Source organism: Haloterrigena sp. H1, from assembly GCF_005938085.1.
Taxonomy (GTDB): Archaea; Halobacteriota; Halobacteria; order Halobacteriales; family Natrialbaceae; genus Natrinema.
Genome location: NZ_SMZK01000001.1, coordinates 2,807,460 through 2,861,757, shown reverse-complemented (window position 1 = coordinate 2,861,757; position 54,298 = coordinate 2,807,460). Strand labels below are relative to the sequence as shown.

Genomic DNA, 54,298 nt, shown 5'->3' with positions numbered 1-54,298 from the left:
AACGCACCCGTGAAGGCGTCGCCGGTGCCGATCGGATCGACGGTGTCGGTCTCGTAGGCCGCGTGGTCGTGGACGACGCTGTCGTGCCAGCCGACCGCACCTTCCTCGCCGCGGGTGACGACGACGGTCGTGAAGTCGTACTGGGAGCCGAGTTTGTGGGCGAGCTGGCGCGGGTCGCCCTCGAAGTCGAGGACGGTCCGGGCGTCACGAGCGGCGATCACGAGGATGTCGATGCCCGGAAACAGCTTAGTGAGCGTTTCTTTGGCCTCGTCGGGTGACCAGAGCTTGTTCCGGTAGTTGAAATCGAAGGCGGTCGAGGTGCCGCCCTTGCGGGCTGCCTTGAGCAGGTTTAGCGTCGTGTCCCGAAGCGTCGTCGAGAGCGCGGGGGTGATCCCGGTGGTAAAGAACACCTGCGCGTTCTGAATCAGGTCGATGTCGAACTCGCGGGCCTCCGCGGTCGAGATGGCGGTGTTCTCCCGGTCGTAGATTACGTTCGTGCCGCGGGGCTCACCCGCGTGCTCGAGATAGTACGTCCCCTGCCGACCGCGGTGGCTCCAGACGACGTCCGTCTCGATGCCGTGGCTCTGGAGTTCGCCGACGACGCGGCGGCCAAGCGGCGTCTCGGGGACCTTCGACAGCCAGGTCGCCGACGCGCCCAGTCGACTCGCCGCGATGGCCATGTTGCTCTCTGCACCGCCGGCACGGACTTCGAGTTCGTCGGTGTTCTCGAGCCGCTCGGAACCCGGCGGTGACAGCCGGAGCATCGTCTCGCCGAAGGTGACGATGTCGCTCACGAATCGACCACTCGGCTCGCGCGGCCGCAAACGACGGTGTGTCCGCCGGTCATAGTTCTGTCAACGGACGGCACCGATATAAGTTATGGCGGTCAGCCGACGAACGAACCACCGGATCGACCGCTTGCGACCGGCTGTGGACTGCGAGTGCAGAGCCAAAGGCGGCTGCAGTGGCCGAGCTACCGTGTCTCGGGCAGCGGCGAGGGAACCGACACGACCGTCGCCTCGCCGTCGCGCTTGCGGTCGACGTCGATCCCGAAATCTTCGAGCAACGCACAGCCGGTCTCGACGTGGTCGGTCACGGTCGGGATGCGAACGCGCCCACCGGCGACCGCGAGGACGATCAACAACTGGTCGGCCATGTGGCGGTCGACAGGAGCGTTGCCCTCGAGAAATCTGATCGCGGCGTCGGCGGCGTCCTCGCCGACGCGTTCGGCCGGCGTACCGCGCTCGCCGAGGGCCGAAACGCCAGCGACGCCGGTCCCGTGATCGAGTCGTAGCACCAGCGCAGAGCCCGGACAGGCGCTGTCCGCGGTCGTCTCACAGCGCTCTTCGAGATCGGGTGTGGCGTCGCGACCAAGCCGCTCGAGTGCGCCGTCGGCTTGTCGGTGAGCCACGTCGCGGTCGGCCAGCGACGCCGATTCGGTCGAATAGACCCGAAGCCCCTCGATCGGGCCGCGGTCGACGAGATCGACCCACTCGAGGGTCGAGGGGGCGACCTGCAGCGTCGCCCGGCCGCCGCCGGCGGGGTAGAACCCCCGGCGGTCGACCTCGCAGGCAGCCGCGAGGCCCAGCCGCCGGAGCAAGGGCAGTTTTACGTATCGAAAGTAATCCAGCGGCGGCGACCACGCCACGTCCGTCCCGCCGGTGACCGTCACCGACAGCGGCGACTCGAGGACCGTCGCCAGCGGCAGGAGTGCCTCGAACAGCAGCGTCACGCTGCCCGCGGTCCCGATGTCGATGTCGTACTCGCCGCCCGCGAGTTGCCCGCGGCCTGTCCGCTTACCGTCCGTCTCGAGTCCCGGCTCGAACGCGATCGTCTTCGCACCGAGTTCGGCACCCGACACGTCGGCGTCGCACACGTGGGCGATCGTCTCGAGGACCGCCAGGTGCTGGTGTGCCAGGCCCGGGTCCGGCCGGTCACCGCGGACGTTCTCGAGGCGAATCGGTTCGTTCGCGAGGACCGACAGCGCGAGCGCGGTCCGGAGGAACTGGCCGCCGGCGCTCGAGCCATCGAGGACGCGAGGGGACGTCATAGGCGGTGCTATGGGCTCGAGAATCCTATACTGTTGGACACCGACCGTGCTTATCGGGTGTCCGGCCGGTGTGTCGACAGTGGAGAGAAACCGTCACCAGCGCGTCGGTCTCACGGTGGAGGGCGCGCTGGCTGCGACGGTCGGCTATCTGTGGGTGTCGATCAGTCGTCGGCGACGTTCATCGAGTCGCGAGTGGACGGTTTCGACTTGAGCGGCTGGCCGCCCAGCGGGAGGACTTCGGCGTCGAAACTCCAGTTGGTCACTTCCGCGATGCTAATGTAGAGGGCACCCGCGCCGGTGACGAGACCGAGGTAGCCACCGAGCGTGACCAGCGACGCGATCCCGAGGATGTCGCCGAAGGCGAGCAGGAAGAACGTGATCGAGAGCATGAGGAAGACGCTCCAGAGCGCCCAGTTGAGCTTGAACGTGCTGATCCACATGCCAACGGTGAACAGCCCCCAGACGAGGAGGACGACCCCGATCGCCTGTGCGCCGACCGACGGGAGGAGCCCGTTGTGGGTCATCGTGATGAGGAGGCCAAACCAGATCCAGAACGCGCCGTAGCTGGTAAACGCGGTCAGTCCGAAGGTGTTGCCTTCGTTGTATTCCAGCATGCCGACGAGCAGTTGGACGAAGCCGCCGAAACCGAGTGCCATCGGAATCAGCGCCATTTCGAGTTCGAGACCGAAGAGTCCGGAGTTGACGAGGCTCAGCAAGATAGTCGTGAGGCTGAACGCTGCCAGGCCAAGGGGACCCGGGTTTCCGGTAGTAGTATTTGCAGGCATCAGCACACCGTAGCGAGTCGCGGGTTATAAAGCATGATGTTTGGACAAAAATGGTGACAGACTACAGTGGTATCTATCACGATTTATCAATTCATACCACTCAATAATACGTCGGAACATAGCATATACCACAGTCATCTCCTGTCGTGCTAGTTCCTCTCACGTTCAAAATTCGCATGAAGTCGATACGATAGCTGCTTCGACCGGTAGCGTGGATTCTAATGAACGCTAGCCGATGATTTAACCGATCTCTCTTTTTCTGACGGTGCAGCCAAAATCATAAGGGATAATATACATATTATCAAAACTAGCTGATAATATCTGCTCCTCGGAAGATCGTGTCGGGCTATCGATCGGCCGTTACCCGTCGTCGAAGACCGTCACTTTCCCACTGCGAGCGGTACCTCGACCGGGCGGGCACCCCTCGTCGGTCGCACCTGTGGCTCCGCCAGCTTCTCCCTTCGAACGCACTCGCTCTCACCGCCGCTATCGAGCGCTCGTCGGTGGCTGTGGAGCTGTCAGCAAGAACGGACGACTCGTTCGTGGGTCTCGAGTTCCTACCCGCCGTGACCGGGATAGTCCCGCTCGAACCGCGCTTCGAGCTCGGCTTCGTCGAACTGGACGATCACCGGCCGCCCGTGCGGGCAGGAATAGGGGTTCTCGCAGTCGTCTAACGCCTCGAGCAGATCGACCACCGACCCCTCGGTCAACGACGTGTTCCCCGTGATCGAGGGATAACAGGCCAGATCGCCGAGGAACTGATCGGCCAGCGCATCGACCGTCTCGGCTCCCGCCGCGTGATCGCCGTCGACAAAGGAGGTGAGCACGTCCCGCAGTCGGTCCGGCTCGAGCGTCTCCTCGAGCACTGCAGGGACGGTCGTCACGGCGACCGTCCGGTCGTCGACCCGATCGGCGTAGAACCCAAGCCGCGAGAGCGCCTCGCGGTAGTGGGTGAAGGCTTCGGCCTCCGCAGCGGTCAACTCGAGTTCGACAGGCTCAGCGAGCGCCTGCGCGGTCGGATCGTCGGCGAACGCCTCTTGCAGGCGTTCGTAGTTGACTCGCTCGTCGGCGGCGTGCTGGTCGATCAAGACGAGTCCATCGGGCGCCTCACAGACCAGATAGGTGTCGTGGAGTTGGCCGAGCACGCGCAGCGACGGCAGGGAGTCGAACTCGGTTTCCTCGCCCGTCGCGGCCTCGCCGGTCAGCGTCCGCTGTTCGGTGGCGGCTCTGAACGCACGCTCTGTGGGGGATGGCGTGTCGCGATCGCCCTTCGAGTCGGTTGCCATCGCACCGGCCGCGGTCTCGCCGTCCGTTCTGCGATCCGGATCGGCGCTTGTCTCCGCCGTGGTCGTCGACGTCCCGTCCGGTTCACTCACGTCCGCCTTCGAACGCGACGCGCGCTCGGTGTCGGCGGTGTCGGCCCCGCTCGAGTCGGCCGCCCCACCGACGCTCGCGTTTGCGGGATCGGTAGTCGATGGCGCGTCGTCCGCCGCCGAGTCTGCCGGGTCGCTCTCGTCGGCGTCCGCTCCGTCGGACGGCGTGGCCGCATCGGTACTCTCCTCGAGCGTCGTCGGCTCGTGCTCGGGCGTCTCGGTCCCGGCGCTGCGATCACGACCCGGTTCGATTCGCGCCTCGCCCGGTGCCGACCGGCCCCGTGGCGCTCGCGAGCGCAGCAGGCCGGCCTCGAGCAGCGCCGACTCGACGGCTGAATCGACTTGCCGGCGGACTGCGTCGTCGTCGTCGAATCTGACCTCGCGCTTTCGCGGATGGACGTTCACGTCGACCGCGTCGCCGGGGGCCTCGAGAAAGAGCGTGACGAAGGGGTAGCGGCCGCCACCCAGTTGCGTGCCGTACGCGCCCATGATTCCCTCGCGGACGGCGTCGGCAGTTACGGCTCGGCCGTTGACGTACGTCGCGAGGTAGTCCCGACTCGAGCGATTCGTTTCGGGATGGGAGACGAGCCCGGAGACGGACTCGAGCGGCCCCGGTGGGAGGGCGTCGCTGTCGGCCTCGACGGGAATCATCGACGAGGCAACCTCGCGACCGTAGACCGACAGCACGGCAGCCTGCAGATCGCCCTGGCCGGTCGTCGCGAACACCTCGCGGCCGTCGTGGGTCAACGAGACGGCCACGTCGGGGTTCGCGAGCGCATAGCGCGTGACGACGCGGTTGACGTGGGCGAACTCCGTCGCCGTCGTCTTCAGGAATTTCCGCCGGGCGGGCGTGTTATAAAAGAGGTCGTCGACCTCGACGATCGCCCCCGCGGGACAGCCCGTCGGCTCGACGCTCGTCACGTCGCCGCCCTCGTAGACGAGTTCCGTCCCTGCACCCTCGGAATCGCGGGGCCGCGAGCGGATCGTCAACCGCGACACCGAGCCGATCGTGTGCAGGGCCTCGCCGCGGAAGCCGAGGGTGGCGACGCCCGATTCGAGGTCTTCGAGCCCGTCGATCTTGCTCGTCGTGTGCTCGCGGACGGCCGCCCGGAGATCCGCCTCGCTCATCCCGTGGCCGTCGTCGGCGACACGGATCAACTCGGTGCCGCCGTCCTCGACGGTGACGTCGACGCTCGAGGCGTCGGCGTCCAAGCTGTTCTCGACCAGTTCCTTGACGGCGCTGGCAGGTCGTTCGACGACTTCGCCGGCGGCGATCCGGGCGACGGTGTCCTCGTCTAGCTGGTGAATGTCGGTGTTTCCTGTCATCGTGGTCGATCTCGTATCGCGGGTCCGCTCTCAGTTGCTCGTCGCGTACGGTCCGTCGTCGTATCAGTCTGTCCACTTCTGCGGTCGAATTCGCAGCGTCGCACGTTCACTACGTTACTAGCGTCCGCGGCGGACGTCTATCCGGCGCTCGTCTGTCCCCACGTCGAAACGGTTGCCGCTCGACTGTCGGGTCAGGCAACCGGTCGTGAGGGAGCGCTCTTGACACTCCGGTCGCTGGCCGAGTCGATGCCCGACGTGACGACGCCACACGTTTCGGCCGCCGTCGACGCGCTCGCGGACCGGGAATTGCGGATCGCAGCGCTTCGATTCCTCGAGTCTCTTGCACGGGTCCGTCCGGCAGCGGTCGCGACGCACGCCGACTCGCTGGAGTCGCTGGTCGCGGCCCTCGCCGGCCCCTCGGCGATCGACGACCGAGCGCGGGTCGATCGGACGGGACACGCCGAGCTCGAGGACGACGACAGCGCTCTCGAGGTAGCGTTCCGCGTCTGTCTGCAGCTTGCGAGGGACCGTCCGGACGCAGTGGCGGCGATTCGACCCCACGCGAAACGCGTGGTCGACGGTCGATACTACGGCGAGCGCCCGGCACTCGCCCTCCTGACTGTACTCGACGGCGGTCGCTGACGGCCCACCGTCGCCGCTCGGAGTCCAGTGACCGCCAACTCCAAAGCCCGATCCGCGACGACGAGCCGGAGTCGGCCGGTTCCGTTCGCGGGTAGCCGAGGCGGGCACCCCGACGGGTCGAACCCGGAACCGCGAACCGGTGAAAGAGCTAAGAGCCGTCCGGTGTTCGATACCGACGTCGAATCCGGAGGAGTGTTTCAGAACCATGAGCAACTATACCGTCGAAGTACCCGATGGGAAGGAACGCGGAATTCGAATCGAGTGCGACGACCACGGCGAGTCCGCGGAGTTCCAACCAGGGTATCGAAAGGTCGCGTTTCACTGCGAGGGCTGCGGCCTCGAGATCGAAGTCGACCTCCATGACCTCTCCGAGTGGCGGGACTTGGGCGAGCTGTGCTGACAGAAGCCGTCTGGTCCGATATCAGCCGTCTCGAGCGACTGCGATGCTCTCGGCGATGCTGACGGCTCGTCTCACCGAGTCAGTGGAACTAGTATCGAGTTACTGACTGCAGCCTCTGACCGACGCGTCATCCGACCCCACTCACTCTTCGAGCCGTTCCTGTAACTCTTGGACCTTCGAGACGAGTTCGATCGGCGGCGTCGTGTTGACGTCGATCGACTCGAGGTCCTCGAGGACAGCCTCTGTGTCGGGATCGAGCGACTGCTCGCCCGCGTCGGTCTCCGTCGGACCGCCGTCAGTCGACGCGGCCTGCCCCTGCGTTTGCATCGTTCCGCTGCCGAGATCGAAGACGGCCTGGACGGGCTCGCTCGAGGCCCCACCCTTGGCCTCGATGGCTTTCTCCTCGCGCAGCCGTGTCAAGACGTCTCGAGCCCGGTCGACGACCGGACCCGGCACGCCTGCGAGGTCGGCGACGTGGATTCCGTAGCTGCGGTCCGTGGGGCCGTCCCGCACCGTCCGGAGGAACGTCACGTCGCCGTCGCGTTCGTCAGCCGCGATGTGGACGTTCGCTACGCGGGGGAGGTTCTCCGCGAGCCCGGTCAGTTCGTGGTAGTGGGTCGCAAAGAGGGTCTTGGCTTTGACCTCGTTGTGGAGATACTCCGTCGCGGCCCACGCGATCGAAATCCCATCGTAGGTCGCGGTCCCGCGGCCGACCTCGTCTAAGATCACCAGCGACTCCTCGGTCGCCGTGTGGAGGATGTTCGAGAGTTCGTTCATCTCGACCATGAACGTCGAGCGGCCCTGTGCGAGTTCGTCCAGCGCACCGACGCGGGTGAAGATGCCGTCGACCAGCCCGATTTCGGCCTCCTTTGCAGGAACGAAACTGCCGATCTGGGCCAGCAGGACGATACACGCGACCTGGCGCATGTACGTCGATTTCCCGGACATGTTGGGGCCGGTGACGACCAGAAAGCCCCGATCCTCGTCCATGCGCACGTCGTTGGGAACGAACTCCGTCGTCTGTTCGACGACCGGATGTCGACCCTGGTCAATCTCGAGGCGATCACCCCGATGAAGGGCGGGCTGGACCCACCGGTTCTCGGCGGCGTGGGTCGCCAGACTCGCCAGCGCGTCGACGGTCGCCAGCGCCCGGCCGACGTCCTGGAGCAGTTCGGCGTGTGCGGCGACCGACTCGCGAAGCTCACAGAACAGTTCGTACTCGAGGTCGCCACGCTGCTCCTCGAGCCTGAGGATTTCGCGTTCTTTTTCCTCGAGTTCGTCGGTCGTAAAGCGTTTCGAGTTTTTCAGCGTCTTGATCTGCTCGTAGTGGTCGGGGACGCCGTCGGCGGCGGACTTACCGACCTGGATGTAGTAGCCGTCGGTCTTGTTCCGATCGACGGTGACGTGTGAGAGCCCGTGCTGGGCTTTCTCGCGCTCGGCGAGGCTGTCGAGCCACTCCTTGACCGCCTCGTGGCGCTCGATGACCTCGTCGAGGTCGTCGTCGTATCCCTGCTGGAGGAGTTCGCCCTGCCTGACCGTCGACGGCGGGTCGGCGGCGATGGCTTCCTCGAGGGTCTCCCGCAGCTCGGCGGCGGCGTCGCGACCCGGTCGATCGACGATCTCCGAGAGGGGAGAGTCGGCAAGCTCCGGATTCGATTCGACGATCTCGGCGACTGCGGGCAGGACCGCAAGCGTCTCCCGGACGGCGACCAGGTCCCGCGCGTCAGCGCTCCCGTGGGTCGCCTTCGAGGCGAGTCGCGCCAGATCGTAGGCCTCGCCGAGCGCGTCCTGGAGCTCGTCGCGAGTCAGCGCTGCCGTCGACAGCGCAGCGATGGACTCCTGGCGTTGCTCGAGCGTCGCGAGCGATCGCCGGGGCCGCTGGAGCCACTCTTTGAGTAGGCGGCCACCGGCACTGGTCTCGGTGTGGTCGATCGTCGCGAACAGCGACCCGTCGCGTTCGCCCTGCATGGTCTCGGTCAACTCGAGGTTGCGTTGGGTGGTCGCGTCCAGCGTGACGTGGTCGTCGCCGTGGTGGGCCTGGATGCGGGTCATGGAGGCCAGCACGCCCGCACCGGTGTCTTCGACGTACGCGAGGACCGCGCCGGCGGCGGCGATTGCCGGCTCGTCGACGGCCAGCCGGTCGACGGTCTCCGTGCCGAACTGTTCGCGAACCTGGTGGCCCGCCCGTTTCGGCGCGAACGCCTCCGTCTCGTGAAGGGTGAGCGTCGCGTCGCTGCGTTCGCGGACCCGGTTCAGCAGGTCGTCGTCGGTTCGCACCTCGGGTCCGGGCAGGACCTCGACCGGATCGAACCGGTAGAGTTCCGTCAACGCGTCGTCGGCATCCGCTGCTTCCGCGACCAGAAAGCGGCCGGTGGTCACGTCCGCAAAGGCGAGGCCATAGGCGTTTTCGCTCCCGCTCGAGCCGCCGGCACTCCCGCTGCCGTCGACGACCGCCGCGAGATACTGGGCGTCGGCGTCGCTCGTCTCGAGTAAGGTCCCCGGGGTCACGACGCGGACGATCTCGCGGGCGTGGCCGGAGTCAGTCTCGTACTGGTCGGCGACGGCGACCCGGTAGCCGCGTTCGACGAGGGCCTTGAGGTAGGGTGTCAGATCGTCGATCGGGACACCGGCCATCGGATACGACGAGCCGTGGGAGGATTTCTGAGAGACCTTGAGATCGAGTTCCTCGCTGACGCGCTCGGCATCCTCGCCGAAGAACTCGTAGAAGTCGCCACACTGCATCGCCAGTAGATCGGCGTCGGTTCCCTCTTTGAGGGAAAAAAACTCTCCGACAATCCCCGTCGCCTCGGTCATACTGGATGCGTATCGTTCCACCTCAAAAACCCTGCGGGATCCGTAGTGAAAGTGGTCGCTGCGACACCTGATCGGATCGATGACGATGTCGTTCTCGAAGAGGTCTCTTCGGGTCGAAACTTCGCTCCGAAACCAGCGGCCAAACCGACACGGCCCGGCAATCCCGAACGGGCCCGTGTGGGGTGGGTGGACGATCGGAGCAGAAGACGTCGGGACGTGCTCCGATCGGTGGCGAGGGTTCGGCGATGTCTCGGATGATCGGACGGGTTCGGTGGGGGGAGGGGAGGTGACCGAATCCAGCCCGCCTCGCCACGTCGTTCGTTCGACCCCTCACAGTATACTTATTGGGTCGTTAAGCCGCTACAACGGAGGCCGTGAGGCGAATCAGTACAACGTTCCGCCCAGCGGCACGTCGCCGTCAGGCGAGACCAGCACGGGATATCCTCCTCGCTGGGGACGCCGACGGTCAGCGCGTCGGATTTGAATCCTGCGATCCGCACCGATCCAGAGCTTCGTCATCTTCGGCTTCTCGGCTTCGGAGAACGGTTCGGTGTCGATCACTTCGCCGACTTCGAGTTCGACGTCGAACGAACTGTCGACCATGCGTCGCGATACCCCACCCACGGAAACCGGGCTATCGGTTCTTGATCTGAAACGCCCGATGGGGGTATATACCGCTCACCGTGGTAGGACGACGGACGACACCTCATGTCAGCGCCTCGCGACCACCGCGTGCTGATCCCGGTCGACGTTCTCGAGGGAGAGGTCGTTCCCGAAACGATCGTCGACGCGTTCGCGTCGATCCCGGTCGTCCTACTTGGCTATCGCGAGATACCCGACCAGATCGGCCCGGATCAGGCACGCGAACAGTACGGCGATCGTGCACGAGCCGAACTCGAGGAACTGCGGACGGTCTTCGAGGACGCCGGCTGTGACGTCACGTCGCGGCTGGCGTTTACCCACGACCGGCTGGCAACGTTCGAACGCGTCGCCGTCGAGGACGCCTGTGATGCCGTCCTGGTGCTCAACCCGGCACCCGTCCTCGAGACGGTACTCGTCGCACTCCGGGGCGACGTCAACGTCGAGTACATCGCTCGACTGCTCGCGACGGTCCTCGCCGGAACCGATCTCGAGCTCACCCTCTTTCACGTCGCGTCGGACGATGCGAGTCGAGCGGCGGGGACGGAACTGCTCGAGACGGCCCGGTCGGAACTGATCGACGCGGGCGTCGACGCGAATCGGATCGACAGCACGGTCGTCGTCGGCGACTCACCGACGGCGGCGATCGTCGAGAAAGCGGCCGACCACGACCTCCTCGTGGCCGGCGAGAGTCGGCCGTCGATCCGCCGGGCCGTCTTCCGGGACCGGGCCAAACGGCTGGCGCGACGGACGGTCGATCCGGTGCTCGTGATCCGTGGCGAGTATCTCGAGGACGAGGCCGCGTCCGACGAGGATCCGGCACCCGACGAGGACGGCTAACCGGTCGGCTACTGAGACGGTCTGCTGTAATGCAGTGCCGGTGTAACCGTGACCGTCCTACGGTTGCGCCGGTAAACAGTGACAGCAAACCGTCTGAGGGGCCAGCACCCAATCGATTCCCGGCCGGGGGCGAGACGCACAACGGTTAACTCGCGGCCAGCCATGGCCCTGAGCATGCGCCTGTCCGTGTCGGCATACGAAACGGTGTTCGACGAAGTCCCTGACGGACTCCTGCTTATCGATCCGGACACGGAACGGATCCGCGAGTGTAACCGACGGGTCTGTGAGCTGGTCGACCGCGAGCGCGAGGCCCTTCTAGACAGTGACGTGACGGCGCTCATAGACGAGGTTCGGGGGCCAGAAACCGAGCCCGTGCCAGCACTCGATCGAGACGACATCGCGACCAGGACGTGGCTGCTACGAACCGGCCCGAACACGGTGGTACCGTTCGACGTGCGCGTGTCGCCGATCTCGATCGATGGCGACAACCACGTCCTCGCACGGCTCACGGCGGCCGCCGACGAGACTGACCGGTCGCAGGACCCCGACCTCGACCGCGAGTTGAAAACGCGGGCGGTCGACGCCGCTCCGATCGGGATCACGATCACCGATCCCGATCAAGCGGACAACCCGATGATTTACGTCAACGAGATGTTTGAGGAGATCACCGGTTATTCGGCTGCCGAGGCCGTCGGACGAAACTGTCGGTTCCTGCAGGGCCCGGAGACGCGGGCCGAGCCGGTCGACGAAATGCGCGAGGCGATCGCGGCCAAACGGCCGGCCACGGTCGAACTCAAGAACTATCGCAGTGACGGCACCGAGTTCTGGAACCGCGTGACGATCGCGCCGGTTCGCGACGACGAAGGGACGGTGACGAACTACGTCGGGTTCCAGGAAGACATCACGGAACGCAAACGGAGCAGACAGGCGTTAGAACTCGCCGATCACCTGTTAAAGACCGTTCCCAGCGGCGTGTTTCGAACCGAACCCACCCCCGACGGGACGTTCGAGTACGCCAATCCTGCACTCGTGTCGCTTCTGGGTGTCGACTCCGCCGAGCAGCTACAGGAGTACCGTGTCGCGGACTTCTATGCGAACCCGGACGCGCGGGCCGAACTCGTCGAGACGCTTCGGGACACCGACGCCGCCTCCGTCAAACGCGAAGTGACACTCGAGCCGCTCGACGGGGAGTCGATCGACGTGGTGATCACGGCTTCCCTCTCGACGGACGAATCGGGAGCCGAACACGTCCACAAGGCTGTCCAGGACATCACGGAGCGAAAGCGCTACGAGAAGCGGCTGAAAGAACAGCGTGACGACCTCGACGTGTTGAACCAGATGCTGCGCCACGACATCCGCAACGATCTCCAGCTCGTCACCGCCTCCGCGGACTTCCTCCACGACCACATCGACGATGCGGGCCGCGAGTACCTCGCGACGATCCGGGAAAGCGCCGCTCACGCCGTCGAGTTGACACAGACGGCACGCGATATGTCCGACGTGATGCTCTCGACGGACGAAAACCTGACGCGTGTCGACCTTCGACGTACCCTCGAGAGCGAACTCGAGCGAGTGCGCTCGGAGCATGCGGCCGCCGCGATCACCGTCGAGGGGACGATTCCGCGGACGACGGTCGTTGCCGACGATATGCTCCACTCGGTCTTTCGGAACCTGTTGACCAACGCCATCCAACACAACGATCGGGAGGTGCCCACCGTGACAGTCGCCGCGACCGAACGCGACGAGAGCGTCGTCGTTCGCGTCGCCGACGACGGGCCAGGCGTCCCCGACGAGCAGAAAGACGAGATCTTCGGAAAGGGAACCAAAGGCGGGGACAGCGCCGGGACGGGGCTCGGCCTCTACCTCGTCGCAACGCTCGTCGACACCTACGGCGGCAGCGTCTCCGTCGATGACAACGAGCCTCGGGGAGCTGCCTTCGTCGTCGAACTGCCGACCGGCGAGTGATCAACCTCGGAGAACACGACTGGCAGACGGTCGCATACGGACACCTGTACCTCATTAGGAACCGCGACCAGCCTGCGGTCCCACCGGCACATCGGGACAGCAGACCGTATTAGCTCTTCGACGAGTCGTCGGGACGCGAGGGTCGGTCGGCGGAATCGTCTTCCGGTCTCTCCTGCGCCGTCGCCGCGTCGTCGCGGTGCCTGCGGACGACGAGGACCGGCCCGACCGACTCGGCAGCGACGCGTTCGGCCTCCTCGCCGAGGAGGAACGACCGCAGCGACGGTGCCTGTTCACACATGACAATCGCGTCGTGGCCGGTCGCGGCCGCGAGCAGCGCCTCGAGCGGCGGCTCGTCGACCATGAGTTCGGTCGCGACGTCGATACCGCGCTCGGTGAGGGGATCGGCGGCTGCCTCGAGGACGTCCTGACCGTGGCGCTCGTCATCGGTCGCGAGGACGAGTGTGACGCCGATCTCACGGTCGCCGATCAGTTCCGTGACGAAGCTGGTGATCCGGTCGACGGCGACGTCGCCGGTCAGCGCCACGAGGAGGCGATCGACCGGGCCGGTCGTGCCGGTGATAGCGTAGGCGTCGGCGGCCGTTTCGTCGGCGACCCGGTCGATCGTCTGCTCCCGGTCGTGGGTGAACACGAGGCGGTGGTCGGCGCTCCCGCCAGCGGCTTCGAACGCCGCCTCGAGATCGACGAGCGCCTCGGTTGCCCTGTCCTCGTATTGCAGTCGCGCCTGATCGGGTGGCGTCTGCTCGGGCAGGACATGATACCCCAGTACGGTCACGTCCATCGTCGCGAGCAGCGTCGGGAGGCCGGTCGAGACCGATTCGCCCTCGAGGATCGCCAGCGGAACGAGGACCCGCGTCATTGGAGTGCCCCCTTGAGGGTTACGTCGCGGGCATAGTAGGCGTACCAGCCGGCGGTCGCGATCATGATCGCGATGCCGATGAGCTGTGACGTGCGCTGCATGAAGCCGATCAGGGCGAAACTGGCGAGCGCGCCGAGTATCGGGACGACGGGATAGCCGGGGGCCCGGAAGTCGGGATCGTACCACTCCGGCTCGTCACGGCGCAGTGCGAGTAGTGCCACACAGATCAGCCCGTACATGACCAGATGCAGGAACGAGGCGACCTCCGCGAGCACTTCCACGCGACCGGTCGCGACCAGCGCGAGAATCGGCCCGCCGGCCATCCCCAGCGCGACGTGTGGCGTGCCGTATCGTAGGTTGATGTGGCTCGCTCGCCGCGGTAACAGGGCGTCTTTCGAGACCGCGTAGATGGCTCGAGATGTGCTGAGGACTGACGCGTTCGCACTCGACATGGTCGCGAGCAGCCCGCCGAACACGATCGCGACCGCACCGGCCGCGCCGAGGTAGTGGCGGCCGACCTCGACCATGGCTGTCTCGCCGAGTTCCGCGAGTCGATCGCCGCCGAACGCGCTCGTCGCGACGAAGATCGTCGCCACGTAGAGGACACCGACAATGAGGACGGAGCCGACCATCGCCAGCGGCAGGTTCCGGCCGGGGTCTTTCATCTCCCCGGCGACGGTCGCCACCTGCGCGAAGCCCAGATACGAGGTGAACACGAGCGCCGCGGTCGTCAACACCGGCATCGCCCCGAACGGGGCAAACTGTTCGGGCGTGGACGGATCACCGATGAGTCCCACCGCGTCGAGGCCGCCGTACCCGAGGAAGACGGCCAGTATCGAGAGCAACAACGCGACGATCCCGTTCTGAAGTTTCGCCGCGTTTTCCGTTCCGGTGATGTTCAACACGGTAAAGCCCGCCCCGAACAGCAACGCCAGCGGAATGACGAGATCGTCGCCGACCGCGATTCCGAGTTCCGCGAGCGTGTCGACGGCGTAGTAGCCGAAGCCGACGAGGTAAAACGCCGTCGCGAACACCAGCCCGAACCACAGCGACAGCCCGACGACGGTCCCGGCGAGCGTGCCCAGTCCGCGGGAGATGTAGTAGTAGCCGCCACCGCTTTTTGGCATCGCCGTCGCGAGTTCGGAGGCCGGCAGCGCGACCAGGAGGGCGACGAGCGCGCCGATCGCAAACGATCCCGCCGCGGCGGGGCCGGCTCGGCCGGCCGCCAGCCCCGGGAACACGAAGATTCCGGCCCCGATCATCGTCCCGATCCCGATGGCGAGGCCGCCGGTCAGCCCGAGCGTCCGCTCGAGTTCGGCGTCGTCGGTGATCGTCGCCTCCTCGGTCTCGATCGTCGGCTCGAGCTGTGGTGACTCTCCCTCGACGTTGGTCCCACCGACCGACGACGGATCACTCATACCAAAGGCGTCTCACGCCTGCCGTATAGCTCTGCTGTCGAATGCAGGCGACTGGCACCCCGTCCCGTTCGGCACCGCAACGAATTGACCCCATGTCTACCCAGTGAGCTCGTCGGCCAGTAGCCGGAGACTCTCGTCGTCCTCGTCGGCTGCGTCCGGGACCGCAAGCATGACCTCCTCGATACCAACGTCGGCGTAGTCGGCGAGCCGGTCACGAACCTCCGCGGGCGTTCCCGTGGGGGCCGTCTCGAGGTAGCCCGCGAGGAAGAACTCGCGGGGCTCGCTAGGCTCTCCGGAGAGAAACTCCCGTCGAAACTGCTCGCGCTTTTGCTCGGCCGCGGCGGTCGTCTGGCCGACGAAGACGAATAGCTCGGCGGATTTGCGGATCTCGTCGTATCGGGCCTCGCTCTCGCAGTGATCCCTGAGCACGTCGAGCTTCTCGGCGAAGCCCTCGGGCTCGAGCGTGCCGAAGTTCCAGCCGTCGGCCAGCTCGGCAGTGTAGCGCAGCGTGAACTGCTCGCCGCCGCCACCGATCCAGATCGGCGGATGGGGTTCCTGGACGGGCTGGGGTTCACAGAAGGCATCCTCGAGGTCGATCTCGAGGTGTGTGCCCTCGTGGCTGTAGGTGTCGTTCGTCCACAGCCCCTGGAGGATCTCGACGGTTTCGGCGAGCCGGCGCAGGCGTTCGGCCGGTGGCTCGCGGAACTCGTAGCCAAAGCGGTCGTACTCGGCCTCGTACCAGCCGCCGCCGAGGCCGAGCTCGAGCCGGCCGTCGCTGATCTGATCGACCGTCGCCGCCATCTTCGCGAGCAGGGCCGGATGGCGGTAAGATTGGCTCGTCACGAGGGTGCCCAGCCGGATCCGGTCGGTCGCCTCGGCGACGGCACTCAGGGTCGTCCAGCACTCCTGGGTCGCCCGCCGCGGGTCGCCGATCCACGACTGGAAGTGGTCCTCGAGCCAGACCGCGTCGTAGTCCAGCCGCTCGGCCTCGAGTGCGGTCTCTCGAACCGTCGCGCTATCGGTCCCGTACTGGGGAAGGATGACGCCGACGTCGAGGTCGGCCGCGCTCATTCGGAGACCTCCTGATCGAGCGCCAGCGCCCGCTCGACGAGCGTTTCGGGATCCGCGGCGACGAGTTTCACGATCGCCTCTTTCCCGACCTCGCCGCGGTCGATGACGGCGACCGGCGGCTCGTCACGGTCGTCGAAGGCCTGTCGGGCACCCCAGCCCATCGTGCTGTCCTCGATCTCTGCGACTTCGTCGGGCTGTTGGCTCCGATCGTACTCGGCAACCGGCCACGCGAGTGCCTCGAGGGCTGCCTCGACGTCCGCGTCGAACCGGCAGTTGACCGCAAAGCGGAGGTCCGGGAAGAACTCCCGTGCGGAGAGGAGGAAGCGAGCGACGTGACTCGAGGCCCCGAATCGGACGCCGCGGTTAGGGTGGACCCCCGAGAGGGTTCGGGTGATCCGGCCCTCGACGGCGGCCGTCTCGGCGACGGAGTCGGCATACGGCGTCGCGCCGACGACGTTCATGCCGACCTCGGGAACCAGTGCCGACACGTCGGCGTCGACGAACCGATCGACGACCGCCTGGACCATCTCGGCGGTGGGTTCCCGGGAAGCTTCGTTTCGTAGCGCGGCCATGTGGTTGACCGCGCCATGACCCTCGCCCACGTCGTAGTAGTACCGCACCGCGCGGGCGAGGAAGTCCGTCGCACCCCCGACCGCGGGCTCGAGGGCCTCTCCCTTGGCGAGTCGGGCCGCGATCGCCGCGGCGAGCGTACAGCCGGAGCCGTGCGTCGCGTCGGTGGCGACGCGTGGGTGTTCGAACGTCCGGACGATGTTGTCGGTGACGAGCGTATCCCGTACCTGCTCGCCGGGGACGTGGCCGCCCTTGATCAGGACCGCGTCGACGCCCGTCTCGAGGATCACCTCGCCAGCCTCGCGGGCAGTCTCCTCGTCGGTGACGGCGATGTCGGTCAAGACCTCGGCCTCGTCGGCGTTGGGCGTCGCGACGGTCGCCTCGCCCAGCAGGGCTTCGTAGGCCCGTTCGGCTTCGGGCTCGAGCAGTCGGTCGCCGGAGGTCGCGACCATCACCGGGTCGACCACCAGCGGGAAATCGAATCCCTGTGCGTGGTCGGCGACGGTCTCGATAACTTCCGTCGTCGCGAGCATCCCCGTCTTCGCCGCGCCGACCGCGAAGTCGTCGGTGACGGCCTCTAGTTGTGCGTCGACTTCGTCGATCGGCAGGACGTGCGAGGACGCGACGCCACGGGTATTCTGGGCCGTGACAGCGGTGATCGCCGACGTCCCGAAGACGCCGTGGGCGGCCATCGTCGCGAGATCGGCCTGGATGCCCGCGCCGCCGCCGGAGTCGCTGCCGGCGATCGTCAGCGCGACCGGCCGGCTCTCGGGTGCTGGTGTTCGCATACGACATCGTATTCCGCGGTTGTACTAAGCCATGATGGTCCCTTCTTGGCAAGGACGGAGCCTTTTGTCGCTCGGGATGTATTGACCTGTATGACACGGCGCTCTCGGTCCCGAACGCAGTCCTCGACTGCCTTGCGGCCCGATGCCAGCGCTGGCGAGCAACCGCCCGCCGAGGCGGGGAGCCCGAGTCCGATCCTCGAGCTCCTCGTCGTCTTCGTGCTCGTTTTCGTCGTGCAGGGAGTCACGGCCTTTGCAGGCGTGATGGGCGCGCTATTCGTTCTCGCGCCGCCGCTTTTGACCAACCCGTGGACCATCGTCACGAGCGTCTACGCCCACAGCGGCCTCGGTCATCTGCTTTCGAACAGCCTCGCCTTGCTAGTCTTCGGCTGGCCGGTCGCGCGGGCGACCACGCGACTTCGCTTTCACGTCTTCTTCGCGACCGCCGGCGCGATTGCCGGCGTCGCCCAGCTCGTTCTGACGGGGACGCTTGCAGCGCTCCCGATCGTCCCCGTCGCGCCGACAGCCGGCGTCATCGGTGCCAGCGGTGCCGTCTTCGCACTCCTGGGCTATCTCGTCGCGTCGAACCGGCTCTCGAGCGGCCTCGCCTCGCTCGTCGACGTCCCGAACTGGCTGTCGGCACTCGTGTTCGTCGGGCTCGCAGTCGCGCTCACGCTTGCGACCGCCTCGCCCGGCGTCGCCGTGCTCGCTCACTTCGCCGGCTTCCTGGTCGGTGCGCTCGCCGGCCGCGCTCGCGTGCTTGCCGTCGGTTCGTGACCAGTCGTGGCTCACTGCGGTGTGTCCTCGCCTCGAGTGGCCACCATGGTTCGCTGTCTCGATTCGGCTTCGAAACACAAGCCTCAAATAGAAACCGCTGATAGGAACGTGCGAGGGCTCGTAGATCAGTGGCAGATCGCTTCCTTCGCAAGGAAGAGGCCCCGGGTTCAAATCCCGGCGAGTCCACTTCTTCACATCGCTTCGCTCGTTCAGTCGTAGACTCGCCGTACATCGCAAACGCTTCGCGTTTGCTCAGTCCCGGCGAGTCCAACCCCCTCTGGCTGCCATTTCGAACTCTCCGCTCAGTTGCATCGCCCTCGCAAAGGCGATCGCGAGGAGATTCCGGTCATGGTAGACGTCGCCGAGCGAGTGATAGCGGTCGGGGATATGATAGTCTCGCACTGGTGAGATCAATGGTTAAACAGATTCAGGACCAGTTGAAAACGTAGCCATGCCGATCCATCAGTTGGTACAAGTTGGTCGTACGTCGGGCGGTGTCGTGCTTCCGAAGAGCGAACTTCGGGCGCTTGGATTGGTCGACGACGAAGGCAACGTGAAAGATCAACTGGTTAGGGTAACGCGGACAGACGATGGGACGTGGGAAGTGGCACTGATTGATCCGAACGATTACCCAACAGTAGAAAGCTGACCAATTCTAAACAGCCACTTAGCCATTTTCTATTTCGTTGGTAATAGAATCGAATATCTCTGGTAGATGTTCTTCTAATGCCTCTTTCTTTGATACATTTGGGTCCATGCCCGATTGAAACACTTCCAAAGTGTTTTCATAGACGCTTTCTCCAATAATGCTGGTAGCTAGCATAACATAATATATTTGAAGGAATTTTGATGGTCTTCCTGAAAATATCGCATTCCAGTGCATTTTCGTTATTAAGTCGCTAGACGACCCAGGTGTGAAATCCCCTACACCGTATGTGAGACTATCTACAACTGTTGTTCGTAAATGCACTAAAACAAGTATTAGAAGAGCTAGGAACGCTGTTGAAATAGATAGGGCTGTTATAACTTTTGGTGACTGCTTTCCAAATAGTGAGAAAAGTTGACTTTGGATACTAGGGGATATACTGACTGCAGAGGTGGTTAAACCAAGAATAGCGAATAATAGTGAGACGAGGAACTCGCCTTCATTGAGTCGCCTTTCAGTTTTTTCTACAGCCTTCAGACCTTCTTGCCGAATAAGATGGCGACTCATAGACGGATACTCAGGATAGTTTTCCTCTAAGATCTTGTCTACCCCTATAGAGAATGAATTTGCTAGATCGTCACGGATATCTTGGACTTTCTCATCTGAAAAGAACAGAGATGTTCTCATAACAGAGTGTGGTCTAAATATCGATCCAAAAAAGAGCAGTATCCTTGTCGGCAGAAATAGAACCCAGACTAATATGTAAAAGAGGCTCAGAGAAAACATGGCAGTAAGCAGCTTCAAAGCACCCATTGATAGATCAAGACAATTCCACTAACATAAATCTAAATTATAGGAACATTGCCAGCGCTGTATCTGGGTTTGAACTATGCGATATTGGATAGAGGAGAACCATCTGGCCTGTCCGAGAACTACCTCATTCTCGGACACAAATCCGCGTGTTTCTCGCTGGTCGTCCCGATTGACCAGTGTTTGCGGTGGGTTTTGTCCGAGAATCCAGGGGTTTCCGGCCAACAGTCTATTTATTCCTGCCGAACGACCACACCCTATGGAGCGGGTCAGCCTCAGCGAGGTCGACCGATGGATGAGTCCAGCACGGAGTAAACGTTCTCTCTCGCACGCACTCGAGGCCGAACAGCTCGCAGTAAATCACTACATCCTCGAGCCCGGCGAGAGCTTCGGATTCGGCTATCATCGCCACGCTGACCAGGAAGAACTCTTCTACGTGCTCGAGGGGACGGCGACGTTCGAGACGGAAGAGGGTGACGTGACCGTCAGCGCGGAGGAAGCGATCCGCTTTGCGCCCGGCGAATGGCAACTCGGCCGCAACGAGACTGACGAACGGGTCGTGGCGCTCGCACTCGGTGCACCTGCCGACACCGGCGAGACGGATATTCTCCGGACGTGTCCCGACTGTGGCAAGCGCCAGCCGGTCCGTATCGAACCGACCAATGACCGCGACGCCCTCGTTGCCATCTGTGAGGAATGCGGTGCGGAGACGGTGCGTCACTCCTGATACTGTCGGATAGCAGTCAATACGCAGTCGGCCGCGAATTCGCGGCCGTCTTCACTGGCGACGGCCGCAGCAGCGCGACCAATCTTCACGTCGTTCTGTCTAGCAGATGAGCCTCGTTCTCCAGCGCTGTGTCTGCAGGTCCAGTCTCGAGGATGTCGGTGACTGTCTTCGGATACAGGCTGCCCAAGCAGTGGAATACAAACTTTCGCTAGACCAACACTCGCTCGCACGTCACGGTGACGGAGCGCACGCGAGCACGACTTTCCTTCCTCGAGCGACCGCTCTCAGTGAACGTCCTCCTCGAAGACGTCGTCTGCCTCGACGATTCGAAGTGCTGGATCATCGCACGAACAGGTGTTGTGCGGGCTGATGGGGTGGATCGTTCCGTCCGGAGTAATCCAGACCGTCAGCAACTCGCCACAGGTGCTGCAGACGCCGGGCGCTTTCTCTTTGCGTTCGTCAGAGGGGGTCATCGAAATCCGCTCATTGTGGGTTAGTCACAAGGGCCCGCAGACGGAAAGTATCAGGGGGGTCGAGACGACCGACGCTTGGTACCCCGTGGCGCTGGTCACGGTGGGGTGCAAGGCAGGTCGTGATCCGACTCGCGGTGACGTGAGTCAGTGCACCTCGAGTCGCCACCGGCTTCAGGTACGAGGGAGCTTCGGGACGTGAAAATGTAACAATAAGATGGAATTCTACCCTGCTGAGAGGTCCCCTGCGTGTTTATCCCAGTCCTTGATGTGCCGACGCACATGGGTGAACTCGAGACTGAAGCACAGAAATCTCGGTCGGAGGTCGCAGCGTCTCTCCGCGGGCTGGCCGAGCAACTCGACGGTGACGGCGACGTGACTCTCGAACTCGGTGAGACCACCGTCGCGATGACCCCGTCGGAGCCGATCCCGTTCAAACTGGAAGGCGAGTCGGACTGGTCCGAGGGCGACACGGAGGCAAAACAGAGTATCGAATTCGAACTCGTCTGGTGGCGTGAGGCCCACACTGCAGACGAGGGCACGCTCGATATTCGCGAGTGACGCAGGGCTGACAGAGACAGATGTATACCCAAATCCTCTTTCCCACTGATGGCAGTGAGGGATCGGCAGCCGCGTTCGATCACGTCCTCGAGATCGCCGACAGCCACGACTCGACGGTTCACATCCTCAATGTAGCGGATACGACACAAGACAGCGTGCTCCGCCGGCAAGGCGAGGTCGTCGATACGCTCGTCCAGGAGGGCGAGACGATCGTCGACGATGCCGACGATCGTGCCCAGCAGCGGGGGATCGAGACGGTCACCGAGGTCCGGAAGGGCGTCCCCTACAGTACGATCGTCGACTACGCAGCGTCACACGATGTCGATCTCGTCGTCATGCCGACCCACGGACGACAGGGGCTTCGGCGATTCCTGCTCGGCAGTACGACCGAGCGGGTCATCAGGCAGGCCGAGACTCCCATGCTGACGATTCGACCGGATACCGACACGATCGACTACCCGTACCGGAACGTACTGGTTCCGACCGACGGGAGCGAGAGCGCACAGGACGCACTCGCGATCGGGACCGACATCGCGACCACCGAGGGGGCAGCGTTGCATCTCCTGTCGGTCGTCACGACCGCGACACTCGGTGTCGACGTCCGGAACGAGATCCAGCTGTCGATGCTCGAGGAGAGCGCGACCAAGATCCTCGACGATGCGTCGGCGTTCGCGACCGAGACTGGCGTCGAGCCGGCCGCCGAAACGATCGAGTTCGGCTCGTCGATCCCCCAGACGATTCGGACGTACGTCGACGAGCACGACATCGACCTCGTCGTCGTCGGCACGCACGGCCGCACGGGATTCGATCGATATCTGCTCGGTAGCGTCACCGAACAGCTCGTTCGGACGTCGCCGGTTCCGGTACTGACCGTTTGGGGAGAGCGCGGCGATACGTAACAGCAGTTCCTGCTCGTCTCGCTCGTGACGACCAAGCCGGGGCACGACTCATACGTCCCGCTCCCGTCCAGACAGGTATGGTAACAGTGCTCGTGGCCGTTCGGGATCGATTGTTCGTCTGTACGAGCGACGGGCTCGAGCCGGATGGCTGGACGGCCACGTCGCGACTCGAGGGACGTGACCTTGTCCTCGAGTGTGTCGGCGCACATCCGAGCGCGTCCGGTCGGCTCTTCGTCGGCACCCGCGACGGATTGATCCGCTCCGTCGACGGCGGGGACTCGTTCGACCGCCGTGAGACGCAGTTCGTGGCCGAGGGCACAGCAGGTGGACGAGCGGTCACGCGGACCGACGCGACACCGACCGCCAGCGAGGGCGACCGCGTGATGGCCGTGACCGTCAGCCCGCACGATCCGGCGGTCGTCTACGCCGGCACCGAACCCAGCCGGCTCTATCGCTCGCGTGACGGCGGTGACTCTTGGACACATCTCGAGGGACTGGCCGCCCTCCCCTCGGCTGACGAGTGGTCGTTTCCGCCGCGGCCACACACCCACCACGTCCGCACGCTCGCGGTCGATCCGTTCGATCCCGACCGGCTCGCCGTCGGGATCGAGGCCGGCGCGTTCGTCACCACGCCCGACGGCGGCGAGACGTGGCGCGAGCGGCCGCCGGGCTCGCGCCGGGACAATCATAGTCTCGTGACCCATCCCGATCGCGAGGGACGGCTCTACGCCGCGGCCGGCGACGGCTACGCCGAGAGCGACGACTTCGGTGACTCGTGGCGACATCCACAGGACGGGCTCGCACACCGGTACTGCTGGTCGGTCGTCCCCGACCCCGGCGATCCCGACCGCGTCATGATCTCGAGTGCACGCGGTGCGAGGACGGCACACACCCCGCGCAGGGCGAACTCGTTCGTCTATCGGCGTGCGGGTGAGACGGATTCGTGGGAGCGCCTCGAGGGACGCGGTCTCCCGACCGGCGAGGGTGTCGTCCGCACGGTGCTTGCGACGATGGGCGAGCCGGGCGTGGTCATCGCGGTCAACAACCGCGGGCTGTTTCTGACGCGGGATTTCGGTGACTCGTGGACGCAGGGTGACGTCGACTGGTCTGAGGGACTCAGGGAGGAGACGCCGCGCGGGCTGGTCGCGCTTCCCTGAGCCGTCAGCGACCGCCGTGACCGTCGGTGGCTGTCTCTCGGACGACGGCGACCGTGACGGCGTGGACGGAGCCGACGAGGGCGGTACTCAGGATCGTGCCGACCCACGGAACGAGTCCGAGAAGCCACGCCGCGAGCCCAAATGCAACGACGAGTGGGAGAATCGACCAGCCACGACCGCGAGTTGCGCGTCCACTCCGCCGGAGTGCAGTGACCGGTCCTGATCCGCTGACGATGAACGCTGGCGCAGCGAAGACGCGAACGAAGACGACGAAGAGGGGAACGATTAAGATGAGTCCGGCGATCAGCCCGACAGCATCTCCGACGAGCGTGGTAAGGATGCGAAACGCTACGTCGAACGACGCGACGAGGCCGACGTACGCGAGCAGTCGCCGCGGCGTCGTCCCGCCGCTGTCGGCCGATAGCCCGCGAGCGATCGTCACGGTGCCAGCGGCCGCGATAACGAAGACGGCGACGACCTCGAGTGTGATTCCCCAGACGAGATAGGGAAGTTTCAGATCGATCAGGGACGACAGCGCTCGTGCCGTCTCCGGCACACCGGTCGGGTAGCCAGTGTACGCGACGGTGATCGACGCGCCGTTTTGTTCCACCGGCATCGTCGGGATCGGGTCGTGGCGTCGAATCCAGTCGAGGAGCCAGAGGCACACGCCGGCGACGACGAACGGCACGAAAAGAACGGGGTCGCGCTGGAGTCGATCGAGCGCCAGCGAGAACGGTGAGACCGGATGGCCAGCGCCGGCGCGATCGCTTCCACCCGGTGTTGGATCGAACGGTTCCTCAGTCATGGTTCGTCCTCCAGCGCAAGCACCTGATCGCCGTCGACAATATAGAGCACGCCGTCTCCAACCACGGGCGGGGAGAAGTACCACTCCGATTCACGAGTAAAGCGTCGTTCGCCAGTCTCTGCATCGAGTGCGATGAGTTCGGCACCCCTCGTGATGTAGACGACGCCGTCGGCGACGACCGGTGTCGCTTCGTGACTAAACGCGACTGACCACACGTCGGCACCCGTCTCGAGGTCGAGCGCGTACAGCGACTCGTCACCGTCGGTGACGAACACGCGTCCCTCGGCGACAGCAGCGGCCCCCTCGGTCGCGTTCCCGTCGAGATTTCGCGTCCAACGAACGTCACCGCTGTCCTCGTACAGTGTTACGCCACGTCGAGTCGGGACGACGACGCCGGTTTCAGTGGCCGTTGGCGGCCGGTTGACATCGGCATCGTCGAGTGACTCAGCCCACTGCTTGGAGCCGGTTTCAGCGTCGAACGCCGCCACGTCACTGGGCCAGCCGGTCGCGTACACGGTGTCACCGCTTACTGCGGGCCGGAAGGCGGTGCCACCGATGTCGCCCCTGGGAAATCGTCGCCGCCATCGCTCACGGCCGCTGTCCGCCTCGAGCGCGACGATATCGCTTGTGGTGGGTGCCACAGCGTACACTGTCTCGTCGACCGAGGCTGGCGGCGGTGCCTTCGAGGGGCCGAAAACGGACGGCTCCGGCTCGGTACCCGGCCCGCGCCACCGTTGTTTGCCAACATGAACGCCGAACAGCGCTAGCCCGCCGCCGGCATTCAAACCGACGAGCCCACCGGGTGAACTGATCGCCAGCGTCTTCGTTCGATAAATCGACGTCGCGGCACATGCAGGACTCGAGTGGGAGACGCCGTAGTTGGCGTAGGAAAACCGGACGTCACCCGTGGCGGCATCGAGTGCGAACAGTTCCCTGTTGCCGGCGTAGACCGTTCCGTCGACGACCACCGGTGGATCGGGTTCGAACCCGCCGGTCCGCTCGAGGTCTCCGGCCCACGCGACTCGCGGATCGTCTTTCGGCCCCGACGCATCGGGGTTGTAGCCGGTGCCAGCGGCGTCGTATCGGGCCATCGGCCAGTCGAGCGTCGCCGACGTAGACTGCGCGGCCGTCACGGCGTGGCCACCGATGAGGCCAGCCGCGGCGAGTCCGATACCGGCGAGCGTCTGTCGTCTGGAGGGCATTTGATTCGAGCTAGCTTCGTTTTGATTGAAATACATTTATAAGTTTATACACCACTCGGGGAGTTACATGGCGGCGAAACCGTCTACCGAGCGCGTTTTCGTTCGAGACGGGAGAAACGAACAGAACACGTCGCGATCGATCGCCGGCACACGGGTGGGTGGTTCGAAATCCTTTTAGGCGCTACACGGGGATAGTAGAGTAACTGAGTGATATCATGGACGTCGACATCATCTCCGAAGAGGAGAACCCCATGTTGCATCGAACGGACGTGACTTTCGAACTGTCCCACGAGGACGCCACCCCCGAGCGCCTGCAGGTCCGAGACAGCCTCGCCGCGAAGCTGAACAAGGACGCCGCCGAGGTCGTCATCCGCAAGCTCGACACCAAGTTCGGGATGCGCAAGACGGTCGGTCAGGCGAAGGTCTACGACACGGCCGACGACGCCCGCGACGTCGAACAAGACCACATGCTCGAGCGCAACAAGATCGGTGCTGAAGAAGACGCCGACGCCGAAGCGGAGGAGGCCTAAGATGGCGCGCTACGACCTCTACAACGACGACGGCACCACCAACGGCGAACTCTGCCCGCGCTGTGGCGACGTTTTCCTCGCCGACCACGGCGACCGCAAACACTGCGGGAAGTGCGGCTACACCGAGTGGGAATAACCCCTGAGTGATGGCCGACGTGCCGCGGACGGAGTTGGCACGTCAACGCGTACGACCCGTTTTTCATCCGTGACTAATACCATCCGTATCCTCGGGATCGAAGGCACTGCCTGGGCTGCCAGCGCGGCGCTTTTCGACGCCGAGACCGACGACGTCGTCATCGAAACCGACGCCTATCAGCCCGAGAGCGGCGGCATTCACCCCCGCGAGGCGTCCGAACACATGCACGACGCCATCCCGGACGTCGTCGGCCGCGTCCTCGAGCACGCCCGCGAGACCTACGACGGCCCGGCTACAGAACCGCCGGTCGACGCTATCGCCTTCTCTCGCGGCCCCGGCCTCGGCCCCTGTCTGCGCGTCGTCGGCACGGCCGCCCGGGCGCTGAGTCAAGTTCTCGAGGTGCCGCTGGTCGGCGTCAATCACATGGTCGCCCACCTCGAGATCGGCCGCCACACCTCCGGGTTCGACTCGCCGGTCTGTCTCAACGCCAGCGGGGCGAACGCACATCTGCTGGCCTACCGGAACGGCCGGTATCGCGTTCTCGGGGAGACGATGGACACGGGTGTCGGGAACTCGATCGACAAGTTCACCCGCCACGTCGGCTGGTCCCATCCCGGCGGACCGAAGGTCGAGCAAGCGGCCAAAGACGGCGAGTACGTCGATCTGCCCTACGTCGTCAAGGGGATGGACTTCTCGTTTTCGGGCATTATGAGCGCTGCCAAGCAGCGCTACGACGACGGCGTCCCGGTCGAGGACGTCTGTTACTCCTTACAGGAGAACATCTTCGGCATGCTGACCGAAGTCGCAGAGCGTGCCCTGTCGCTGACCGGCAGCGACGAACTCGTCCTCGGTGGTGGCGTCGGACGGAACGCCCGCCTGCGCGAGATGCTCGCCGAGATGTGTGCCCAGCGCGGAGCCGACTTCCACGCGCCCGAACCCCGATTCCTGGGTGACAACGCAGGGATGATCGCCGTACTGGGTGCGAAAATGTACGCCGCGGACGATACGCTGGCGCTCGAGGACTCGCGTGTCGACCCCAATTTCAGGCCCGATCAGGTTCCCGTTACTTGGCGTAGAGATGAGCCCGAGCTCGCGGCCGGTCGTGGCGTGGATGCGGCCGACGACACTCAGGTCCGCGGGGCCGAAGCGCTGGTCGACATCGCGCCCGACGCTGGCCGCGTGACGAAGCGCCGCAAGGCCAAGACCTACCGCCACCCTGCCCTCGACGACCGGCTCCGCACGGAGCGAACGACGCTCGAGGCCCGCCTAACCAGCCTGGCTCGCCGCGAGGGCGTCCCGACGCCGGTGCTGTCGGACGTCGATCGGACCGAGGCGCGACTCGAACTCGAGTACGTCGGCGAGCGCGACCTGCAGGCGGCGCTGTCACCCGAACGGGTTCGTGACGTCGGCCGCCACCTCGCGCGGCTCCACCGGGCGGGATTCGTCCACGGCGATCCGACGACGCGGAACGTCCGTGTCGATGGCGATCGCACCTACCTCATCGATTTCGGCCTCGGCTATCACACCGACCACGTCGAGGACTACGCGATGGATCTGCACGTCTTCGATCAGAGCCTCGTCGGCACCGCCGCCGACCCCGAGCCGCTCCGCGAGGCGGCCCGCGAGGGATATCGTGAGGTCGGCGACCAGCGGGTGCTCGAGCGCCTGCACGATGTCGAGGGGCGTGGGCGGTATCAGTCGGACGCGGAGTAGCACCACGTCAATCGGCTGCTGGCCGCCGCCGACTCGCAGCGCTCGTCGTAGCACACAATATCTTTATCGGGGGACGACGTATCACCGATCATGGCAGACAAGCCGACTTCCGGTGAGATTCTTGGGATCCCGTATAACTTCGAACGACCGAGCATCGGCCGCATGCTCTCGGCGTACTGGCAGCCCGGCGAAGGCATGCTCGTCGAGAAACCCTTTGGCGTCGGCTACACGCTCAATCTCGCCAACTGGCGCTCGTGGCTCGTCGTCCTCGTCGCCGGCGGCCTCCTGTGGCAACAGGAGCAAGGCTCGAGCGACGACAGTGAGGAGCGAGCGGACGAGCCGGTCGAAGTCATCGTCGACGAAACCGACGACTGAGCGCGAGCACTGCTGCTTTCTCTCCGATCCGATCCGATACCGAACAGAAACATGTCTCGCCCAGCGGACCGTCGCCGATCAGCGGTCGACTTCGCCCATAATGCAGTCGAGGCTGCCGATCGCCGCGATGAGATCGGCCACGTACTCGCCGCGGGCGAGTTCGGGCAGCGCTGAGAGGTTCGAAAAGCAGGGACTGCGGATCTTGAACCGGGCTGGCGTGTCGGTGCCGTCCGATCGGATGTAGATGCCGAGTTCGCCTTTCGCACCTTCGACGGCACGGTAGGTCTCGGCGTCGGCGTCGGGTTTGAGCGTTCTGGGGACGTTGCTCTGGAGCTTGCGATCGTCGTCGGGCCACTCCGCGAGCAGATCCAGACACTGGTCGACGATTTTCGCGGATTCCTCGACCTCGCGCAAGCGGACGAGCACCCTGGCGTAGTTGTCGCCGTCGGGTTCGGCGACGACGCTCCACTCTAACTCGTCGTAGTAGCCGTAGGTGTCGTCCCGGCGGAGGTCGTAGTCGATCCCCGAGCCGCGGGCCACGGGGCCGGTACAGCCGTACTGTTTGGCGGTCTCCGGCTCGAGTACGCCCGTGCCGACACACCGGCGCTGGAAGATCTCGTTGCCGGTCAGCAGGTCGTGATACTCGTCGATTTTGGCGGGTAGTCCGTCCAAGAAGTCACGACACTGCACGATGAACTGCTCGCGGGGCTCGGGCAGGTCCCAGGCCACCCCACCGAGCCGGAGGTAGTTGAACATCATCCGCTGGCCGGTCAGGGCCTCGAGGATGTCGAGGACGAGTTCGCGGTCGCGGATGGCGTACTGGAAGGCAGCGGTGAACTCGCCGACGATGTCCAGCGCGTAGGTGCCGACGGCGATGAAATGCGAGGCCAGCCGCGAGAGTTCGGCCCCCATCGTCCGAATGACTTGGGCGTACTCGGGGACCTCGATATCGGCGAGGTCCTCGGCAGCGCGGGCGTAGGCCCACTCGTTTATGAGTCCCGAGGAGACCCAGTCCCAGCGGTCCGGATAGGGCATGATCTGGTGGCGATACGTCGACTGCTGGCACATCTGTTCCTCGCAGCGGTGGATGTAGCCGATATCGGGTTCGGCGTCGACGACCGTCTCGCCATCGAGCACCGCCTCGACGTGCAAGACGCCGTGGGTCGACGGATGGTGGGGCCCGATGTTCAGGAACATCGTCTCCGATTCGGGCCGCCGTTCGTCGCCCGCGACCGGGTTCGCGTGCTCCGAGAGAGTGACGACCTGTGGCTGGTCCTGGTCGTAGGACAGCGAGAGCGGATGGCCCTGCCAGGTTTCGGGCAGGAGAATGCGCCGCAGCTCCGGGTGATCCTCGTACTCGATGCCGACGAGGTCGTAGGCCTCGCGCTCGTGCCAGTCGGCGGTCCGAAAGACCGGTTCTGCGGACTCGCTGACCGGCTCGTCGATCGGTGTCGGGACGACGACGCTGACCTCTCGCGTCGGATCGGCGTATGACTTCAGGTGGTAGATCGTCTCGAACCGGTCGGGATACTGCTGGGCGGTGACACAGGAACAGTGATCGAATCCTCCCTCCTCGCGGAGCGTGGCAAGCACCGACTGGACCTCGTCCGGGCGGATCACAACGCCCGGCGCGTTCAGGTGGTCGTCGCGGGCGATGACAGCATCGTCGAGCAGGGCGGCGAGATCGACATCCCCGCCGGAACCGACCGCTTCGGGTGGCCGTGACTCGAGGGCCGACTCTGATGACATAGCCCGTGATTCGAACGGCCGAAACGAGTCAATTCTGCGACAGCCACTAGGCTATTTATATACGCACGCCGGACCATCCGGCCGTGAAGACCGTTCGGCTCACGCTCCGGTACGACGCCGAGACGATCCATCCGATGCACCGGTTCGTCGCCGACAGCGACGCCTTCGACGCCTATCGGATGGTCCACGGGAACTTCGCCGGCGGCGACGAGAATGCCTTCATCTTCCACGTTGTCGGCGATCCGGCTGTCTACGAAGCCGCCCTCGCGGACAGCGATCGCGTCTCCGAGTACGAACTCACGCGAACCGGCGACCGCTCGTTTACCGTCTACGTTCGCGACGTGCCCGAAGGGGTCGACAAACGGCTGCTCGAGTTGTTTACCCAGGGAAGTCTCGTCACGTTACCGCCACTGGAGTACCGCTCGGACTGGACGGTTCGCTTTTCGGTCGTCGGCGAACCACCGGACATTCGGCAGGCACTCGCGGACGTTCCCGACGGGATCGAGACCACCGTCGACCGCGTCGGCGAGTACGACGGGTGCGACGCCGCGGTCGGCGCGCTGACTTCCCGCCAGCGCGAAGCGCTACGGGTCGCTCGCAGCCTCGGCTACTTCGACGTGCCTCGTACCGCGAGCGTCGAAGACGTGGCCGCGGCACTCGAGTGTGCGCCGGGGACGGCCGCCGAACATCTCCGGAAGGCGGAAGCGACGGTGATCGACGCCCTCGAGTTGTGAAGGGGCCAAGCGCAACCGACGACGCTTTGCCGCCGACGCACCGTCGCTCGCATATGGCCATTCAATTTGTCACCGGCAACGAGGGGAAAGTCCGCGAGGCACGCGAGTATCTCGAGGGGCTCGAGCCCGTCGAACAGATCGAGTACGACTACACCGAAGTCCAAAGCGACTCGCTGTCCGAGATCGCGGCTCACGGGGCCCGTGAGGCGTTCGAACACCTGGGAAGCGACGAGCCGGTGCTGGTCGACGACGCCGGGCTATTCGTCGATGCGCTGGGCGGCTTTCCAGGGCCGTACTCGGCGTACGTCGAGGACACCGTCGGCGTCGAGCGGCTGTGGCGACTCGCCGAGACCGAAGAAAACCGCCGTGCACGCTTCCGAACCGTCCTCGCGTACGCTGACGACGACGGGACGGAGACGTTTTCGGGCTCGGTCGCCGGCACGCTCGTCGCCCCCCGCGGCGAGGGTGGGTTCGGCTACGATCCCATCTTCGAGTACAACGGGCAGACGATGGCCGAGATGAGCACCGAGGAAAAGAACGCGATCTCTCACCGCGGGCGCGCGCTCGCGGCGTTCGCGGAGTGGTACGCCGACCGCGAGGCGTGATCGACCCGACCGCTGGCCTGAAACCTATAAGCGTCAGTCGGTGGTGAAACGAGACGCGCCGACATGTACGATACGATCCTCGTTCCGACCGACGGCAGCGATGCGGCGAACCGGGCGACCGAACACGCGGTGAGTCTCGCTCGCACGTTCGATGCCGATCTGTACGGACTCTACGTCGTGGACACCCAGCGCTATGGCAAGCGAACGCTCGGGACCGAAGACGTCCTCGAGGAACTCGAGGAACGGGGCCGTGAGGTCCTCGCAGAACTCGAAGAGCGGGCCGATGCGGACAGTGTGCAGGCCACGACCGAGGTCGTCGACGGCCGCCCCTCGTCGGAGATCACCGCGTACGCGGACGAGATCGACGCCGACCTGATCGTCCTCGGCAACCGCGGACTCGGAGGCGTCGGGGGAACGATCGGGAGCAACGCCGAACGCGTCGTTCGGTACGGGGATCGGCCGGTCATTACGGCCTGACACTCAGGCCCGAAAACGTATCACGCGACGGCGTGTGAGCTATTTCCCCCGGTTTCGCGTGGACCGTACTGCGACGATGTACGATACGATCCTCGTTCCGACCGACGGCAGCGACCCGGCGAACCGCGCCGTCGAGCACGCACTGGCGCTGGCCGAACGATACGATTCGAACGTCGACCTCCTCTACTGCGTCGAGACCTACCGCTACGGCGAACCTGCACTCAGCAGCGCCGAAATCGTACTCAACGACCTCGAGGAGCGCGGCCAGTCGCTGCTCGACGACCTCGCCGAGCGCGCCGACAACTACGGAGCCGAGGTCTCGACGTGTCTCTGCCACGGCCGTCCCTGGGAGGAGATCCTCACGCGGGCCGACAACGTCGACGCCGACCTCATCGTCATCGGCTACCAGGGCCAGAGCCACAGTCGCGGCGGCAAGATCGGAAGCGTCGCCGAACGCGTCGTCCGATCGGCCGACCGACCGGTGTTGACTGCTTGACCGGACGCCGCTTCACATCGAGGCGCGAACAGCCACCGCTCGAGTTACAAGCGACGCTACGCCGATTCTGAGTCCGAGTCGGGGTAGAACTCCGGATGTGGCTCGAGGCCCGCGAGTCGTGGCGGCGACGTCTGCCGGACGATGTGGACGTCGTAGGTGTCGTCGGCGGCGACGTGGACGCCGACGCTCGTCAGCGGCGTCACGACGCGGCCGACGTTCTCGCTGCCGAGGAAGACGACCGTCGGATCGTACTGCTGTGCCAGCCGTTCGATTCGGCCGGCCAGTCGCTGTTCGGGTGGGAACTCACGAATCTGTTCGTACTCGAACGTGGCGTCGGGTGCGATCGATTCGACCTGCTCGCGAAGGGCTTCGATGACGGCATCGACATCGAACGCCTCGTCCGGACCGATCCAGCCCTTTTCGCGTGCGTAGCCCTTTCGTTCCGGGACGACGCTGACGGCCGCGACCGGTTCCTCGAGCGCACGGCCGTACTCGACGGCCCGTGCAAGCGCTGCTTCAGCCAGGTCCGATCCGTCGAACGGGACGACGAATGTCATACCGACAGCATTGGCGGGGACGATAGTAACGTTGTGGGCCCACGACTCCCGCTCGAGACCGGACGTCTTCGAGCACGGCCTGAAAACAGGCACCACTACTATCGGGGTACGGATCGTGGTGTTCGCCAGTTCATGCGATCGATACGGCGGCTCTTGCTTGCTCTCGGCGGCCTACTCGCCGCGTGGATCGGCTGGGGTGTCTACGTCAGTCGGACGACCGAACGCGTTCCCGCAGAGACCCTGGAACGATTCGACGGCGTCGAAATCCGGCGGTATCCGCGATCGGTGCTCGTCGAAACGACGGCACCGGACAATCGAACGGCGTTCCGGCGGCTCTTTCGCTACATTTCGGGTGCGAACACCCAGCGCGAAGACATCGCGATGACCGCACCGGTGACGACCCAGCGTGAGTCGATCTCGATGACGGCCCCCGTCCGAACCGACACGGATGACGGCGACGTGACGATGGCGTTCTACCTTCCGGAGACGTACACACCCGAGACCGCTCCGATACCGACCAATTCCGACGTTCGACTCGTGGTCGAATCCGAACGCACAGTCGCCGTGTTGCGCTTCTCGTGGTACGCGACGGCCGGTCGCGTCGACCGCCAGCGAAAGCGCCTGCTCGATGCCCTCTCACAACGAGGGGCCGAGACGCGTGGCCGGCCAGAACTCCTCCAGTACAACGACCCGTGGACGCCGCCGTTCATGCGGACCAACGAAGTGGCAGTCCGGATCGAGGAGTCCGGCGACTGGTCCCGTCCCGACTGATGCCCGGCCGTGCAGCGACGAAGCCGACCTGACGACCGCGTTCGGCTCAATCGTCCGACTCTTCTGCTCCGGGTTCCTCCGCGTCCGGCTGTGGCCCGCCACCGGTCTGGGCTTCCTCGGCCTCGCCCCAGCCGCCGGCGTCGACCACCTCGAACAGCTTGCCCCAGTTTTCGTCGTCCTGTGCTTCGGGGAGCTGATTCCGGAGTTGCTCGAAGTCGGACGGCGCCACCTGCGTCTCGACGAGATCGACGATCACGCGGGCGTGGTAGGCTGCAGTCGACGGATCGGTCTCTTCGATCTCGCTGACTCGCGAGACGAATTCGCTCCAGTCGAAGCGCTGGCCGTGATCGCTGACGGCACCGGTCAGGTACCAGCGGATCTCCATCGGGAGCGACCCCGCGAGGTCCTCGGCTGCGCCGGCTGGGATCCGCTGTCCGAGCGTCATGAGCGTCGCGCGAATCGCCCGCACGGTCTCGCCAGTGCCTGGAAGCTCGAGTCGGTGCTGGATCTGGCCGGTAAACTCGTCGAAGTTCATCTTCGTTCGCGTCGGACTACGATCACGATCATAAACCCCTGTTCATACCCAGTGACCTGATTCGGCGACACCGGCCCGTCGATCCGCACGCGACGAAATCCCCGGTCTCTTTCGCCATCGCTCGAGTACGGTCGCCCACGATGGACAGTGAGTCGAAAGACGATGCCGATACGACCGACGCCGAGCACCGCGATATCGGACGCGGCCTGCTGGAAGCGGAGATGGGACCGAGCTCGAGTCTGGCCCACCTCTATCGGGGCGAGATCCACCGGATGAAGTTCTGGCGCGAGCGACTCGATCAGACGACCTACTGGGCGATCGTCATCATGAGCGCCATCCTGACGTGGACCTTCTCGAGCCGGAACAACCCCCACTACGTCCTCCTGCTGGGGGTCGCGGCGCTGACCGCGTTCCTGCTCATCGAGGCGCGTCGCTTTCGCGGCTACGACATCTGGCGCGGGCGCGTCCGGACGTTCCAGAAGAACGTCTTCGCGTACGGACTCGACCCCTCGGCTGGCCTCGAGGACCCCGACTGGCGCGAGAAGTTGAGCCGGGATTACAGACAGCCGGTCATCAAGATCTCCCTCGAGGAAGCGATCGCCCACCGCCTTCGTCGGATCTATCTGGTGTTGTTCACGATCACGCTGAGCGCGTGGGTCGTCCGTATCGCGGCGTTTGATATGCGGCCGTGGCCCGAAAGCGCTGCCGTCGGCGACATTCCGGGTCTGGCAGTCACTGCGGTGGTCGCCGCGTTCTATCTGCTCGCGGTGTTCGTTGCGATGCGGAACCGAACGTGGCAAAGCGAGGACGAACTCCGCACGGAGATGGTCGGCCAGGATCGGTGAGTGCTGTGCTCACGGCCTGGCGACTGACAGTATACTGAAGGAGTCGTACGCCGAAAGGCGAACCAATGTACGACCGCATCCTGATCCCCGTCGACGGCAGCAACGAGGCCACACGGGCCGCACGCCGCGGCCTCGACCTCGCTCGGCGGTTCGACGCGGCTGTCGAGGTCCTCCACGTCATCGATCGGCGCTCGAGCACCCGGACGAGCGACGAGCAGGCACAACTCCGGGAGCGCGGCGAGGAAATCGTCGCTGAAATCGAGCGGCTTGCAGCCGACCACGACCAGTCGGTGACGACGACGGTGACCGACGGCTCGCCCGCGGCACGGATCGCCAGGCTCGCCGCCGATTATGACGCGGGACTGATCATTATTGGGCGACAGGGGATCACGGGCCTGGGAAAACGGCTCCTGGGTGGCGTCACTGAGGAGGTCCTCCATCGGAGCGACGTGCCCGTCCTCGTCATTCCGACCGGCGACCGGTCGACTGGCGACTCGTTCGACTACGATCGACTACTCGTGCCGACCGACGGGAGCGAAAACGCCACCCGTGCTGCCCCCCACGCTGGTGCCGTCGCACGGCAGTACGGCTCGAGCGTCCACGCCCTGAGCGTCATCGACCTCCAGTCCGCCGGCGGCGCGTTCAGCGCGGGCGGCCTCGAGGGATCGTTCGTCGATCGCCTCGAGGACGATGCGGGCGAGACCGTTGACGAACTCGCGACCGAGATCGACGCGGTCGCCGATGTCGACGTCGAGACCGCCGTCCAAAAAACGTCGCTCGACGGCGTCGCGGCCGAAATCCGTGACTACATCGCGGCCCACGGCATCGACCTCGTCGTCATGGGATCGCACGGTCGGTCGAACCTCCGTCGACAACTGCTCGGCAGCGTCTCCGGGGCCGTGCTCCGGTCGGTCGACGTGCCGGTACTGATCGTGACGCGATCCTGACGGCCGATTACGACTCGTCCGGTGGGTTCTCGTCGCGAACGACTGTCACCGTCCCGGGTGCGCGCCGGACGACCCGTTCGGCGACGCTGCCGAGCAGGAACCGCGAGAGGCCACGCCGCCCGTGGCTCCCGAGGACGATCTGATCGATGTCGTGGTCTTCCGCATACGAGACGATCGTATCGGAGACGATCCCGACCTCTGTCGCCGTCGTGATCTCGGTGCCGTACTCGCTTGCGATCTCCTCGGCCTCCTCGAGGACGGCTTCGGCAGCGTCCTTCGATCGCTCGAAGGCGTCGTCCGCGTAGAAGACCCCATCGACGCCGGCGGAGCCGGCCCACTCCCGTGGATCGTTGACGTGGAGAACGCGGATCTCCGCGTCGTCGGCGTTCGAGAGCGCGTGATGTAATGCGGCGGTCGCCTGTGGTGATTCGTCGAACGCGACCAGGACTGTCGTTGTCATACGTGGTCCGTCGGCCGCCAGCGGCAAATCGCTTGAGGATTTCGACCCGTGGACTCGAAGAGGGACGCCACCGCGCTCGATGTGTCCTCGCTGCTCTCGCCTCGCCAGTTTCGTCTCGTACGGACTCCTATCAGTGGGTGCCGGTGGGCCCGCGACCCGTCTTGTGGGTGCGCCGGGACATCCGGGACAGCAGACCGTATCAGTCGTCTTCGGCTGACGCATCCGCAACAGCAGACTGCTCCGACTCGGTCGCCTCGCCGTCGACGGCGCGGTCCGTGCTGTCGACGCTGACACCCTCCCAGTCGTGATCCGCGTGATAGCCCTCGCGTGCTTTCGCGCTCGGGGCGACACGGATGAACTCCGCCTTCTCGCGGGCCGCGGGGATCGTCGCCCCGCCACAGTAGGAGAGCCCCGACTGAATGCCGGCACGGAACTCCGTGACGACGTCCTCGAGTGGCCCCTTGTATGGCGTCAGCGCTTCGACGCCCTCGTCGGCGCGCACGTCGACGTCTTTGTCGTCGCGCTTTTCGGCGGCGATGGTCGTCGCCATCCCCCGTGAGCGCTTGTATCGCGTGCCGTCGACCTCGACGACTGCGCCGGGTGATTCCTCGGTGCCGGCGAGGAGACTGCCGATCATGACGGTGTCGGCTCCCGCCATCAGCGCCTTCACCGCATCGCCGGAGGTGCGGATGCCACCGTCGGCACAGATCGTGACGTCGAGATCCTCGGCTGCGTCTGCACAGTCGTCGACGGCAGTCAGCTGTGGGACGCCCGCGCCGGCGACCTTCCGGGTGGTACAGTGTGAGCCCGGCCCGATGCCGACTTTGACGCAGTCGGCCCCTGCTGCCGCGAGGTCTTCGACACCTGCGGGCGTCGCGACGTTGCCGGCGACGAGGTCCGTCTCCGGAAACGCCGACCGGAGCCGTTCGACGGCCTCGAGCGCGCTCTCGAGATGTCCGTGGGCGACGTCGACGACGAGCGCGTCGACGCCGGCCGTGACGAGAGCGTCGCTCCGTGCGACGTAGTCCTCGTTGATACCGACGGCTGCGGCGATTCGTTCGCCAGCGTCAACCACCTGCTCGACCTGACCGGCCTGTTCGTCCGGCGTGAGAAACCGGTGGAGGACGCCCAGTCCGCCGGCGCGCGAGAGTTCGATCGCCAGCTCGGCCTCCGTGACGGTGTCCATCGCGGCGGCGACAAGCGGCGTCTCGAGTTCGATACGCGGCGTAAACGACGTCGCGAGATCCACGTCGCGCCGACTCTCGACTGGCGAGCGCTTCGGGACGAGAAGCACGTCACCGTAACTCAACCCGGTGCGAAGATCGTTCATGACCCCCTCCTGCTTAGGGACCCCTCCGCATAAGGGTCTCGCCGGTTTCTCAGGGCATGCGACCGCCGCTTTCCGTCCAGAACTGCGACTACGCTCGCGGATCCCGATCGGGGCCCGGATACGCGCCGCCTTCGACGACGTCGTAGAGACTTTCGGGATCGAAGAGTTGCGCGAACGCGTCCGGCGGCCGGATGCTGACAGAGACACGGGGCTGGAGAGTGAGGCCGGCTTTCGCCGAGCGAAGCCGCTCGTCGTACGAGAGAAGATGCGCCGCGTTGCCCTGATAGGCTGACGCAAGCGCGGGGTGATCGCCTTCGGGCTGATCGACCGCGACGCGTTCGGCCTCGAGCCGTTCCCGGTGGTCGGCGGCGAGGTCGGCGTCGGCCAGTTGCGCGACGAGCCGTTCGGTCTCGGCGAGCAGCGGGTCGCTCGCGACCAACTCGACCCACGAATGGCGGCGAACGTGATCCAGCGCCTCGCGGGCGTCGCCGCCGACGAGCAGATCCGCCGCGAGCACGTCGGCGTCCGCGACGACGCGGGCCGGGTTCGGCTGCTCAGGCATCCTCGTCCTCCCGTCGCGTCTCGAGTCCTGATCGCACGGCCTCAAGGTCGCCGTCGTACGCTGCCCCGCGGTCGAACAACTCGGCCCAGCTCGATGACATCGGTGGTGATTGGAGCCGGAGGCTGAAAGCTCTCCGGCTTTGATCGCTTACGACCGCCGCGAGAGCACCCAGAACGTGACGGTTCCGAGGGCGAACGCGACGCCGACGTTCACCAGCAGGCCGACGACGCCGACCGCCGCGACGAGCGTGAACGACCGGCGATCGGCCACAGGCTCGAGCGCTGCACGGGCGAGCTCGAGGGCCACGACGACGAGCAACACGCCAAGGATCGCCATCGGGAACGCGGCGAGGACGGCCCCGGCGGCGACCAGCGCGAGCGCGAGATAGCCGACCCCCAACAGGACGTTCGCGCCGCCGGTTCGCGCGCCGAAGGCGTACTTGCCGGCGAGCCCGCCGCTGCCGTGACACATCGGGACGCCGCCGAACGGAACCGCCGCAAGGCAGGTAATGCCCATACTCGTCGAGAGCGTATCCGCCGAAATCTCCCGGTCGTAGAGATCGCCACAGAGCAGGGCCGTCGCGATCGCGGCGTTCCCGATCGTCATACCGAGTTGCGCGACGGTCCCCTTGAGCGCGGCCGCGCTGACCGACGGCGGGCCGGCGGGAAAGACGGCGAGCGTCGGTACTGCAGGCGTCGGAACGCCGGCCGTCGCGACGGCGGCGACGCCGCCGAGTCCGAGGACGACCAGCACGCTCGCTCCCCGGTAGCCCACGAGCGCGAGGAGGCCCACGACTGCCAGCCCGGCCGCCGCGATCGGCAGGTTACTAAACGAGAGGTCGACGGCCGCCTCGAGCAAGAGCAGGGCGACAGCGAGTTGGACGCCACGGATGACGGGTTCGCCGACGACCCGTTGCAGCCGGCCGACGAGTCCGAGCTGTCCCACCGTGAGCAAGACGCCACCGGCGAGCAATCCGGCGGCGGCGAGTTCGGCATAGGTTAGCGTCCCGACGATCGCCAGCCCGATCAGTGCCTTCATCGGCTCGACGGAAAGCGGCAGGCCGTAGTAGACTCCCCAGACGATCTGGAAGACGCCGAAGCCGACCAGCACGTGGGGCACGGAGACGCTGGTCGTCGCTCCCAGCGCGACCAACAGCGGCAGTACCGTAACCGAATCACCTAGCGCGCCCGTGAGTTCACTCGTGGTGAACTCGAGATCGGTATCGAGCGGTGATCCGACGGAGTACGACATCTATCCCGTGATACTGTCGGAGCGGCCTTGACTCTTGGCAGTAACCACGATTTGTTTCATTCACCCGATTCGCGTCGTCGGATTCGGTTACCGGCGTGCGTACCAGCGGGGCCGCTTGCGGGACGAGCGGTATCGCTGCAGCGGACGCTATCGGACGGGTCTAAAAACTGAAAGCACTCGAACTCGAGTCGCGATCGGTCCTAGTCTTCGAGGACGATCTCGATCGAGACGTCGTTTGGCACCTGAATGCGCATGAGCTGTCGGAGTGCGCGTTCGTCGGCGTCCAGATCGATCAGGCGCTTGTGGACGCGCATCTCCCAGTGCTCCCACGTCGCAGTGCCTTCGCCGTCAGGCGATTTCCGGGTCGGCACCTCGAGCGTTTTCGTCGGCAGCGGGATGGGGCCGCTCAGGTTGACGCCGGTGTTGTTCGCGATCTCGCGGACGTCGTCACAGATGTCGTCGAGGTCGTCTGGACTCGTGCCCGCGAGTCGAACGCGTGCCTGCTGCATTTATTTCTCGTCGACGCTCAGGACCTTGCCAGCGGCGATGGTCTGACCCATGTCGCGGATGGCGAAGCTCCCGAGTTCGGGGATCTCGCTGGATGGCTCGATGCTGAGGGGCTTTTGCGGTCGGATGGTGACCACAGCAGCGTCACCCGCCTGGATGAAGTCGGGGTTCTCCTCGGCGACCTCGCCGCTCGAGGGGTCCATCTTCTTGTCGATGGATTCGATCGTACACGCGACCTGTGCGGTGTGGGCGTGGAAGACCGGCGTGTAACCGGCGGTGATCACGCTGGGGTGCTGCATGACGACGATCTGGGCCTGGAACGTCTCGGCGACGCTTGGCGGCTCGTCGGCGGGGCCACAGACGTCACCGCGGCGGATGTCGTCCTTGCCGATGCCGCGGACGTTGAATCCGACGTTGTCACCGGGCTCGGCCTTGGGCACCTCTTCGTGGTGCATCTCGATCGTCTTCACTTCGCCACCGACGTCCGATGGCTGGAAGGAGACGTTGTCGCCGGTGTTCAGGATACCGGTCTCGATACGTCCGACAGGGACGGTACCGATACCCGAGATCGTGTAAACGTCCTGAATCGGGAGTCGGAGCGGCGCGTCCGTCGGTGGCTCCGGCTCGGGCAGGTCGTTGAGTGCCTCGAGGAGGATTTCGCCGTCGTACCACGGCGTGTTGTCGGACTCCTCGGCGATGTTGTCGCCCTCGAACGCCGAGATCGGGATGAACGAGGCGTCGTCCGTGTTGAACTGGACCTGCTTGAGCAGCTGGTTGACTTCTTCGACGACCTCGTCGTACGTCGACTCCTTGTAGTCGACGATGTCCATCTTGTTGATGCCGATGATGAGCTCGTCGATCCCGAGGGTACGGGCCAGGAAGACGTGCTCCTGGGTCTGGGGCGCGACACCGTCGTCAGCGGCGACGACGAGGACGGCGTTGTCCGCCTGGGATGCGCCCGTGATCATGTTCTTCACGAAGTCTCGGTGGCCAGGACAGTCGACGATGGTGAAGTCGTAGGCGTCCGTCGAGAACTCCTGGTGGGCGATGTCGATGGTGACACCACGCTCTCGCTCCTCAGCGAGGTTGTCCATGACGTAGGCGAACTCGAAGCCACCCTTGCCTTTCTCTTCTGCTTCTTCGCGGTGCTGTTCGATGACGTGCTCTGGTACGCTCCCCGTCTCGTAGAGGAGTCGTCCCACGAGCGTACTCTTCCCGTGGTCAACGTGACCGATGATGGCCAGGTTCTGGTGTTGGTCGCTCATTGTTGTAGCTCACGCGCAGAGGCGCTTATATCGGTCTCTTTCGCTCGTTGCGGTTAAAACCATTTCGAAAGCGTATTCAGTCCATCCCGACGCAGTCTTGCGGTTTGGCTAGCATTCACACGCCACAGAAGGTTCGATCCCGGCCGACGGCAGCGGGTCGACGGCGACCTCGAGGGCTTGGGATACTGCTGGACAGAACGACGCGACGATCGGTCGCGAACCCGCGACCGACTTCGTATTTACTGCTGTCCGACAGTAGGATCACTGGTGATCGGTGCAACTCGTCTCTCCGACAGTCACAACCGGTACTGAAGCGAGGGATCCAACAGCAGAACGGGAACGTCGTGATCGCGTTACAGTGGTGGGAGTCGACCGACGTCGGAGAGGACCGCCGTCGCGGTCTCCGGTCCACCGGCCCCGCGGCCGCTCGTGTGGAGCGAGCCGGCGTGTCGCGTCTCGATCTGGACGATGTTTCGCGTGCCGGTCACCGCGAGCGCGCCGTTTTCGGGAACGAGTCGCGGGCCGACGCGGACGCCGTCGCGGGTCGCCTCGCCGATAAGCCGGATCGTACGTCCGTCTTCGGCGGCGAGATCGAGTGCACTGCCCGGAATGTTCTGAATGCCCTCGACCGTCGCGTCCTCGAGCGCAAAGCCACCATCGGAGAGCACGTTCGCGAGGATGACGAACTTCAGCGCGGCGTCGGTGCCGTCGACGTCGAAGGTCGGGTCGGCCTCGGCGACGCCCAGGTCCTGGGCTTCCGCGAGGACGTGTTCGTAGTCGAGCCCTTCGGCGGCCATCCGCGTGAGAATGAAGTTCGCGGTCCCGTTCAAGACGCCACGGACCGCGGTGACGGCTTCCGGCGTACTGTCTTCGATCGTCGAGAGGATCGGAATCGCGCCGCCGACTGTCGCCTCGAAGCGGATCGAGCCCGCACTCTCGGCCTCGAGCGCGCGCAGTTCCTCGTAGCGTTCGGCCACCGGCCCCTTGTTCGCGAGGACGGCGTGGCGGTCGGCCTCGAGCGCGCGCTGGACGTGGGAGAAGCCGGGTTCGGCGTCGCCGAGCGTCGTCGGGGTCGCCTCGACCAGCACGTCGTAGTCGGTGTCGAAGACGTCTTCGGGATCGGCGGAGCCGACGGCCTGACCGCCGACTTTGCGCTCGAGGGCGTCCTCGACGGCGATGCCGTCCGGATCGACTGCGGCGCTACTGGAGTCCGCGAGTGCGACGACGTCGTGGCCGTACTCGCCGGCGAGGTCGGCGACCGAGCGGCCGACGTCACCGGCACCGAGAATTGCGAGTTTCATGCGGCATCACCTGCGAGCAGTGGTTCGACGACAGTCAGCTCTTTGTCCGTCCCGATCGCACGGATGGTCTCCAGTGCCTCCGTGGAGCGTCCGGAGTTGATCGCGAGTCGCGCGCGGGCGCTCGCGACACCGTCGGTCCCCTCGGGCGACGTCAGCGAGAGATCTTGCACGATGGCGTTAGCTTCATCTTCGATTCGCGAGAGCGTATTCGAGAGGTCGGTCTCGACTAAGTGGCCGATTAGCACGACACTGATTTCCTCACCGTAGTGTTCTTCGCCGGCCTGAATGACGTTGATGCCGGCGTCACGAAGCGCCTCGACGATGCCGTCGAACCGGTCGGGTGGACACTCCATGTCGACCTCGACGGGGATGTGCCCGCGAGGCGTGATGTTGCCGCGTTCGTGATGGATGCTCAGCAGATTGCCGCCGTTGTCGGCGATCGGTGCGAGCGCGCTGAGTAACTCGCCGGGTTCGTCGACGAGCTCGAGCCGAACAGTGTAGGCACGGACGCCGCCGTCGGTCTCGGCGTCGGGATCGTCCTCGTCGTCGGACTCGGGTACGTTACCCATCGTCGTCACCTCCTGCCTGCGGACGGTTACTCATCATGGTGTACGAGTCCGTAACGGGCGCATAAAAGGATATAGGACTTCCCAACGCTCACCGCCTGTCAACGAGGGACATGGAATCTACCACGGCGCGCTCATACGAACTCCCGGCAGTCAGTGCCGGTGAGACCGCGACCCGCACTGCGATTCCACCGTGGAACTCGTGACAGCAGTCCGTCTCAGTCTGCGGCGTGGACCGATTCGGCAGGCTCGTCCTCGCGAATGCTCTGGATGCTCGCCCAGATGACTGCGCCGCTGACCAGCAGGGCCGACCCGAAGATGAGCACCTTGCTGAGCTGGTTGAAAACACCCATATCGTAGGCATTCCCGAGGTTCCGGCTGGCCACCGCAGCCGACCCTGCGAGCAACATCGCGGCGAAGTACTCGGTGATGTCGTCTTCGTTGACGAGCGCCGTCGCGCCGGCACCGATGCGAGCGCCCATCGCACTCCCCGCGAGCAGGGGCAGGACGATCGTCAGGTCGAGCGCACCGGACTGGGCGTAGGTGAACGCGCCGAACGCGCCCGAGGCGGTGATCTGGAACACGTCGGTCCCGACCGCGACCGCAGCGGGGACGCCAAGTCCATACATCATCGCGGGCATCAGCAGGAAGCCGCCGCCGACGCCGAGGAAGCCCGAGAGGATGCCGATGGCAAACGCCATCGCGAGCGTCACCCACAGCGACACTTTGGTTCCGCCTTTGATCGAGACCATCGGCGGAATCTTGATCGACTGGAACTTCTCGGCGAGCGCGGACCCGTCGTCGTCCGAACTCTCCGTGCGGGCGTCTCGCAACATGAGCAGCCCGACGATCGCCAGCAATCCGATATACGAAATGCTCACCACGAGGTCGGCGAAGCCGAGTGCTTTCAGGTAGTAGACGACCCCCTTCCCGACTTCGATGCCGGCGGTCATCCCCACGATGAACATCAGGCCGAGTTTGTAGTCGACCTGTCCGTGGTCGCGGTGGCGAAGCGCCGCGATGACCGAAGTCCCGAACACGAACGCGAGTCCGCTCCCGACCGCAGTCGTCGAGTCGTACCCCATCACCAGTAGCGCGGGCGTGACGAGGAACGACCCACCCATCCCGAAGAACCCGAACAGGGTCCCGATGAGCAGGCCAAAGCTGATGAACAAGCCGAGTTGCCCCGCCGCGATTCCGAACAGTTCCATCGCCATGATTAGCTCCCTCCGAGAGCGCGTTTGACGGGATCGCTCAGTGCCGTCGTAAGTGCACCGTACCCGACGTACAGGAGCATCGCTTCCACGAGGACGGCACCGACGCCCGTGATGGCCTGTCCGGTCGCGCCCAGCGACTCAAGCCCGATCATTGGTCGATCACTCTGCGATTGCATGCTGTCGGTTGCATCGATAGCGACGACTCATCCAATCCTCGTTTAATAGGTTTGCGGGAGCCGTGCAAGATAGAATACGCATAGGTTCTGGATCATGTTGGATGGGATAGCCATAACTTATCGGAACTGAGGGTCGCGCTCTGGCAGGTGATATTTGCCGCTATCTATGACGATGCTTGCTCGCGCGCAGCCCACGAACAGCAACGAACGAAGCCACGCACGGTCGACATTCTCGATGGGCGCTCATACGAACTACTGTCAGTTGTTTCCGGTGCAACCGCGACCGTCCTGCGGTTGCATCGGTAACTCGTTACAGCAGACCGTATCAGGGGTATTGGACCGGCCGTCGTTGCTGCGGAGAGACCGCTACCCGCTCGAGAAGTACCGACTAAAGGCCTCGAAAACAGCGGTTACAGATGATCCTTGCCCGGGTTCGACGAGCCCCAGTCGCCGCGACCACCTTCGGTCCGGTCGATCCCCATGATCGACTCGGGCTGGTCCGGGCCGCCGAGGCTATCGCGTGCATCGGGCACCCGAACGGTGACCTCGTCGATTTCGGGCCACGTGATCAGTTCGGCCTCGATGTTGCCCGTCGTGACGTCGCTGATCGAACAGCCCTTGCAGCCACCACCGAGTTCGATGATGACCTCGCCGGTCTCCGGATCGGCTGCGCGCACTGCACTGGTGCCGCCATGCATCTGAATGATCGGCATCTCGCGTGTCAGCCACTGCTCGACACGCTCTTGCAGCGACGGCTCAGTCTCGGAGTTACTCATGAGTCTCCCTACGTGCTCGAATGGGGAATAAGTTCGGTCACACGGCCGAAATCAGTCGAATTAATCCTGAACGTTTCCGTGGCGTCGGCGCAGCCACTCGAGTGCAACGCCGCCACTGACGAGCCCAGCGACGCCGGTGAAACCCGGGCTCGAATCGGTGCCATCGTCAGTTTCGTTCCCGCTCGGATCGTTTGGATCGTCGTCCCCGAGCCACTCGGCAGGTGGTTGCAGCGACGGCGGGTCAGCCTGCGTGCCGGCTTCGTCTGGGAAGGTGTAGAGTGCACCCTCGAGCGACGTATTGGGTATCGCTTCGGTGCTCGAGGCGATGAACGTCTCACCGGGGCTGACCACGCGTGCCGTCCAGAACCCCGTTTCGGCCGGGTTGCGCCACCAGGCGAGCCGTTCGGGATCGGTGGGATCGGAGATGTCGTGGAGTTGGACGCCGGCACGGTACCACGACGAATAGAGTCGGCCGTCGTGCAGTTCGAAGTTGTGCGAGCTCGTCCAGATTCCGCCGCGATAGGATTCGTCGGCCGTCCGCGGGGCGTCGATCGATCCTCGGTGGACCGGCTCGGTCGGATCGCTGACGTCGTAGAGGTCGATTCCACCAGGCTGGTCGGGGTCCGCGCCGTTGGTCGTCCAGGCCTCCCGGCCGACCGCCATGAGGTCGCCGCTATCGTCGACCGCCACGTAGTGATCGTTGCCGGGCAAGCCGTAGACGCCGTCCCGGAAGTCGTCGATCTCGCGTTGGGCCTCGAGTGTCGTGTCCGCGACGTGGGAAACGACCGTCGGGGCGGTCGGATCGCTGACGTCGAGTATGCAGGTCCCGGCGTTCCAGCAGGGGAGGTAGGCCGTCCCGTCTCGAACGTAGACGTCGTGAAGATAGCGCCCGAGCCAGTGGATGTCGCGCCAGCCGGGCTCGTAGTCCAGCAGCGACCAGTCCCCGATTTGTGTGATCTCCTCGCCGCCGACATCGAAAATCACGAGCCGGTTTTCACTGCGCATGTTTTTGACGACGAACAGCCGGTCGCCCTCGAGAAAGCAGTTGTGAATATGGAACCCGGTTTCGAAGGCATCGGTCGCGATGGGCTTTTCGGGGGCGCTTATGTCGTATCGTCGGAAGCCAAGAAAGAGGTCGCTTGAACCGGCGGATTCGGCTGGACCGGCGACGATCAGCCGGTCGCCGTCGACGGTCAGATCGAGGATCTGAGTCAGGGGTGCGCCGTCGATCTCGATGTCGCGTTCCTCAGCGATGACCCTCGGCTCGGCGGGGTCGCTCACGTCGACGACCGCGAACCCGGTGGTCGCGGCGACGTACGCGACTGCACCCTCGCCGACGACGGCCTCTGCAGCGCCGGTGACGGGAACCTGCCCGAGCGGTTCGTACCCCCCGTTGGGTGGCGCTGCCGTTGTGCTTGCCCGCGATGGGATGACTGCACTCGAGAGGGTGAGAGCGAGACCGGCGGTCCCACTCGCATCGAGGAACGCTCTCCGCCTCATCTGTAACGCAGTTGCACGGTGCGACATATAGAGCTAGTCACTCGTGGCTCGCCGGATAGCGCGGCAGACGAGTGCACGAATCGATCTTAGCTATGGAGCCGACGCCGATCGCCAGTCCCCTCGGTCAGCGCGCTGGCGAGCGCACCTTCGACGACGACGTCGTCGCCGAGCTCGGTGACGTGAATCTCCGGCACGTTCGTCATCACCATCTCCGAGACGCGCTCGCGGATGGGATCGACGACCAGGTCCTCGTTGTGCAACGCGACCGCGCCACCGAAGGAAACGACGATCGGCGCGAACGCGTGGATCACGTTCGTGACGCCGATCGCGTTCCAGTGGGCGAGCTGGTCGATGACGTAGTCAGCCAGTTCGTCCTCGCCGGCGAGATCGAAGACGTCCTTCGCCGTGAACTCCGGCCCCTCGAGCGGGAGGTCGGTCGCAATCGTCGGGTCGTCGTCGGCGAGCAGCCGGGCGAAGTTGGGGATGGCGTTGCCCGAACAGTAGGCCTCCCAGTGGCCGTCGTGACCGCAGCCACAGGTCAGCCGGCCGCGGGGGTCGACGACGTAGTGGCCGACCTCGCCGGCGTTGCCGTCCCAGCCGCTGACGATGCGGCCGTCGGAGCAGACGCCGGCACCGATCCCCGAGGAGATGGTAATATAGACCATGTCGTCGGGGTTGCTGGCGGCGTGAAACCGCTCGCCGATGACGCCTGCAGTCGTGTCGTTGTGGAGGTAGACGTCGTCGCTGTCGATCAGCTTCGAGATCGGGCCGGTCAGCGGGATGCGGTCGATCGAGTCGGGGAGGTTCGCCGGATCGATCACCGCGCCCTCGGCGAGATCGAACGGCCCGATCGAGCCGATCCCAGCGGCGGTGATCCGGGTAGGTTCGATCCCGGCATCGCCACAGGCACCGCGAAGCGTTCGCAAGACTCCCTCGGTCACGTCGATACCCGTCGGCCCGCGCGGCGTCGATCGGCGATCCACACCGATCGTCGTCCCGTCCGGCTCGGCGACGACGGCCCGGACGTTGGTCGCGCCGAGATCGACGCCCGCATAGTAGACCATGCTACCCTAGAGACGACCGCGATCGTACTTAACTACCCAGATTGTACTCGGCGACGAGTATCGATTTCGATACGTTCGGAGCCGACAACACACGACTGGTCCGGCGGCTGTCGCGGCGACATATGTATGCTATACCATGCCATATCTAGTCGTATGGCTACCGACGACTCACGCGCCGATACGGACGTCGGGTCAGACCCGGCAACCCCGCTCTCCGAGACGGAACTCGAGGCCCTCCACGAGGTCGAGCTGGGACTCGAGTGGACCCAGCGCGCTCAAGGCTGTCTGCTCGAGTTCCACCACGCGACGGGCCACGGGATGGACCACCTCTATCGAGCCGAAGAGCGGCTCAGAGCAGCCGGCCACGACGATCTCGCCGACGTAATTCGAGACGACCTCCTCCCCCACGGCGTCGTCGACGAGGACCGCTGGTCCTACGAGATCCTCGAGCACTTCCAGGAGAGCCTGCTGGCCGAAACGCGGGCGCTCGAGCGCCAGGTCCGACGGGAGCTGGCCGATGGAAAGCGCCACGTCCGCGAGCGCAAGCAGGAACGGGAGTGGAAACGGCGGGCCAAAGAGCGATGACGAACAACTGACAGGAGCCAAAGCAGCCGGCGCTGGACCGTGGTGGTATGACGAGAGAGGGCGAAAACGCGGGATCAATTCGTCGGTCGCGACAGGTCGCTACTCCATGACGTCGAGGTCGCGGAAGTAGGTGACCGGACAGGGAGCCGAGAGGATGATCTCCTGGGAGACGGAGCCGAGCACGGCTTTTTCAGCCGGGGAGCGCCGGCGGCCACCGACGACCATTCGGTCGGCGTCGACGTCGACCGCCATGTCGACGACTTTGGAACTGACTTCGCCGAGTGCGCCTTTGATCTCGTAGTCGACGCCGGCGTCCTCGAAGCGTTCGGCGAGTTCGGGGACCGGCGCGCGTTCGGCGGCGACCTCGTCAGGGTCGACATCGTCGGCACGAGCGTCGAAGCCGATATCCTCGTGGATGTCTTCATACTCGTCTTCCGTGAAGGCGTGTCCGATCACGACTTTCGCGCCGAGTGGCTCGGCGATCTCGAGCACGGTCTCGGCGAGTTCCGGCGCGCGCACTGTGTCCATCGGTCCAACTGCAAGGAGTACCGTATCGATTGCCATGTCCGCACAGTGGTTGGGCCACCTGCATAAGTATTCTCGTCGATGTATGTTTCCAGAACCAACCGTGACCGTTTTAGCGGTGGCAGTGGTGGGGGTATGTCGTTGCCACCCTGACACTAGTCTGATAGCTATTGTGTGGGAACGGAGGCGTCACTGCGGACGAAGGTAACAGGGCAGGGTGCCGACAGGAGCACCTCCTGTGCCGTCGAGCCGAAGACGGCCTTCCCGGTCGGTGATCGCCGTCGCCCGCCGACGACGACCCGATCGGCATCGGCACTCGCCGTAAGGTCGACGATCGACTGCCCGTGGTCCCCGACGGCCCCACGGATCTCGTAGTCGACGCCGTGCTCGTCGAAGATGGCCTGCAACTCGTGGATCGTCGAGTGCCGCGCTGCGACCGCGTCGGGGTCGATCTCGTCGACAGTGCGATCGAACTCGAGGCGCTCGAGGACCTCGTCGTACTCGGTGCTGGTAAAGACGTGTGCGAGGACGACGGTGGCGTCGGCTGGTTTCGCGACCTCGAGGACCGTCTCGGCCAGTTGCCCGCTGCGGTCTTCGTCACCGGGACCGACCGCGAGTAACACCGTATCTAGCATGGGTAGTGAATCGACCCACAGCACCGTAAAGCCGCGGCAGGGTGGCGACGGGGATCGATGTCGATGGAACCGCGGCCCGCAGTGCCACGCCGTCACCGTTTTCCACGCCGTCGTCGAGTATCGACGCATGGACGGACCCGATCTCGACGGACAGACGGTACTCGTGACGGGCAGTGCGAGAGGCGTCGGACGCGAACTGCTGCTGGCGACGGCCGACTGCGGCGCGGCGACGGCGGTCCACTATCACACCAGCGCCGACGCGGCCCACGAGGTGGCTGACCAGGCCCGCGAACGCGGTGCGACTGCAGCGATGACGGTACAGGCCGACGTCACTGATCCCGACAGTGTCGACGGCCTCTTCGCAGCCATCGAGGCCGACCTCGGCGACGTCGACGTGCTGGTCAACAACGTCGGCGACTTCGCGCCTGCCCGCTGGGACGACCTCGCGTTCGAGGAGTGGACCCGCGTCCTCGAGACGAACCTTACTGGAACCTATCTCTGCTCGAAGCGGGTCCTCCCCCGGATGCGCGAGAACGGGGCCGGCCGAATCGTGAACATCGGCTACGCCTCGAGCGAGCAGGGGCTCGTCAGCCCGAAGAACTTCCCCTACTTCGTCGCGAAGAAGGGCGTGTTGATGTTTACGCGCATGCTCGCGGCGGACACCCAGAACGACGGGATCACGGTCAACGCCATCTCGCCGTACGTCGTCGAGAACTCCGACGAGTTCCCCGACGAGTTGCCACGCGATCGGCCCGCAAGTTTCGAGGACCTGATCGCGCCGCTGTATTTCTTCCTCGATCCGGACAGTGAGTACGTCAGCGGCGAGAATATCGAAGTCGATGGTGGCTGGTTGCCTGAGACTGTGTAAGCGATCGAACCGCGGCGCTGTGTGCCGCGGGACGTTTTTGGTCCAGATTTTTGCGAGGAGTGAGGCTCGAGCGCAGCGAGAGTCCCCGACGAAGTAAAAAGGTGGGTGGAGAACACCGAAGTCGACGGTGGCTGGGTGCCCGAGTATGTGTGACGGGGTCCGGACGCGTCCCGACGCTTTTGTGCCATCGGTGAATTGTTGGCCGTATGAGCAGTCGGCTGCGCGAAATCGGTATCGGTGCGATCGTGGTGTTCGCCGCCGGCATCGTTCTCTGGCCACCTGATGAGACGTTCTGGCAGTGGTGGACGGTACTTCCGGAGGCCGCACAGACCGAATCACTCGTGCTCGTCCTGTTGACGGTTCTGGCCGGGGCTGTCGGAATCGCAGCGACGGCGCTCAGTGGCATTCGACCGTCGAACCTCGCTATCGGTGGTCTCGTGGCGTACGTGGTCGGGATGGCGCTTATTAGTCTCAGTATGTCGCCGGATAGTCCAGTGCATCTCCTTCTCTACGGATACATCCTCGTCGTCGTGTTGCTCGGTGCTGGCGGCTGGCGTCGGATCAGGACGGGCGACGAGACCGATTCAGCGGACGCCACTGACACAGCCTAAGACGGTCGAGCGATCGACGGCTGACAGCGTCCGATCGTCCACGCGGGGACGGCCGTTTGACGACGTTTGGCCACAGCTTTTCGTCCCAGCGGCCACCGAACTTCAGTATGAGTCTCCCGATCGCGATGGGGTGGCGACACCTGCTCTTTGCTAACTGGCCGGTCGATCCTGCCGCCGTTGCGGCTCAAATTCCGGATGATCTTACCGTCGAGACCTACGACGGCCGGGCGTGGCTCTCTGTCGTGCCGTATCTGAACGTCGACGTTCGTCCGCGCGGGCTTCCCGCAGCGATGGGCGTCGATCTCCCCGAACTCAACCTCCGGACGTACGTCAGTCGGGACGGCGAGCCTGGCGTCTACTTCTTCAGCCTCGACGCAGAGGGTATCCTCGGCGTCGTCGGGGCACGTCTCTTTCACCAACTGCCATACTACTACGCCGACATCGAGATCACCGGGACCGACCGGGGCATCGCGTTTACGAGCGAGCGGCTCCATCCGGGCGCCTCGCCGGCGACGTTTACGGGGACCTACGAGCCGGTCGGCGACCCGTTCGTCCCCGAACCCGGCTCGCTGGCAGCGTTTCTCACCGAACACTACCGATACTACACGACGGCTCGAGACGGCACCCTTCGCTACGCCGACATCGATCACGAGCCGTGGACGCTGCGGCCGGCAACGGTGACGATTGAGACGAACACGCTGTTCGAGGCCAACGGATTCGACCGGCCCGCCGGATCGCCGGTCTGTTACTACAGTCGTGGCGTCGACATCACGTCGTCGCGAAATCGTCGCTGGGAGTGAACCGGGCGACAGGAGAGCGATCGATATTCCTCGGTCGCGGCCCTCGTTCAACCCATGACAGCGACGGGAACGATCCGGGCGATCCACATCGCGCCGGAACAGGGCGCACCGATGGAACGCGTCGAGCAAGTGACTGCAGTCGCACGGCGAGGGCTCGAGGGCGATCGCTACTACGCCACCGAGGGAACGTTCGCCGATCGGGAGGGCAGCGATCTCACGCTCATCGAGTCCGAAGCGCTCGCGGCGGTCGAGCGGGACTACGACATCTCACTCGAGTCCGGCTTCCACCGCCGCAACCTCACGACCGACGGCATCGCCCTGAACCATCTGGTCGGCGAGCGGTTTCGGGTCGGCGAGGTCGTCTGCGAAGGGATCGAACTCTGCGAGCCGTGTTCGTACCTCGAACGCCACCTCGAAAAAGAGGGGATCCGCAAGGCGCTGGTTCATCGAGGCGGGCTTCGGGCACGGATCCTCGACGACGGTGTTGTGACAGCTGGTGATGGTATCGAACGTATCGCTCAGCCTACTGCCCGCGACTGATATTCGATGAGGTATCCGTCACTCACTTTCCATCTCGATTGGGGAAAACACTTCGTGTTCCGAGCAACAGGAAACATGAACCTGCAGTATTCGTCGCCATTCCGACTGGCAGAAGCAGAAACTACATTTTCGTGAGGCCGAAGAAAGAGACACGATGAACGAACCGGGCATCCAGTCGCTGATGGACCAGGAAACGCTCGATCAGCGCGTTCGTGACGGGGAGACACCAGAGTGGGTCGCTGATCACTGGCACTCGTTTCGCGACGGACTGCTCGGTGAGCGAAACGAGACGCCGTTTCCGTGCTTTTTCGGCGCTGAATCCGTCCAGAACGGCGAGCCGATCTACACTGCGGTCCCCTCGATGAGTGACGCGGATGCGCTCTTGGGCCTGCGTGATCGGATCCTCGAGTACCTCGAGGTCTATCAGGACCACTCGGAACGGGCCTCGCTGGTCACCTTCTTCAAGCCGCCCGAAGAACCGCTCTCGGAGGCGGAGTATCACGAGACGCTGTGGCACATCCTCCAGACGCTGCACCTCCACGATCCCGAGCCGTGGCCCGAGGACATCCCAACTGATCCCGACGACCCCTACTGGGAGTTCTGTCTCGGCGGCGAGCCCATGTTCCCGACCTGTCGGGCTCCGTTCTACGAGAACCGAAAGAGCCGCTACTGTCCGATCGGCCTCGAGATCACGTTCCAACCGCGCGCGCTGTTCGAGAACCTCGACGTGACGGCAGACACCGAGGCCGGCCAGCACGCTCGCGAGGTCATTCAGGATCGACTCGAGGGCTACGATGGTGTCTGTCCCCACGCCGATCTCGGCGACTGGGGCGTCGAGGGCGACCGCGAGTGGCCACAGTACATGCTCTCGGAAGACGACGAACAAGCGCCGTCGACGTGCCCGATCACGGTCACTCGAACGCATCCGAAACCCGGCGCGAAGCTGCCATGAGCGACGCGCTCAAGAACGTTGCTCTCGTCCTGATCGACTTCCAGCAGGGGTTCGACGACCCCTCGTGGGGTGAGCGAAACAACCCCGACGCAGAAGTGAACGCAGCGCGGCTCCTCGAGCACTGGCGTGAGACTGACCGGCCGATCGTCCACGTCCGCCACGACTCGACGGAACCGGACTCGCCGCTTCGAGGAGACGAACCCGGTTTCGCGTTCAAACCCGAGATGGCTCCCAGCGAGGGTGAGCCGACGATGGAAAAATCGGTCAATAGCGCGTTCATCGGGACCGATCTCGAAGACTGGCTTCGCGACCGGGGTCTCGAGACGGTTGTCATCGCCGGGCTCACGACGGATCACTGCGTCTCGACGAGTACCCGGATGGCCGAAAACCTCGGCTTCGACCCGATCGTCGTCCGCGACGCGACCGCGACATTCGAGCGCTCGCTCGATGGCGAAACCTTCGACGCGGAGACGGTCCATCGAACTGCGCTCGCCCACCTCGCAGGCGAGTTCGCTGAGATCGCGACGACCGCAGAACTCCTCGATTCTTGATCTCTCGGCCCTGATCCGTCGTTTCCATCGGTTCGCGGTCGCAGTGTTCTTATGGGTCTACTCGTGGCATGGCCTCGTATGCGAGTCGTCGTCGCCGGTACGTTCGGGCCACTCCACGATGGGCATCGGTCCCTGTTCGAACACGCGCTTCGATTCGGCGCGGACGGCGTCGTCGTC

General features: G+C 64.8%; 60 protein-coding genes, 1 tRNA gene and 1 pseudogene (2 of these 62 only partly in view). 29 read left to right on the top strand and 33 right to left on the bottom strand.

What is annotated here, in order from left to right; translation table 11 throughout:
* The 4 genes from kdgK1 to mutL form a co-directional block, all read right to left on the bottom strand.
* A protein-coding gene (gene kdgK1, locus E2L06_RS14325; RefSeq protein ID WP_138782293.1) for a bifunctional 2-dehydro-3-deoxygluconokinase/2-dehydro-3-deoxygalactonokinase crosses the window boundary here: on the bottom strand, positions 1-794 show its 5' portion. It extends 160 nt beyond the left edge of the window; 794 of the gene's 954 nt are visible here — the first part of the coding sequence; it begins with the start codon at positions 792-794; its stop codon lies off the left edge, out of view.
* 179 nt (positions 795-973) lie between these two features.
* Positions 974-2,050, bottom strand: coding sequence for an RNA 3'-terminal phosphate cyclase (gene rtcA / locus E2L06_RS14320; RefSeq protein WP_138782292.1), 1,077 nt, complete (start codon positions 2,048-2,050; stop codon positions 974-976).
* A gap of 161 nt (positions 2,051-2,211) precedes the next feature.
* Complete coding sequence (locus E2L06_RS14315; RefSeq protein ID WP_138782291.1) at positions 2,212-2,835, bottom strand: acetate uptake transporter; 624 nt, start codon at positions 2,833-2,835, stop codon at positions 2,212-2,214.
* A 557-nt stretch (positions 2,836-3,392) separates the two neighbouring features.
* Entirely contained in the window at positions 3,393-5,534 is a 2,142-nt protein-coding gene (gene mutL / locus E2L06_RS14310; RefSeq protein ID WP_138782290.1) for a DNA mismatch repair endonuclease MutL, read from the bottom strand.
* Positions 5,535-5,780: 246 nt separating this feature from the next.
* Between mutL and E2L06_RS14305 the strand changes: the two genes are divergently transcribed.
* Positions 5,781-6,176 (top strand): hypothetical protein, encoded by a 396-nt coding sequence (locus tag E2L06_RS14305; protein ID WP_138782289.1) that lies wholly within the window; start codon positions 5,781-5,783, stop codon positions 6,174-6,176.
* 205 nt (positions 6,177-6,381) lie between these two features.
* Positions 6,382-6,576, top strand: a complete 195-nt coding sequence (locus E2L06_RS14300; protein ID WP_138782288.1) for a hypothetical protein — start codon at positions 6,382-6,384, stop codon at positions 6,574-6,576.
* 141 nt (positions 6,577-6,717) lie between these two features.
* Here the strand turns inward: E2L06_RS14300 and mutS are convergent, their stop codons facing one another.
* Positions 6,718-9,390 (bottom strand): DNA mismatch repair protein MutS, encoded by a 2,673-nt coding sequence (mutS, locus tag E2L06_RS14295; RefSeq protein ID WP_138782287.1) that lies wholly within the window; start codon positions 9,388-9,390, stop codon positions 6,718-6,720.
* 384 nt (positions 9,391-9,774) lie between these two features.
* Positions 9,775-9,993 (bottom strand): annotated as a pseudogene (locus tag E2L06_RS14290) (hypothetical protein).
* A gap of 105 nt (positions 9,994-10,098) precedes the next feature.
* On the opposite strand from E2L06_RS14290, the gene E2L06_RS14285 reads away from it, so the two are divergent.
* Both E2L06_RS14285 and E2L06_RS14280 read left to right on the top strand, forming a co-directional pair.
* Positions 10,099-10,869 carry a universal stress protein gene (locus E2L06_RS14285; RefSeq protein WP_138782286.1) on the top strand — a complete coding sequence of 257 codons (771 nt, stop codon included), beginning with the start codon at positions 10,099-10,101 and terminating at the stop codon, positions 10,867-10,869.
* Positions 10,870-11,043: 174 nt separating this feature from the next.
* Positions 11,044-12,834 (top strand): PAS domain-containing protein, encoded by a 1,791-nt coding sequence (locus tag E2L06_RS14280; RefSeq protein ID WP_171052378.1) that lies wholly within the window; start codon positions 11,044-11,046, stop codon positions 12,832-12,834.
* Between the two features lie 109 nt (positions 12,835-12,943).
* On the opposite strand, the gene E2L06_RS14275 is transcribed toward E2L06_RS14280, so the two are convergent.
* The 4 genes from E2L06_RS14275 to thiD form a co-directional block, all read right to left on the bottom strand.
* Complete coding sequence (locus E2L06_RS14275) at positions 12,944-13,711, bottom strand: universal stress protein (protein ID WP_138782284.1); 768 nt, start codon at positions 13,709-13,711, stop codon at positions 12,944-12,946.
* A complete protein-coding gene (locus E2L06_RS14270) occupies positions 13,708-15,129 on the bottom strand; it encodes an APC family permease (RefSeq protein ID WP_138782283.1) in 1,422 nt (473 codons plus the stop codon). The genes E2L06_RS14275 and E2L06_RS14270 overlap by 4 nt, the downstream gene beginning before the upstream one ends.
* A 96-nt stretch (positions 15,130-15,225) precedes the next feature.
* On the bottom strand, positions 15,226-16,200 hold the full coding sequence (locus E2L06_RS14265) for a TIGR03560 family F420-dependent LLM class oxidoreductase (protein WP_138782282.1): 975 nt from the start codon (positions 16,198-16,200) through the stop codon (positions 15,226-15,228).
* Positions 16,197-17,558, bottom strand: coding sequence for a bifunctional hydroxymethylpyrimidine kinase/phosphomethylpyrimidine kinase (gene thiD / locus E2L06_RS14260; protein WP_138782281.1), 1,362 nt, complete (start codon positions 17,556-17,558; stop codon positions 16,197-16,199). Before thiD ends, E2L06_RS14265 begins: the two co-directional genes overlap by 4 nt.
* A 90-nt stretch (positions 17,559-17,648) precedes the next feature.
* Between thiD and E2L06_RS14255 the strand changes: the two genes are divergently transcribed.
* Together E2L06_RS14255 and E2L06_RS14250 are read left to right on the top strand one after the other, a co-directional pair.
* On the top strand, positions 17,649-18,332 hold the full coding sequence (locus E2L06_RS14255) for a rhomboid family intramembrane serine protease (RefSeq protein WP_138782280.1): 684 nt from the start codon (positions 17,649-17,651) through the stop codon (positions 18,330-18,332).
* Between the two features lie 114 nt (positions 18,333-18,446).
* Positions 18,447-18,518, top strand: a tRNA-Ala gene (locus E2L06_RS14250).
* A gap of 66 nt (positions 18,519-18,584) precedes the next feature.
* On the opposite strand, the gene E2L06_RS21980 is transcribed toward E2L06_RS14250, so the two are convergent.
* On the bottom strand, positions 18,585-18,746 hold the full coding sequence (locus E2L06_RS21980) for a hypothetical protein (RefSeq protein WP_171052377.1): 162 nt from the start codon (positions 18,744-18,746) through the stop codon (positions 18,585-18,587).
* A 253-nt stretch (positions 18,747-18,999) separates the two neighbouring features.
* Entirely contained in the window at positions 19,000-19,791 is a 792-nt protein-coding gene (locus E2L06_RS14240) for a hypothetical protein (RefSeq protein ID WP_138782278.1), read from the bottom strand.
* Between the two features lie 256 nt (positions 19,792-20,047).
* Here E2L06_RS14240 and E2L06_RS14235 point away from each other — a divergent pair, with 256 nt between their 5' ends.
* Complete coding sequence (locus E2L06_RS14235) at positions 20,048-20,515, top strand: cupin domain-containing protein (protein ID WP_138782277.1); 468 nt, start codon at positions 20,048-20,050, stop codon at positions 20,513-20,515.
* Between the two features lie 284 nt (positions 20,516-20,799).
* On the opposite strand, the gene E2L06_RS14230 is transcribed toward E2L06_RS14235, so the two are convergent.
* Positions 20,800-20,988, bottom strand: coding sequence for a hypothetical protein (locus tag E2L06_RS14230; protein WP_138782276.1), 189 nt, complete (start codon positions 20,986-20,988; stop codon positions 20,800-20,802).
* Positions 20,989-21,267: 279 nt separating this feature from the next.
* Here E2L06_RS14230 and E2L06_RS14225 point away from each other — a divergent pair, with 279 nt between their 5' ends.
* From E2L06_RS14225 to E2L06_RS14215, 3 genes are all read left to right on the top strand, one after another.
* The gene (locus tag E2L06_RS14225) at positions 21,268-21,546 is read left to right on the top strand and encodes an amphi-Trp domain-containing protein (protein ID WP_138782275.1); all 279 of its coding nucleotides are present in this window, start codon (positions 21,268-21,270) and stop codon (positions 21,544-21,546) included.
* 20 nt (positions 21,547-21,566) lie between these two features.
* Complete coding sequence (locus E2L06_RS14220) at positions 21,567-22,445, top strand: universal stress protein (protein WP_138782274.1); 879 nt, start codon at positions 21,567-21,569, stop codon at positions 22,443-22,445.
* Between the two features lie 77 nt (positions 22,446-22,522).
* The gene (locus tag E2L06_RS14215) at positions 22,523-23,602 is read left to right on the top strand and encodes a hypothetical protein (protein ID WP_138782273.1); all 1,080 of its coding nucleotides are present in this window, start codon (positions 22,523-22,525) and stop codon (positions 23,600-23,602) included.
* Between the two features lie 4 nt (positions 23,603-23,606).
* Here E2L06_RS14215 and E2L06_RS14210 read toward each other — a convergent pair whose 3' ends face one another.
* Both E2L06_RS14210 and E2L06_RS14205 read right to left on the bottom strand, forming a co-directional pair.
* On the bottom strand, positions 23,607-24,407 hold the full coding sequence (locus E2L06_RS14210; RefSeq protein WP_138782272.1) for a hypothetical protein: 801 nt from the start codon (positions 24,405-24,407) through the stop codon (positions 23,607-23,609).
* Positions 24,404-25,609 carry a PQQ-binding-like beta-propeller repeat protein gene (locus E2L06_RS14205; protein WP_138782271.1) on the bottom strand — a complete coding sequence of 402 codons (1,206 nt, stop codon included), beginning with the start codon at positions 25,607-25,609 and terminating at the stop codon, positions 24,404-24,406. The genes E2L06_RS14210 and E2L06_RS14205 overlap by 4 nt, the downstream gene beginning before the upstream one ends.
* A 215-nt stretch (positions 25,610-25,824) precedes the next feature.
* Here E2L06_RS14205 and E2L06_RS14200 point away from each other — a divergent pair, with 215 nt between their 5' ends.
* The 4 genes from E2L06_RS14200 (at position 25,825) to E2L06_RS14185 (ending at position 28,363) form a co-directional block, all read left to right on the top strand.
* On the top strand, positions 25,825-26,139 hold the full coding sequence (locus E2L06_RS14200; protein ID WP_138782270.1) for a 30S ribosomal protein S24e: 315 nt from the start codon (positions 25,825-25,827) through the stop codon (positions 26,137-26,139).
* Position 26,140: 1 nt separating this feature from the next.
* Positions 26,141-26,275 carry a 30S ribosomal protein S27ae gene (locus E2L06_RS14195; protein ID WP_138782269.1) on the top strand — a complete coding sequence of 45 codons (135 nt, stop codon included), beginning with the start codon at positions 26,141-26,143 and terminating at the stop codon, positions 26,273-26,275.
* Between the two features lie 69 nt (positions 26,276-26,344).
* Entirely contained in the window at positions 26,345-27,988 is a 1,644-nt protein-coding gene (locus E2L06_RS14190; RefSeq protein WP_138782268.1) for a bifunctional N(6)-L-threonylcarbamoyladenine synthase/serine/threonine protein kinase, read from the top strand.
* Between the two features lie 90 nt (positions 27,989-28,078).
* A complete protein-coding gene (locus E2L06_RS14185) occupies positions 28,079-28,363 on the top strand; it encodes a DUF5808 domain-containing protein (RefSeq protein WP_130498973.1) in 285 nt (94 codons plus the stop codon).
* Positions 28,364-28,441: 78 nt separating this feature from the next.
* Here E2L06_RS14185 and E2L06_RS14180 read toward each other — a convergent pair whose 3' ends face one another.
* Complete coding sequence (locus E2L06_RS14180) at positions 28,442-30,112, bottom strand: NADH-quinone oxidoreductase subunit D (protein ID WP_138782267.1); 1,671 nt, start codon at positions 30,110-30,112, stop codon at positions 28,442-28,444.
* Positions 30,113-30,195: 83 nt separating this feature from the next.
* Between E2L06_RS14180 and E2L06_RS14175 the strand changes: the two genes are divergently transcribed.
* The 4 genes from E2L06_RS14175 (at position 30,196) to E2L06_RS14160 (ending at position 32,424) form a co-directional block, all read left to right on the top strand.
* Entirely contained in the window at positions 30,196-30,846 is a 651-nt protein-coding gene (locus E2L06_RS14175) for a helix-turn-helix domain-containing protein (RefSeq protein ID WP_138782266.1), read from the top strand.
* A gap of 53 nt (positions 30,847-30,899) precedes the next feature.
* Positions 30,900-31,451, top strand: coding sequence for an XTP/dITP diphosphatase (locus tag E2L06_RS14170; protein ID WP_138782265.1), 552 nt, complete (start codon positions 30,900-30,902; stop codon positions 31,449-31,451).
* A gap of 63 nt (positions 31,452-31,514) precedes the next feature.
* On the top strand, positions 31,515-31,928 hold the full coding sequence (locus E2L06_RS14165; RefSeq protein ID WP_138782264.1) for a universal stress protein: 414 nt from the start codon (positions 31,515-31,517) through the stop codon (positions 31,926-31,928).
* Positions 31,929-32,004: 76 nt separating this feature from the next.
* Entirely contained in the window at positions 32,005-32,424 is a 420-nt protein-coding gene (locus E2L06_RS14160) for a universal stress protein (RefSeq protein WP_138782263.1), read from the top strand.
* A gap of 56 nt (positions 32,425-32,480) precedes the next feature.
* Here E2L06_RS14160 and E2L06_RS14155 read toward each other — a convergent pair whose 3' ends face one another.
* Positions 32,481-32,981 carry a universal stress protein gene (locus E2L06_RS14155; RefSeq protein ID WP_138782262.1) on the bottom strand — a complete coding sequence of 167 codons (501 nt, stop codon included), beginning with the start codon at positions 32,979-32,981 and terminating at the stop codon, positions 32,481-32,483.
* 132 nt (positions 32,982-33,113) lie between these two features.
* Between E2L06_RS14155 and E2L06_RS14150 the strand changes: the two genes are divergently transcribed.
* Positions 33,114-33,752 (top strand): heme-binding protein, encoded by a 639-nt coding sequence (locus tag E2L06_RS14150; protein WP_138782261.1) that lies wholly within the window; start codon positions 33,114-33,116, stop codon positions 33,750-33,752.
* Positions 33,753-33,798: 46 nt separating this feature from the next.
* On the opposite strand, the gene E2L06_RS14145 is transcribed toward E2L06_RS14150, so the two are convergent.
* Positions 33,799-34,287, bottom strand: coding sequence for a DUF2267 domain-containing protein (locus tag E2L06_RS14145; RefSeq protein ID WP_138782260.1), 489 nt, complete (start codon positions 34,285-34,287; stop codon positions 33,799-33,801).
* 140 nt (positions 34,288-34,427) lie between these two features.
* Here E2L06_RS14145 and E2L06_RS14140 point away from each other — a divergent pair, with 140 nt between their 5' ends.
* Together E2L06_RS14140 and E2L06_RS14135 are read left to right on the top strand one after the other, a co-directional pair.
* A complete protein-coding gene (locus tag E2L06_RS14140; RefSeq protein WP_138782259.1) occupies positions 34,428-35,132 on the top strand; it encodes a DUF2270 domain-containing protein in 705 nt (234 codons plus the stop codon).
* A gap of 65 nt (positions 35,133-35,197) precedes the next feature.
* A complete protein-coding gene (locus E2L06_RS14135; RefSeq protein ID WP_138782258.1) occupies positions 35,198-36,079 on the top strand; it encodes a universal stress protein in 882 nt (293 codons plus the stop codon).
* Between the two features lie 7 nt (positions 36,080-36,086).
* On the opposite strand, the gene E2L06_RS14130 is transcribed toward E2L06_RS14135, so the two are convergent.
* The 13 genes from E2L06_RS14130 to E2L06_RS14075 all read right to left on the bottom strand — a co-directional run bounded on the left by E2L06_RS14130 (position 36,087) and on the right by E2L06_RS14075 (position 48,054).
* Positions 36,087-36,539 carry a universal stress protein gene (locus tag E2L06_RS14130; protein WP_138782257.1) on the bottom strand — a complete coding sequence of 151 codons (453 nt, stop codon included), beginning with the start codon at positions 36,537-36,539 and terminating at the stop codon, positions 36,087-36,089.
* A gap of 199 nt (positions 36,540-36,738) precedes the next feature.
* Complete coding sequence (locus E2L06_RS14125) at positions 36,739-37,869, bottom strand: guanosine monophosphate reductase (RefSeq protein ID WP_138782256.1); 1,131 nt, start codon at positions 37,867-37,869, stop codon at positions 36,739-36,741.
* 88 nt (positions 37,870-37,957) lie between these two features.
* Positions 37,958-38,431, bottom strand: a complete 474-nt coding sequence (locus E2L06_RS14120; protein WP_138782255.1) for a hypothetical protein — start codon at positions 38,429-38,431, stop codon at positions 37,958-37,960.
* Between the two features lie 147 nt (positions 38,432-38,578).
* Positions 38,579-39,682 carry a putative sulfate/molybdate transporter gene (locus E2L06_RS14115; protein WP_138782254.1) on the bottom strand — a complete coding sequence of 368 codons (1,104 nt, stop codon included), beginning with the start codon at positions 39,680-39,682 and terminating at the stop codon, positions 38,579-38,581.
* Between the two features lie 200 nt (positions 39,683-39,882).
* Positions 39,883-40,191: a 30S ribosomal protein S10 gene (rpsJ, locus tag E2L06_RS14110; RefSeq protein WP_004215311.1), complete on the bottom strand. Its 309-nt coding sequence runs from the start codon at positions 40,189-40,191 to the stop codon at positions 39,883-39,885.
* Positions 40,192-41,454, bottom strand: a complete 1,263-nt coding sequence (tuf, locus tag E2L06_RS14105) for a translation elongation factor EF-1 subunit alpha (protein ID WP_138782253.1) — start codon at positions 41,452-41,454, stop codon at positions 40,192-40,194. It lies immediately after the preceding gene.
* Positions 41,455-41,807: 353 nt separating this feature from the next.
* Positions 41,808-42,755: a homoserine dehydrogenase gene (locus E2L06_RS14100; protein WP_138782252.1), complete on the bottom strand. Its 948-nt coding sequence runs from the start codon at positions 42,753-42,755 to the stop codon at positions 41,808-41,810.
* On the bottom strand, positions 42,752-43,324 hold the full coding sequence (locus E2L06_RS14095; RefSeq protein ID WP_138782251.1) for an amino acid-binding protein: 573 nt from the start codon (positions 43,322-43,324) through the stop codon (positions 42,752-42,754). The genes E2L06_RS14100 and E2L06_RS14095 overlap by 4 nt, the downstream gene beginning before the upstream one ends.
* 215 nt (positions 43,325-43,539) lie before the next feature.
* A complete protein-coding gene (locus E2L06_RS14090; protein ID WP_138782563.1) occupies positions 43,540-44,532 on the bottom strand; it encodes a sulfite exporter TauE/SafE family protein in 993 nt (330 codons plus the stop codon).
* An 8-nt stretch (positions 44,533-44,540) separates the two neighbouring features.
* A complete protein-coding gene (locus E2L06_RS21975) occupies positions 44,541-44,690 on the bottom strand; it encodes a hypothetical protein (RefSeq protein WP_171052376.1) in 150 nt (49 codons plus the stop codon).
* A 434-nt stretch (positions 44,691-45,124) separates the two neighbouring features.
* Positions 45,125-45,490 (bottom strand): NifU family protein, encoded by a 366-nt coding sequence (locus tag E2L06_RS14085; protein WP_138782250.1) that lies wholly within the window; start codon positions 45,488-45,490, stop codon positions 45,125-45,127.
* A 60-nt stretch (positions 45,491-45,550) separates the two neighbouring features.
* A complete protein-coding gene (locus E2L06_RS14080) occupies positions 45,551-46,990 on the bottom strand; it encodes an LVIVD repeat-containing protein (protein ID WP_138782249.1) in 1,440 nt (479 codons plus the stop codon).
* An 86-nt stretch (positions 46,991-47,076) separates the two neighbouring features.
* The gene (locus E2L06_RS14075; protein WP_138782248.1) at positions 47,077-48,054 is read right to left on the bottom strand and encodes an ROK family protein; all 978 of its coding nucleotides are present in this window, start codon (positions 48,052-48,054) and stop codon (positions 47,077-47,079) included.
* A 153-nt stretch (positions 48,055-48,207) separates the two neighbouring features.
* Here E2L06_RS14075 and E2L06_RS14070 point away from each other — a divergent pair, with 153 nt between their 5' ends.
* Positions 48,208-48,639 carry a hypothetical protein gene (locus tag E2L06_RS14070; protein ID WP_138782247.1) on the top strand — a complete coding sequence of 144 codons (432 nt, stop codon included), beginning with the start codon at positions 48,208-48,210 and terminating at the stop codon, positions 48,637-48,639.
* A 99-nt stretch (positions 48,640-48,738) separates the two neighbouring features.
* Here the strand turns inward: E2L06_RS14070 and E2L06_RS14065 are convergent, their stop codons facing one another.
* Positions 48,739-49,203 (bottom strand): universal stress protein, encoded by a 465-nt coding sequence (locus tag E2L06_RS14065; protein WP_138782246.1) that lies wholly within the window; start codon positions 49,201-49,203, stop codon positions 48,739-48,741.
* Between the two features lie 128 nt (positions 49,204-49,331).
* Positions 49,332-49,799 (bottom strand): universal stress protein, encoded by a 468-nt coding sequence (locus E2L06_RS14060; RefSeq protein WP_138782245.1) that lies wholly within the window; start codon positions 49,797-49,799, stop codon positions 49,332-49,334.
* 127 nt (positions 49,800-49,926) lie between these two features.
* Between E2L06_RS14060 and E2L06_RS14055 the strand changes: the two genes are divergently transcribed.
* From E2L06_RS14055 to E2L06_RS14025, 7 genes are all read left to right on the top strand, one after another.
* Entirely contained in the window at positions 49,927-50,667 is a 741-nt protein-coding gene (locus E2L06_RS14055; protein WP_138782244.1) for an SDR family oxidoreductase, read from the top strand.
* Positions 50,668-50,873: 206 nt separating this feature from the next.
* On the top strand, positions 50,874-51,278 hold the full coding sequence (locus tag E2L06_RS14050; protein WP_138782243.1) for a hypothetical protein: 405 nt from the start codon (positions 50,874-50,876) through the stop codon (positions 51,276-51,278).
* A gap of 107 nt (positions 51,279-51,385) precedes the next feature.
* Entirely contained in the window at positions 51,386-52,078 is a 693-nt protein-coding gene (locus tag E2L06_RS14045) for a YqjF family protein (RefSeq protein ID WP_138782242.1), read from the top strand.
* 54 nt (positions 52,079-52,132) lie between these two features.
* Positions 52,133-52,618: an MOSC domain-containing protein gene (locus E2L06_RS14040; RefSeq protein WP_138782241.1), complete on the top strand. Its 486-nt coding sequence runs from the start codon at positions 52,133-52,135 to the stop codon at positions 52,616-52,618.
* A 154-nt stretch (positions 52,619-52,772) separates the two neighbouring features.
* The gene (locus tag E2L06_RS14035) at positions 52,773-53,570 is read left to right on the top strand and encodes a YqcI/YcgG family protein (protein ID WP_138782240.1); all 798 of its coding nucleotides are present in this window, start codon (positions 52,773-52,775) and stop codon (positions 53,568-53,570) included.
* Positions 53,567-54,121, top strand: coding sequence for a cysteine hydrolase family protein (locus E2L06_RS14030; RefSeq protein WP_138782239.1), 555 nt, complete (start codon positions 53,567-53,569; stop codon positions 54,119-54,121). Before E2L06_RS14035 ends, E2L06_RS14030 begins: the two co-directional genes overlap by 4 nt.
* A 78-nt stretch (positions 54,122-54,199) precedes the next feature.
* A protein-coding gene (locus tag E2L06_RS14025; protein ID WP_138782238.1) for a phosphopantetheine adenylyltransferase crosses the window boundary here: on the top strand, positions 54,200-54,298 show its 5' portion. The gene runs 369 nt beyond the window's last position; only the first 99 of its 468 coding nucleotides appear in the window; it begins with the start codon at positions 54,200-54,202; the stop codon falls past the right edge of the window.

Bases quoted from the DNA above. Each gene is read 5' to 3' on its own strand.
- rtcA (WP_138782292.1), bottom strand. From the start codon at position 2,050: ATGACGTCCCCTCGCGTCCTCGATGGCTCGAGCGCCGGCGGCCAGTTC.
- E2L06_RS14315 (WP_138782291.1), bottom strand. From the start codon at position 2,835: ATGCCTGCAAATACTACTACCGGAAACCCGGGTCCCCTTGGCCTGGCA.
- mutL (WP_138782290.1), bottom strand. From the start codon at position 5,534: ATGACAGGAAACACCGACATTCACCAGCTAGACGAGGACACCGTCGCC.
- E2L06_RS14305 (WP_138782289.1), top strand. From the start codon at position 5,781: ATGCCCGACGTGACGACGCCACACGTTTCGGCCGCCGTCGACGCGCTC.
- E2L06_RS14300 (WP_138782288.1), top strand. From the start codon at position 6,382: ATGAGCAACTATACCGTCGAAGTACCCGATGGGAAGGAACGCGGAATT.
- mutS (WP_138782287.1), bottom strand. From the start codon at position 9,390: ATGACCGAGGCGACGGGGATTGTCGGAGAGTTTTTTTCCCTCAAAGAG.
- E2L06_RS14285 (WP_138782286.1), top strand. From the start codon at position 10,099: ATGTCAGCGCCTCGCGACCACCGCGTGCTGATCCCGGTCGACGTTCTC.
- E2L06_RS14280 (WP_171052378.1), top strand. From the start codon at position 11,044: ATGCGCCTGTCCGTGTCGGCATACGAAACGGTGTTCGACGAAGTCCCT.
- E2L06_RS14275 (WP_138782284.1), bottom strand. From the start codon at position 13,711: ATGACGCGGGTCCTCGTTCCGCTGGCGATCCTCGAGGGCGAATCGGTC.
- E2L06_RS14270 (WP_138782283.1), bottom strand. From the start codon at position 15,129: ATGAGTGATCCGTCGTCGGTCGGTGGGACCAACGTCGAGGGAGAGTCA.
- E2L06_RS14265 (WP_138782282.1), bottom strand. From the start codon at position 16,200: ATGAGCGCGGCCGACCTCGACGTCGGCGTCATCCTTCCCCAGTACGGG.
- thiD (WP_138782281.1), bottom strand. From the start codon at position 17,558: ATGCGAACACCAGCACCCGAGAGCCGGCCGGTCGCGCTGACGATCGCC.
- E2L06_RS14255 (WP_138782280.1), top strand. From the start codon at position 17,649: ATGACACGGCGCTCTCGGTCCCGAACGCAGTCCTCGACTGCCTTGCGG.
- E2L06_RS14240 (WP_138782278.1), bottom strand. From the start codon at position 19,791: ATGGGTGCTTTGAAGCTGCTTACTGCCATGTTTTCTCTGAGCCTCTTT.
- E2L06_RS14235 (WP_138782277.1), top strand. From the start codon at position 20,048: ATGGAGCGGGTCAGCCTCAGCGAGGTCGACCGATGGATGAGTCCAGCA.
- E2L06_RS14230 (WP_138782276.1), bottom strand. From the start codon at position 20,988: ATGACCCCCTCTGACGAACGCAAAGAGAAAGCGCCCGGCGTCTGCAGC.
- E2L06_RS14225 (WP_138782275.1), top strand. From the start codon at position 21,268: ATGGGTGAACTCGAGACTGAAGCACAGAAATCTCGGTCGGAGGTCGCA.
- E2L06_RS14220 (WP_138782274.1), top strand. From the start codon at position 21,567: ATGTATACCCAAATCCTCTTTCCCACTGATGGCAGTGAGGGATCGGCA.
- E2L06_RS14215 (WP_138782273.1), top strand. From the start codon at position 22,523: ATGGTAACAGTGCTCGTGGCCGTTCGGGATCGATTGTTCGTCTGTACG.
- E2L06_RS14210 (WP_138782272.1), bottom strand. From the start codon at position 24,407: ATGACTGAGGAACCGTTCGATCCAACACCGGGTGGAAGCGATCGCGCC.
- E2L06_RS14205 (WP_138782271.1), bottom strand. From the start codon at position 25,609: ATGCCCTCCAGACGACAGACGCTCGCCGGTATCGGACTCGCCGCGGCT.
- E2L06_RS14200 (WP_138782270.1), top strand. From the start codon at position 25,825: ATGGACGTCGACATCATCTCCGAAGAGGAGAACCCCATGTTGCATCGA.
- E2L06_RS14195 (WP_138782269.1), top strand. From the start codon at position 26,141: ATGGCGCGCTACGACCTCTACAACGACGACGGCACCACCAACGGCGAA.
- E2L06_RS14185 (WP_130498973.1), top strand. From the start codon at position 28,079: ATGGCAGACAAGCCGACTTCCGGTGAGATTCTTGGGATCCCGTATAAC.
- E2L06_RS14180 (WP_138782267.1), bottom strand. From the start codon at position 30,112: ATGTCATCAGAGTCGGCCCTCGAGTCACGGCCACCCGAAGCGGTCGGT.
- E2L06_RS14170 (WP_138782265.1), top strand. From the start codon at position 30,900: ATGGCCATTCAATTTGTCACCGGCAACGAGGGGAAAGTCCGCGAGGCA.
- E2L06_RS14165 (WP_138782264.1), top strand. From the start codon at position 31,515: ATGTACGATACGATCCTCGTTCCGACCGACGGCAGCGATGCGGCGAAC.
- E2L06_RS14160 (WP_138782263.1), top strand. From the start codon at position 32,005: ATGTACGATACGATCCTCGTTCCGACCGACGGCAGCGACCCGGCGAAC.
- E2L06_RS14155 (WP_138782262.1), bottom strand. From the start codon at position 32,981: ATGACATTCGTCGTCCCGTTCGACGGATCGGACCTGGCTGAAGCAGCG.
- E2L06_RS14150 (WP_138782261.1), top strand. From the start codon at position 33,114: ATGCGATCGATACGGCGGCTCTTGCTTGCTCTCGGCGGCCTACTCGCC.
- E2L06_RS14145 (WP_138782260.1), bottom strand. From the start codon at position 34,287: ATGAACTTCGACGAGTTTACCGGCCAGATCCAGCACCGACTCGAGCTT.
- E2L06_RS14140 (WP_138782259.1), top strand. From the start codon at position 34,428: ATGGACAGTGAGTCGAAAGACGATGCCGATACGACCGACGCCGAGCAC.
- E2L06_RS14135 (WP_138782258.1), top strand. From the start codon at position 35,198: ATGTACGACCGCATCCTGATCCCCGTCGACGGCAGCAACGAGGCCACA.
- E2L06_RS14130 (WP_138782257.1), bottom strand. From the start codon at position 36,539: ATGACAACGACAGTCCTGGTCGCGTTCGACGAATCACCACAGGCGACC.
- E2L06_RS14125 (WP_138782256.1), bottom strand. From the start codon at position 37,869: ATGAACGATCTTCGCACCGGGTTGAGTTACGGTGACGTGCTTCTCGTC.
- E2L06_RS14120 (WP_138782255.1), bottom strand. From the start codon at position 38,431: ATGCCTGAGCAGCCGAACCCGGCCCGCGTCGTCGCGGACGCCGACGTG.
- E2L06_RS14115 (WP_138782254.1), bottom strand. From the start codon at position 39,682: ATGTCGTACTCCGTCGGATCACCGCTCGATACCGATCTCGAGTTCACC.
- rpsJ (WP_004215311.1), bottom strand. From the start codon at position 40,191: ATGCAGCAGGCACGCGTTCGACTCGCGGGCACGAGTCCAGACGACCTC.
- tuf (WP_138782253.1), bottom strand. From the start codon at position 41,454: ATGAGCGACCAACACCAGAACCTGGCCATCATCGGTCACGTTGACCAC.
- E2L06_RS14100 (WP_138782252.1), bottom strand. From the start codon at position 42,755: ATGAAACTCGCAATTCTCGGTGCCGGTGACGTCGGCCGCTCGGTCGCC.
- E2L06_RS14095 (WP_138782251.1), bottom strand. From the start codon at position 43,324: ATGGGTAACGTACCCGAGTCCGACGACGAGGACGATCCCGACGCCGAG.
- E2L06_RS14090 (WP_138782563.1), bottom strand. From the start codon at position 44,532: ATGGAACTGTTCGGAATCGCGGCGGGGCAACTCGGCTTGTTCATCAGC.
- E2L06_RS21975 (WP_171052376.1), bottom strand. From the start codon at position 44,690: ATGATCGGGCTTGAGTCGCTGGGCGCGACCGGACAGGCCATCACGGGC.
- E2L06_RS14085 (WP_138782250.1), bottom strand. From the start codon at position 45,490: ATGAGTAACTCCGAGACTGAGCCGTCGCTGCAAGAGCGTGTCGAGCAG.
- E2L06_RS14080 (WP_138782249.1), bottom strand. From the start codon at position 46,990: ATGAGGCGGAGAGCGTTCCTCGATGCGAGTGGGACCGCCGGTCTCGCT.
- E2L06_RS14075 (WP_138782248.1), bottom strand. From the start codon at position 48,054: ATGGTCTACTATGCGGGCGTCGATCTCGGCGCGACCAACGTCCGGGCC.
- E2L06_RS14070 (WP_138782247.1), top strand. From the start codon at position 48,208: ATGGCTACCGACGACTCACGCGCCGATACGGACGTCGGGTCAGACCCG.
- E2L06_RS14065 (WP_138782246.1), bottom strand. From the start codon at position 49,203: ATGGCAATCGATACGGTACTCCTTGCAGTTGGACCGATGGACACAGTG.
- E2L06_RS14060 (WP_138782245.1), bottom strand. From the start codon at position 49,799: ATGCTAGATACGGTGTTACTCGCGGTCGGTCCCGGTGACGAAGACCGC.
- E2L06_RS14055 (WP_138782244.1), top strand. From the start codon at position 49,927: ATGGACGGACCCGATCTCGACGGACAGACGGTACTCGTGACGGGCAGT.
- E2L06_RS14050 (WP_138782243.1), top strand. From the start codon at position 50,874: ATGAGCAGTCGGCTGCGCGAAATCGGTATCGGTGCGATCGTGGTGTTC.
- E2L06_RS14045 (WP_138782242.1), top strand. From the start codon at position 51,386: ATGAGTCTCCCGATCGCGATGGGGTGGCGACACCTGCTCTTTGCTAAC.
- E2L06_RS14040 (WP_138782241.1), top strand. From the start codon at position 52,133: ATGACAGCGACGGGAACGATCCGGGCGATCCACATCGCGCCGGAACAG.
- E2L06_RS14035 (WP_138782240.1), top strand. From the start codon at position 52,773: ATGAACGAACCGGGCATCCAGTCGCTGATGGACCAGGAAACGCTCGAT.
- E2L06_RS14030 (WP_138782239.1), top strand. From the start codon at position 53,567: ATGAGCGACGCGCTCAAGAACGTTGCTCTCGTCCTGATCGACTTCCAG.